Genomic DNA, 53830 nt, shown 5'->3' on the forward strand with positions numbered 1-53830 from the left:
GATTTAACTGCTGCTGGGAACACTTTCCCCGTCGCCTTTAACAATTTCGGTTCAGGTGCTGGCGGTTACAACTTCACCACTCCTGTCTTGTTTACCGGAGATGCGACTGCTAACAGCGTCACTGGTACTGAGTTTGCTGACATCTTCAGCGGCGGTTCTGGTGCCGACATTTTCGACGGCGGTTTGGGTAACGACAGCATTTCCGGCGACGATGGTAATGACAGCCTCTTCGGCGGTGGCGGTAGCGATACTCTCAACGGCGGCATCGGTAATGACACTTTAATCGGTGGTGGGGGAACCAATGTTCTCAACGGCGGTGCTGGTTTGGATGTGTTTGTGTTCAGCGGAACTACTGCTGGCGGCGGAGATGTAATTACCAATTACAGCATTACTGATGATGTAATTAACCTCGACAAAACTGGTTTTGCAGCCTTTACAACCGGATCTGGGCCTTTGGGTTCGAGTTTCTACGCTTACAGCAGCACAGTGTCTGATGTAACTGTGTTTGAAGCAACTTTAACTGGGCCGTCCATCATGGCTATCTACGACGGTTTGTCTGCGTCTACTAAGCTGTATTACGATAGCAACGGTTCTACGGTTGGTGGTAACAGTTTGTTTGCCACTGTCGATGTCAATTTGGGACCGACCGGTAATACTGAATTGTTCTTGTTCTAAACGGCAAGAATCCTAATCGGGATATCGGCGGTACGGTTAGGGACACGGCAAGCCGTGTTCCTACAATAAACAGGTAAGGACACAGCAATGCTGTGTCCTTTTTTGTGTAGCTGTGTCCTTTTTTTGGTAATTGTTAAACAATAAAACACTGATATTCGGGTAGGGTAAGGATAAAGACAGGGCACTGCCGTTTCCCTACAGAAGGATATGCGGGTACAGTTGTAGCGGGCGATCGACTCTTCAACCCGCGCAGGCGGGTTTTGTCTGTATAGAAGCGGTTTTAACCGCCCGGTCTTCTGCCACCATTTGCTTACTTTGCTTCTAGTCGCTGCCGCCATTTGCTGCTAATAACATCAATCACCGTGACTACTACTAACAGCACTAACATCATTGTTGTTGCCTTATTGTATTCAAAAGACCTGATATAATTGACCAATTCAAAGCCAATTCCGCCAGCGCCGACTACTCCCAAAACCGAAGCCGCCCGGATGTTATACTCAAACATCCACAGCGTATAACCCAATCCTAGGGGTAATACTTGCGGAAAAATGCCGTATTGTGCAACTTGCAGCCAAGATGCACCTGCCACTTGCAAGGATTCGATCGATCGCGCTTCTACCGATTCGATCGCCTCCTGATAAAATTTAGCAAGATAGCCGATCGTATAAATTCCCAGGGCCAAAGTACCCGCCGGCGCGCCCAAACCAGTAGCCGCTACAAACAGCAACCCCAGCACAATTGAAGGAACAGAACGCACCGCATTTTGCAATAAATTAGCCAGCCATTGCAGCCACGTTGGTGCTATGTTGTGGGCGCTGCAAATAGCAACTGGCACGGAAATAACTGCCCCAATTGTGGTTCCCCAAAGTGACATTTGAACTGTTTCGATTAAAGCCTTAATTGCTACGTCTATAATTTCGAGGTTCGGCGGCCACAAGCGCGAAATAAAATCAATCATGTAAGGCCAACTGCTGGCTAGGGTTGCTGCATCAATTTCTAGTCCCCGCAGCGCCCAACCGTAAATTACAATTAACCCTGCTGCAATACCAAGGTTCTTGATCCAGCCATAATTTTTTGAGAAATTACTTGATTTTTGTTCGCTCATTTGCGTGTGTTTTGAGATTTATGTACAGCTATTTTTTTGTTTTGTGAAGGGGCTTTTTTTTAATGAACCGCCGAGGGCGCAGAGGGCACAGAGGAAGAGTGGAGAAGAGAGGAGTTCACACTGCTATTTTCGGATGTGTTAATTTGCTAAATTTGTCGGAGAGGTTGTGGCATTTGCCATCATAGACTATCTGACCGGCATCAAGGATGATCGCCCTTTCTGGATAAGTGGTGGCCATTCCCAAGTCGTGCAATACTACAACTATTGTCATTCGTTGTTCTCGGTGCAGTTGAGCGAGGATTTCCATTACTTGTTGGGCTGCAATGACATCTAATCCGCTGGTAGGTTCGTCAGCTAGTAAAATCTGTGGAGATTGAATTAAGGCGCGGGCGATGGCGACTTTTTGCTGCTGTCCGCCGCTGAGTTGTCCGGTTTTTTGATATGCTAGGTCTTTAAGTCCGAAGTTTGCTAGTAAGTCAAAAGCTCGATCGCGCTTTTGCTTCGGAAAACCCCACAGTGTCTCCCAAGTATTTAAACTTCCCAAGCAACCACACAGCACATTGTCGATCGCCGTGGACTGTTTTACCAATCCGCCACCTTGAAAAATCAAGCCGATATCGCGCCGAATTCGCCTCAGCGTGCGCGGATTTATGACTGTATCGTTAATCCGAATTTCTCCGGTTTGGACGGGAACTAACCCGACAAAAGAACGCAACAGCGTGGATTTTCCCGCACCGTTCAAACCTAGCAGCGCCACAAATTCGCCTTGTTTAATTTGGCAATTAATCCCGTTCAATATCGGGCGATTTAGCGATGGTGAATAAGCTGTTTGTAATTGGCTGCATTCAATAGTCATGGCAGATATTTATTAACAAATTTGGTAATTAATTTAATGCACCAACGGTAGGGACACGGCGCCGTGCCCATAGGTGTCAAATTAAGACTAAAACCTTTGATAAATCTCGTTTTTACCGCAGTCTAGATCCCCCTAAATCCCCCTTAAGAAGGGGGACTTTGAGTCAGTTCTTGTCCCCCCCTTCTTAAGGGGGGCTAGGGGGGATCTAGATTTAATAGTCAAACAGCAGTCTCTGACTGGGTTTGATGTTAAGTTGACACCAATGGGCATTGCCGTGTCCCTAGGAATTTTAGGTGCTACTTTTCAGAATTAGTATTAGATTACGGCTCTAATTTGGCGCGCTGCAAAGCTTGACGCAACGTTGCTAAATGGCTGGTATGATCGACTTTTACCAAGCGCTGGGAATTGTACAAACTGCGGAACAATTGATTGTTTGCAGGTTCGTTCATTTTCATGAAGGCATTAATAACCTTTTCTCGCATAGGTGCAGGAATGCGATCGTCAATCACAATTCCGTGGGCGGGAACTCCGGAAACTTGTTGCAGCACTCGCAACTGCTTGCCTTCTGCTGCTGTGATCCAAGGCGGTAGCAAAGCGTATTCCGAGACGGCTGCGACTTCTGCTTGACCTTTTAACACTGCTTGCAAAGCGCTGCTGTAACCGTCGCCGTAGGTGACATTTCCGAAGAAACTTTCCAGTCTATCCGGCCCTGAAACTAATCCTTGGCCTACCAATTCCCCGACTGGGAAAATAAAGCCCGAACCGGAAGTTCGAGAGGTAAAAGCCATTTTTTTGCCTTTCAATTGTTCGAGAGTTTGCTTTGCCGAACCTTTCGGACGCAAAGGACTGTCTTGGCGCACTACAAACACTGAATCATAGGTATTTCCGCCGGAATAATCGCTGCGAACTTCTGCTAAATACATCTGCGCTTTAGCTAATTGTTCTGCTTTTAATGCCGCGCGGCCTGCTACGAATGCCACATCTGCTCTGTCGGCTCTCAAAGCTTCTACAGCGGCGGTTTCGTCGCCGATGACTGCTTCTACGGGCATTCCCATTTCTTTGGAAAGTATTTGCCCTACTTGAGTGGCTTTATTTTGCAAATCTGTAGCATCTCTGCGATTAGCAAAGACGATTCTAATGCGATTTATAGGAGCTTGTGCTCTTAAATCTCGATCGCCCTTTGGTGTTGTTTGGGCGATCGCCCGCTGTCCCAGTCCAACTGCATTCGCCGTCAAACCCCCTAGCAGCAACAATCCTGCGCTAGCACCTGCTAGCACTTTTAACTTTGTATTCATTAATCGCTCTCCTATGGCAGTACAAACGCAACTTTACCTTTTGACAGTAAATTGCAATAATTGTGAGTTTAGTGTAAAGCTTTTTGAACAATTAATCGCAACAGCTAATGATAAAAATTTTTAATAAGTCTATAATCAAAACTTATAATTTCACGGTAGGAGTGAAGCGGGCAATGCCCACCCTACAAATAGAGTCCTCGATCGCCCAAATCTAAAATCTATGAGTGCCCACTTCTGTGCCCAAAATCCCTTGTCAGTCAGTTTTGTCGATGTGGAGGCGGCGGCAAAGCGCTTGCAGGGCAAAGCTTTCAAGACGCCTGTGCTGACTTCGGAAACTTTCAACAAACGCACAAATTCTCAGGTGTTTTTCAAGTGCGAGAACTTTCAGCGCACGGGTTCGTTTAAATTTCGGGGTGCTTGCAATGCTTTAATGCAGCTATCTGAAGCCGAAAAACAGCGGGGAGTGCTGACTTTTTCTTCGGGAAATCACGCGCAGGCGATCGCCCTTGCGGCACGGTTGCTAGAAATTCCTGCTACTGTTGTCATGCCGGCAGATGCGCCAAAAGTCAAGCAAGAGGCGACTCGCGGCTACGGTGCAGAGATTATTTTGTACGATCGCACTCAAGTTTCCCGCGAAGAGTTAGCGGCTAAAATTGCCGCAGAACGGCACTTGACAATTATTCCTCCTTACGATGACGCGTGGGTGATTGCGGGACAAGGTACGGCGGCGATGGAATTAATCGCAGAAGTTGGGGAGTTGGATTTGCTGCTGGTTTGCTGCGGCGGCGGGGGTTTGCTGTCCGGGTGTGCGATCGCAGCAAAAACTTTGTCTCCGCAGTGTAAAGTAATAGGAGTAGAACCCGAGCAAGCAGACGATGCGGCGCGATCGTTCCGCACGAAAACGCTGCAAACTGTTACTAACCCGGATACGATTGCTGATGGTGCGCGCACGCCATCTTTGGGGAAATTAACCTTTCCTTTGGTGCTGCATTATGTGGACGATATGGCAACAGTTTCCGAAGACGCAATTCGCCAGACAATGTTTTTTATGTGGGAACGCCTGAAGATAGTTGTGGAACCGACGGGAGTGTTAGCGGCGGCGGCTTTGTTCGATGGAGTTGTGCAGGCTGAAAATGCGAGGATTGGCGTGATTGTCAGTGGGGGAAATGTGGATTTGAGGGAAGTCAATAGATTTTAGATTTTAGATTTTAGATTGAATAATTTATGTAGCAGATTCTCTGATAAAATGCTTGCAGAGCAAACTTTGATAACACAGCACAATGTCTTCAGAAACAAACTCAGCGGCTCAATCTACAACTGGTGCAGATGCGATCGATGTTGCGATCGCCTCTGGAATCGACTTTGACGGTACTCCGATTCCGCAAGCAAAATTAGACCTCTACAAGCAAGTGATGAGATTAGAAGCCGGCAGACAGCGCAGTGGCGTGTCAAATACAATGCGATCGCGCATTGTCCGAATCGGTGTCAAACATCTGCCTCAAAACGAGCTCGATAAAATGCTAGTTGCTGCTGACTTCGCACCGCTGAAAGATAAAGAAGTTGCGTTTTATTACGGCGGAAAGTAAAAATTATCTACCCTTCTAGACAGATGAACAGTCATCACTGGATCGGTCAAACTTGGAACAAATCCTAGCAGAAGGTCAGTTTATGAACACTAACGGTAGTACAGTCATCAGCAACCTCGAGTACGATTTGTTAACAGTTTTGCAAAACAAGTCCGAAGCTTTGAAAGCCTACGAAACTTACATGAAAGATGCTCAGGAAATGGGTTCTCAGCCTTGTGCTGAACTGTTTCAAAAATTGCAGCAAGCTGACATGGATCACGCGCAGGAAATTCGGCAGCACCTTCAACAGGTAATGCAGCAAGGCAAGATGTAAAGCTGGTGCAACTCGCTCTGCAAGTTATGAGTTATGAGTTAGGAGTTAAGTAGCAGCTATGAGTTAAAGAGTTTTGGATTCATAACTCATCTTCAATTCCTTAAACTCTTTCTCTACCGAGCGCTCAAAACATCAATCTGACCGCTCAACCAATGTCGCTTAGAACTCTTAATTCATAACTAGCAACTCGTGACACCACTTCTTGAAACTTCAGCGACGGCTAGGGACTTAGGCTTTGCTTAAGTCCTTACCTATCTAGTGGTACAGGTTATAAAATCTCCGGTTTCAAAGCTCGTTCCATCAGCGATAAAACAGCTTGTTCAGGAGTAATTTCACTATTTAATAAGCGATAAACTTGACGAGAAACAGGCACTTCAATGCCGCGTTGATTAGCCAAATTAATCAAAACATTAGTAGTATTGACCCCCTCAGCCGTGCTCTGCAATTCCTCCAAAATTTGCTCTAATGATTTGCCTTTAGCTAATCCGAAACCAACCCGATAATTGCGCGATAAAGGGCTGTTGCAAGTAGCAAGCAAATCTCCTAAACCAGACAAACCGTAAAAAGTTTCTGCGCGAGCTCCCAAACGAACTCCCACCCGAATCATTTCCGGCAAAGCGCGAGTTAGTAAAGCAGATTTCGCATTAGTTCCTAATTGTAAACCGTCGCAAACACCAGCGGCGATCGCAAATACATTTTTCAAAGTTCCACCTAACTCAGTCCCCAGCGGGTCTTCATTCACATAAACTCTAAAAATATCGGAACTGTAAATATTTTGCACTTGCTTGGCCGCTGCTAAATCCGAACTCGCCGCTACCGTTGCAGCCGGCAAGCCCTGCTGAACTTCTTCCGAAAGATTAGGGCCCGAAAGTACCACAATTGAATTGTTAGGAAAAGCATTTTGCCAAATTTGAGACGGAGTGCGCGTACTCGCGGGGTCTAAACCTTTGGTGACAGTAACTATAATTGTACTGGGACTTAACTCTAAAGCCAAAAGTCGATCGACTGTTGCGCCCACCCCTTTCATCGACACTGCCGAAACAACAACATCCGCACCTGTTATAACTGATTCTAGATTAAAAGAACTGCTGCGCGACCACAAATTAACTTGAGCGCCTTTTTTGCCTCCCAGATTTGCTAGTGCCGAACCCCAAGCACCTCCGCCTAATATTGTCAAGTTTGGCATAGAATTTAGTTTAGTTTAATGAATTTAACCACAGATGCACGCAAATTAACGCAGATAAATCATAGCAATTAATCTGCGTTAATCCGCGTACATCTGCGGTTAACAAATCCTCACCCTACAAACGCGGACGCAATCCATAATGACGGTAACGCCAATAATCGCGCAAAATGCGATCGTGATCGAAACATAATTGATGGGGAATCTGCCAAGATTCAAAAATCTGTAAATTTTTAGCATCATCGGCGGCTTGAGGTTCGCCGATTGCGGAAGCCAAAAATACAATACTGATCGTGTGTTCGCGGGCGTCGCGATTTGGGTCGGAATAAACGTAAAATTGCTCAATTAATTCTACATTCAAGCTTGTTTCTTCTAAAGCTTCCCGTTTTGCCGCCGTTTCTACCGCTTCCCCGTAATCTACAAAACCGCCGGGAATTGCCCAGCCGTAGGGAATATTGCGGCGTTCGATGAGTATGATCGGCCGATGGGGGCGATCGGCTAATTCGATGATAATATCAACTGTAGGAGCGGGATTTCGATAAGTCATACCATTTTAGATTAAAGAATTGAAGGATTTAGCATCGTTGCAGTTTAACTGTGGAACGGGCCCCGAGCCGGTTGCAGTTTAGCTGCAAAATGTGCGATCGACCTCACCTACAGTTCTACAATATACTTGCATATAATGTACGGATTGCGATCGCAGACCAAAAAAAGAGATTGAAACTATGCCTAAGTGGCTGGGAAAAGTTTTATGTATCGGTGCAGGTACTATCTTCCTACTAGGTGGGACTGGATACTGGTACGTCTTTATTGCCGGAGCACCTCAGTTAGACCCTCCCAAAATCATAGCCGATGCCGATTTAAAATTTGAACTAAAAACATATCAAAGTGCAGCGATGAATTCAGAACGCACCTACGGCTTAATTTTGCCGCCTGGGTACGCAAACAATCCCAAACAGCGCTATCCAGTGATTTTTTTGCTGCACGGCGGGCACGGAGACGCGCGCGCTTATCAAGACAAAGCTGCTGTTACTTCTGTGCTTCACGATTTATATAAAAGCAAAAGATTGCCGCCATCAATTGTAATTACTCCTGACGGGAACGACAAGCGAGGTACGAGTCCTTTGTGGGATCCGCAGTATTTTGACGGGCCGAACGGTAAGGTTGGAAGTGCGATCGGCTCCGAGTTAGTCGCAATCGTAAAATCGCGCTACAGAACGCTGGAGGACCCCAAACTCTGGGCAATGGGAGGACAATCTTCAGGGGGCTGGGGAGCTTTTAATATCGGTTTGCGCTACTTGAATAATTTTAATATTCTGTTCAGCCACAGCGGTTATTTTACAGATCAAAGTGGCAACGCTAACAGTCCTAAATATTTGGTGGAAAAACTTCCTGTTAAAGATAAACAGCAGTTGCGTGCTTATTTGGATGCGGGGGAAGAAGACGAAAAATTTCTGGCTTCAACTCAACAGTTTCACGAGCAATTAAACAGTTTGAGTATTGCTAACGAGTTTAACAAATTTCCGGGAGGACACGGGATTGTCGGCCCCGATGTCGGTTGGAATTATTGGCACAAGCATTTAGCCGATTCTTTGAGTTATGTTGGAAAACAGTTTAAAATATCACTGGCAACACAGAAAAATTAGAAAGGTCAACAGTGTTACCCCAAAAAACTAGGATTGGACTCTGGACTGCATCATTTTTAACCGGATTGGTAGGAGTTATTAACCTGCTGTCTTCTGTAACTCCCAGTTTACCCGATCGCCGAAATTGGTTGGAACCGTTTTTTCCTTTTCCGGTGCGTGCGGGCGGGCATTTTTTTGCAGCAGTTATCGGATTTATGCTGCTAACTCTGGCAACTAATTTGTTGCGGCGCAAGCGGATTGCTTGGTTGGTGACGGTGGGATTGTTAATCGTTTCTATTGTAATTCATTTAGTCAAGGGGTTGGATGTTGAAGAAAGTTTGCTTTCTGCGGTGCTGCTGTTTCACTTGTTGGTGATGCGGAAGACCTTTACTGCTAAATCCGATCGCCCTTCAATTGCTCAAGGAATCCGGGTTTTGCTAGGGGCTTTGCTGTTTACGCTGGCTTACGGGACGGCAGGTTTTTACATTCTGGACGGGCGTTTTGAAGTTAACGAACGAGCGGTTAATTTCGATTGGGATGATGCTATATTCCAGACTTTTGCAATGTTTTTTACGGCGGACAATGCCGGGTTGGTTCCGAAAACTCGGTTTGCGAACTTTTTTGCGGATTCGATTTATGCTGTAGGTACGGTAACGCTTAGTTACGCACTTTTGATGCTGCTGCGGCCGGTGCTGCTGCGAAATTCGGCAAGTATTTCGGAACGGAATAAAGCTCAAGAAGTTGTAGCAAAATACGGGCGGACAACCCTAGGGAGACTGGCGTTGCTTCCGGATAAATCTTATTATTTTAGTCCTTCGGGAAAAAGTACGATCGCCTATGTGCCGAAAGGTAGAGGTGCGATTGCTTTGGGAGACCCCATCGGGCCTGCAGAAGACCGTAAAGAAGCAATTCTAGGGTTTCAGGAATTTTGCGATCGCAATGATTGGTATCCAGCATTTTATCAAACTTTGCCCGACGAGCTAGAAATGTATTCTACTCTCGGTTTTCGAGTGGTGCAAATTGGCGAAGAAGCTATTGTTAATCTCAAAAATTTTACTCTCAAAGGCAAGAGCAATCAAAACTTGAGAACTGCTATCAACAGACTTACAAAAGCAGGTTATCAAATCGAATTTTACGAACCTCCTTTAAGTTCCGAATTGATGCGGCAAATGAAACTCGTGAGCGATGAGTGGCTGCAAATGGTTCAGGGTGCGGAAAAAAAGTTTTCGGTGGGTTGGTTTGACGAGGCATATTTGCGGGAAACTCGCGCCGTAGCGATCCACACTCCAGACGGTAGAATTAGTGCTTTTGCTAATATGATATCGGCGGCCAATCAAGTAGTGGGAGTTGATTTAATGCGACGCCGGACTGAGGTGGAAAATGGCACGATGGAGTGTTTGTTTGCTTCGATGTTGCAGCATTGTCAAGAATTGGGATATGAAGAATTTGATTTGGGTTTGTCGGCATTGGCGGGAGTTGGAGAAGCTGAGAAAGGCGGGCGGTTGGAAAAGGTTTTAATTTATCTTTCGGCTCACTTGAGCAAGTTTTATAATTTTAAGGGACTGCACAGTTTTAAAGATAAGTTTGGGCCGCAGTGGGAACCGCGTTATTTTGTATATCCGAGTTTGGGGAGTTTGCCGGATGTTGTGGTTGCTTTGATTCGGGCCGATTCGGGCGATCGACTTTTGGATTATTTGCGCCCGGGAGGGTAGAAACGTTCGGCCACGAATTCGCTTTCTTCGGATGTAACGGATGGATCAACTTCCCGGCTCTTCCTGGGAACAGATACCCAGAGGGAAGAGCCTCTTTTGGGAATCGGAGGAGGCAGAGCCGGGGAACGACCAACATTCATGCTAAACCGCGAATTAGTACGCGCTGCTTTTGCAAAACCTCTGCATAAAGCTTTTCCAACTCAGTAATATTCTGACTGAGAGTGTATCGCTCCATCGCCCGTTGGCGTGCTTTTTGACCAAGGAGCATTCCCAACTCAGGATGATCGCAAAACAGCGGCAGCAAGGTTTGTAACTGACTCCGTACCCGCTGAGTGTTCAAAACTATCCCCGCGCCTTCCTCCAATGCCTCGCCGTCAGCACCAGCATCGGTTGCTAAACAAGCTAAACCGCAGGCCATCGCTTCTAGCAGCGACAGCGAAAGTCCCTCCACCAAAGAAGGCAAAATAAATACGTCTGCACCCCGCAGAATTTCGATCCGGCGTTCCTCCTCGGCAACAAATCCGAGCCACACAATGCCATCATCTTCGCCGTAAAACAGTTGCAGCGAGGTGGCTAGGGGCCCGTCACCTACGATCGCCAACACGTTGCCTCGGCCAAAATTGCACTGTTTCCATGCCTTGAGCAGGGCCTCGACATTTTTCTCCTGGGCAATGCGGCCTTGGTAAACAAAAATTCGATCTGCCTTTAATTCCGACTTCAACCCCGAAGGCCCTGGAGAATATTTAATAGCATCCACGCCGTTGGGAATCACAGCCACCCGTTCCTGTGGCACTCCCAACTTGACCAATATATCCCGCTGAATCTGAGAAAAAACGATCGTTGAGTCGTAGTTAGCCAAAAACGGAGCGTAAAGTTGATACATCAGGTGTTGGGTTCCCGATGTCAAATTCCGCAATTTGCGATCGAACGGCGGGTGAAAAGTTGCCACCAGAGGCAAATTCAATTCTTGGCAAATTTCCGGTAGCAGAAAGTCTAGAGGCGAAAGCGTCAGGGAAGCGTGAACAACATCGGGTTTGAGCCGCCGCAGAGATTTCATCAGCACTGTGCGGGACTTGAGAGTGGGAATCGTATAAATTTGCGATTTGTAGTGACAGGGTAAAGAGACTTCGTTGCAACTCGCGGGCGAGAGCGAATTGGTATATGAGGTTTGAGCAATTCCCTTTCCCCATAAACCATTTGCCATGCTCCACGCCGTATTGTCCCTGTCCAGTGGGCCAGCTTCTTGGGCAAAGTGCAGGAAACTAACCTGGTATCCCCGGTCTAATAGTGCGTTGGTGACTTCCCTGGAGTAAGTGACGTTACCGCAAAAAGGTGATTTTTTTCCTAGCCAAGCGATGTGCATTCCAGTAAATCAGAGTTTGTTATTTTATGGGAGTCGATCGACTTTGCTATTACTGCTACGGAAAATATACCAGGTTAAGACACCCCCAGCCATCGCTAATCCTGCTAAACCCAAAAATACTGTCGGCAAACCCAGAAATGTTTCCGCTACCCCGGCCAAAGCCAACGGTAAACTCAAAGCGATATTAGTGGCATTGTTTTGCAGCCCGAAGACTTTTCCCCGCATTTCTTCTGGAGTTTCTGCTTGAATTGTAGTCTGCATCGGCACTCCCACCAATGAGGCAAATAAACCCAACAGGGTAATGAACAGCACCGATAGCCACAAATGGTGTGTAAATGCAGAAAGGCCCATCAAAGCAAGTGCCATGCCGATTGATCCGATTAAACTCAGTTGGGAGTGAGAAAATTTATGACCGAGATAACCGACTGTCGCCGCCCCACCAGCCATGCCAACGCCCACCGCCGCCAGCAAAAAGCCAAATTGTGATGCTTTCATACCGGGAAGGATTTCTGCCAGCCGCACCGCTAGAACTGCCAAGGCTGCAAAAATGGAAAAGAGAATAATTAGTTGAATTAAAGCATTGCGGACTTTCGGTTGATCATTGATGTAACGCAGGCCATCTCGCAAATCTGCTAGGGGGTGTGGCGCTTCGTGTTCGGCATCGTTTTTTTCGCCTGTTTTCATCGACAGCAACAGCACTCCGGCAAAGGCGTAACTTCCGCCTACTACTAATTCTTTGCCAATACCGAGTCCGCCACCGAGGTTGGAAAATACGGTGTCCGCTAAAGCTAGTAAGGGTTCTCCGACTGCAAAGCCAATAATCACCGACCCCATCATGGTTGTGGTGTAGAGGGAGTTTGCCGATAGCAGGTGGCGACGTTCCACAATTAGGGGAATCACTGACTGTTCTGCTGGGGCGAAAAATTGAGTTAGGGTCGAGACTAGGAAGGTTACTAGCAGCAGCAAGCAGAATCCGAGCGGCAGTTGACCGAGTTCCCACCCGTCAGAGAGCCACAGCAGTACGGGCAATGTTAAAACAAAGCCTCCCCGCAGGAGGTTTGTGGCTACGAGCACTGCTTTTTTCGACCAGCGATCGACATACACGCCTGCGGCGGCCCCGAACAGCACTGCGGGAATGGTAAAGGCGATCATGATTGCCGATACCCACCTGCTGATGGTTTGATCTGGCGCTTGAAAGCGGCTGGCCACGAGGGCGATCGTCAGTACGAGATAAACTTTATCTGCTAGTTGGGAGAAAACTTGCCCGCTCCACAATGCTAGAAAATTTGGGTTTTTGAGCACTGGCAGAAATCCCGTTTCTTTTTCGGGAATTTCGGCTACTGCTTCGGAGACTTCTGCTGTTGGCACCGGGGGAATTGCTTCGGGTTGTGGGCTTTTGCCGTTGCTTGACTCTGTTTGTGGAGTTGTGGGGTATTTATCCATTTCTGGGTCTGGGACGTTGCTCCATTGTCGATCGGCCAAGGCGGGTTCCGAGCGAAAATCGGGAAAATTTTCTCGTTCTTCCATTTTGTGGTGGGTAACAGCTAAAACAGATATTGTCAAATCAGAATCAGACAGTCGCATCATAGGATTTAGGGTGAATAGCCTGGGATGGTGGAGGTTGGGGGGATGTGAATTTCAAATTGAGGTGTTAACCCCTAAGTTTATTAATAATCTCGTAAATTTATCTCTATCTATTATCTGATGTCGCAACAACCTTGAGAATTTACTTGAAATTGCCGACAGGTTCGGGTATCCCCCCGGCTGGGGGTGCGATGTACGATCGCCCCTTCACCTCTTTAAGTCAACACTCAAAATTTAAAACTCAAAACTCTCTAAGTAGGTATCGATCGAGCTTCCCGATCTAATCGTGCAACCTAAATGATACTGGGCATATTGTCGCAAAATATTTTCTACTGATACCCAAGTTGTTTGATCGGCAATCCCCTCTCCTAATTCTGGACTAGCCAACTGTTGCAGCGCTGCTAATTCCTTAGCATTAATCTCGAAGTTTGTCAAGTGTTTGCTGCTATCCATTTGGCGGGAACGGGAGGCGGATTTGTACAAGCTACCGATTTGTGAAGAGAGTTCTGCCTCTAAGTTAGCTAGTTCGGACAAGCTGAAGGTTCCCCCAGAGGGTATACTAAACCCGGTTTGCCAGTTCGGATCGGTGAAATTAGGGATCAGCGGGTGTCTGGTGGCGCAGCAGACTTGGACTTGGGGCGCGAGGCCGGCTAAGGCTAGCAGGTGAAAAATGCCGTGGCTGAGGTGGGCGACAAGCACGGCGGCGGATTGGATTTCTGTGCGATCGGACAAACGCTCCAAACGGCTCAAATGTTCGCCCAGCAACCAAAAGAGTTCTTCTTGGGGCTCGTCGGAAAGGGCGCTGGCGATCGCCAATTCGGCCAGATATTGCGCGGCGGAGAGTTTCCCGAGGTTGCGGCTCAAACCCGGATGGGATTGTACGGTGTCGGCTTGGGTAATTTTGTCGAGCGATCGGCCTTTGGCAATTAGCAATTCGTTGACAACAAATAATTCGCTTCTACCGCCGATGGTCGATCGTTGTTTCCGAACACCCGGTGCTACGGCTCGAATTAAGCCGAATTCCCGCGTCAAAATTGTCAGGACTCGATCGGATTCGCCGATGGGCGCACTCTTGAGATTGATTCCAGTTGCTTTGTAAGTTCTAATCATTTGTTAGTTGACTGTTGACTGTTGGCTGTTGACTGTTGACTGTTGGCTGTTGGCTGTTAACCTTTAGCTTTTTGTTTTAGTGAGTTAAGATAGGCATTAAGTTTTGGTGAAAGTTCATTCAATAACGTATGCAATCCATCGCTCTGTTCTTGAGTTAAAAGATTGTGAACACAGGCACTTTTTAACCAGTGTATTGTTTAGTTTAATGAACCTCTGGCAAATTTTACGAAACGCTGATTATTTTGATAACTATGGCGTCCATGTCCTTCAAAAATATTAGCACCAACACTATCTATCAGCCAATCTCGCGATTTGTTTATCCCTCGTATCCTTCGTAGACTCGTCCCATTCTTTAACAATAAACCATATTTTGTTTGAAACTTTTTTCGCTAATTTATAAACTTCTAGCCGGTAAAATTTCTCCATATTAACTCCTTTAAACCATTGACTATCAACAATTGATTAATGACCAATGAATATAAGTCAACAGTCAACAGTCAGCAGTCAACCGTCAACAGTCAACAGTCAACAGTTAACGATTGTCTAAATTATCGCGCTGGCGGAGTAATTCCGGGCCGCGAGAAGTCCCCAAACGAGTAGCACCAGCTACTACCAAATCTAGAGCTTGTTCGTGAGTACGAATTCCGCCGGCCGCTTTAATCCCAATCCGTCCCTTCGTAACTTCCTTCAGCAGTCGCACATCGTCAACTTTCGCCGGGCCAAAAAAGCCCGTGTTGGTTTTGATATAAGCCACACCTGCTTCCATACAAATCTCAGCCGCTAATTGTTTTTCGGCATCGGAAAGGAGAGAACTTTCGATAATTGCTTTGATGGTGAGATTGGTTTCTTCGCAAATTTGGGCTAATTCCCGGTGGAATTCGTCGATTCTTCCAGCTTTCAACAATCCTAAGTTAACGGAGACATCTAACTCTACGGCTCCATTATCTGCTGCTTCTAGAGCTTCGTAAACTTTCACCGTTGAAGTCGAAGCACCGGTGGGAAAACCTATAACTGTACAGACTTTGGGACGTTTGCCGTGCAGCAGCTCAACTGCTTGTCTGACGTAGGCGGGATACACGCAAACTGTGACAAAGCCAAATCTCTCTGCTTGTTGGCAACAGTTTTCTACTTGCTCTGGCGTAGCGGTGGGGTCGATCAGGCCGTAGTCGATCAAGGGGGCAATATCGATGTCTGCCTGGTTTGCAGCCATTGCTGTTTTTTCTCCGAAGTAACTACTTCCTTATTATGTAGCGAATTTACCAATCTTCCACCGAAAGCAGCCCGGGTACAACCCCTCTGAATTCATCCGTGAGGTCGCTTTCTCCAATTCTCCAATCGATTGACTTTACTCCGACCCCGACTGAGTACAAATACTCGATGTGCTGGTAAAAACTCTGGTGGGAAGTGGTTAACAAATTAATTTCAAAAAAACAATATTTTGGTATCTGCCTTAAGATACATTTTGGATCTTTCTTTAGGTATACTTTGTTAACAAGAGTTGCGGTAGAGCCTGCGTCAGCTACGCTATGGCAGAGCCTGGTAGCGTCTACTGTTTTTACTCTTAGTAGTGCTTTAAAAACATAAAAGCCAGTGCCAAGCATGAATCATTTAGAACTCGAACAAGAAATTGGGAAAATGGCTATAGCGATGATGAGTCGCAATAGTTTAATTGGTAAAGATTTGATTGCGGATCTCAGAGGGCGGCTGTCTGTTGACAGTTTAGCTGCTTTGATGATTGTCAGTATGGAGCGTTTGATTTGGTCTGACTGCGAGTCCGTGATCTGGAGTTTGAGTTATTTGATTCCTGCTGACGTGATGGAAGAAATTCGCCGGATTACTGCGCTGGTTGTGTGCCAGCGGTTGATAGGCAAGGGTTTTGTGCTGGGGAAAGATTTTAGTATTGATGGAACAGGCCAGTTGATGTTGAGTGAGAATGCTAAAACAGCGGTTGTGGTTGCTTGAACTGGGCAAGCAGAAGTTCGAGCTATTAGCAGTATGAGATTTGCAGTTGGACTTTGGGCGCTCTAGCACTCTTTGTGTAACTGCAAACCTAATTTGGGATGCGGTAATAGTGGCGTCATTCAGGCTGATTTGATATTCGCAGCAGCTTCAATAAGCGATGAGTGCGGTTAGCTAAAAGAGCTTTTTACCAGAGGAAAATAGTTAGTTTCGACGGCAAATTGTTGAGGTTGTTACTGGTCGTATGTACGGGCGATCGCCCTGTATCAAAAGTTTCGGATTTTTAGTGGAATTACAGTTTTACTCCAGGTATGGTTTCATGTAGAATCATCCTTAAGATAGATACGAAATATTATGAACTTAATTCAAAACTTGGAAGCGGCTTGGTACTACCACCTCGGTTCGCGTCACCTCGAAGCTAACGATGATCATGGTGCTCTGGCGAACTTTAACAGAGCTTTGAAGTTGCAATCAGATCATTATAAGGCTTGGTTCGGGCGAGGTATGGCTCTGGGGAAATTAGAACGGCACTTAGAGGCGCTGAAGAGTTTTGATGAGGCCTTGGCGGTGGAGCCGAATGCGAGCTTTGGCTGGCACAACCGGGCTATTGCTTTAGGAAAGTTGGGCCAGTGGTTGGAGGCTCTCAATAGTTTTGACCGGGCTCTGGAGTTCAGTCCGTGCGCGGCGAGTATTTGGCACAACCGGGGACTGACGCTGATCGATATGGGGCTTTACGAGAAGGCGGTTCTGAGTTTTGATCGCTCTTTAAATTTGTACCCGGAGGCTGCTTGGGCGTGGTACAACCGAGGTAATGCTTTGTTGGAACTCAAGCTTTACTATCAGGCGCTCAACAGTTTTGAGCGGGCGATCGAGTTTAACCCTGACGACGCGAAGGCTTGGTACAATCGCGGTATAGCTGCGAACTCTATGGGACTTTACAAACAAGCAGTGGCTAGTTTTAGCCGATCGATGGCTCTGAAACCGGGCAGAGCCGAAGCTGTGGGCGTACGGAGAGTAGCTTTGGAGAAATTAGTAGGTTTAAATCAGAGAAATGGCAAGTTTACTCCCACATCTGAGCTTCCCTTTGAAGATTATTTGATTTGGTACAACCGGGGTGTGGAATTGGCGCGAAAAGGCTGCTACTCTGAGGCGATTGCTTGCTACGAAACAGTTTTAGAAATAAATCCTGATTTTGCTAATGCTTTTTACAATAAAGCTTGCTGTTATGCACTACTGGGGTTTGCTGATTTGGCCCTTGACAATTTGCAGCGGGCTGTTGAGTTTATCCCTAATTTATATCGAGAGCTAGCTTTAGCTGACTCGGATTTAAGCTGCATTTGGAAACAAGAACGTTTTGAAGCGCTGATCCAAGGTTGATGTTACGCAAAAAACAGCTCGCCAATGGGGCGAGCTGTTTTTTTTGGGCGGTGCAAATTCGATCGCCCTCAAGGGTATTTGTGCAATCTTTGCTATTGCACAGAAACTCGGATTGAGGACTTGACCGGCCTCTTGGCAACTACGATTACCCGGTAGATACCGGACTCGGGGAGTTGAGCAAAAGTTTGACCTTCGCCTTGATCCAGGAGTGATCCCGACGGAGATTGGATCGCCAGATCTAGATTTTTTTTGCTAGCTGTCACCCTGATTGTCTGCCCCTGCTTGCCTTGAACCGTGATGGGCTGGATTTGGTAGCCGGACATTTTGAGTTTGACTGTGGCTTGTGTTTCCTTGAATGCTATGGGAATTGCGCGATCGGGCCTATAAGTCCACTTGGCGTTAAAGTCGCGTCCGAGTACGAAGCTGCTGGTTTCACCTTTCGGGGTAACTCGCACACGGTAGATGCCGGACTCTGGCAACTGGCCGATCCACTGATTATCTGTTTTTTCAATAACCCCCATATTTTCACCGTTGGGACTGTACAGTTCGGCTGTCAGTTGTCCCGCCCACAGGGAGAGAGTCAGTTCCCGCCCTTTAACGCCTTCAAAAATATAGGTGGTGGGTTGGTTTATGGTTTCTCGAATTTCGGAACTTGACATTCGCTCAATGGGTTCGAGCTTTGGAACCGATTCAGAGGTAACGGGTTTGTTAAGGGTTTGTGTAATTTCCGAGGCAGCCATCAGCTCGCTCGGTGCAATTTTGGGGGCTACTGGGCTGGCAAATACTGATTTTGCCGTCATCATGAGTAGCATTCCAGTCAGTAAAATTAGTTTTTTCATGTCGCACTTCCGAGGGGGGTAAGGAATTGTATATGGTTACTTGTGTTTGCCTGTTTTCACCGGATTAAATCTGGCGATCGCACAGAGGCTACAGCAGTATAGAGGATACACATAAATATCCCGTAGTTGCACAAAACCTGATGGTAGCAGATTGGCAGTGCGGCCGCTAAGTAGTCGCCTCTGTTTTTCGAGACATTTCAATGATACTACCTACGCATAATATCATCAGAGAATATTAGTCATTGGGTTGAGGAAAATTAAAGCTGTTTCCGAGAATCTTGCTAAAAAAATGTCTACGCCCAAAAAACGCCGTGTCGGGGATTCTGCCTCTGCCTTGCTACTAGAAAACTGCTAGCACCCCCACAGGGTGACAGCCCCTAGTCTTACTTTGTTTTTGACGATCGACTAATTATGTAGAGTTCCATGCAGACCGCACCTTACCATAGTCGTAGCGTGTCAAATCACTTTTTACTTTTTGTGTAACTCTTGATCTTCTAGGGTTTGTAGGGGCGGATTTAGTGAGTATCTCTGATAAAAATCACATCTTGCATTATTTTCCATAAGTCTTAGACGGGTGGACCACAAAATCCCAACCCCTACTCCGCACAAGAAAACTCACTATTTGTGGAACAGGTGGAAAACCCTGGCCTTGATAATGGTGCAAAATATCAGATATAAACCAGTTTACCACTGCCAAACCCGCCCTACCAGACGAGGTTAATTTGTACTACGAACCTGCCAGGATTTTCAGGTAAGCTTCTACTGTATTGGACAAGCCCATTTCTAGGGCTTCAGCAATTAAAGCATGACCGATCGATACTTCTAATATATCAGGAATAGAGCAAAATTTAGCTAAGTTTTGCAAATTTAAATCATGTCCGGCATTCACTCCCAAACCTGCTGATTGAGCGGCTTGAGCTGCTAAGACATATTGTTGAAAAACAAATTCTACTCTACCTTCGCGAAAAGCACTCGCGTAGGGTTCCGTGTACAATTCTACTCGGTCTGCTCCAACTTCTTTTGCGAGCGGCATGAGAGCAGCATCTGCATCCATAAACAAGCTGACTCTGATGCCGTTGTCTTTTAATTTTTCAATAATGGGTAAGAGCCGATCGCGATTTTCGGGAATATCCCAACCGCTATCCGATGTTAGCACGTCGGGAGCGTCCGGGACTAAGGTACACTGAGCCGGTTTTACGTCGCAAACTATATCCATAAATGGCGGCTGAAACGGATTTCCTTCGATGTTGAACTCGACGGTTAGCATTTTGGCTAATTCGTAAACATCGGCAGCTTTGATGTGCCTTTCGTCGGGGCGGGGATGGACTGTAACGCCATGAGCTCCGGCAGCAATTACTGTTTTTGCGGCTTCGGTAACGCTGGGGATGCCGATGTTTCGAGAGTTTCTGAGGAGGGCGATTCTGTTGATGTTGACGCTGAGTTTTGTCACGGGATGTTACTCTTTAAGGTTGATGCTACTATATTAATCTCTTTCGGTACGAAACCTGGAGCCTATTGCGGTAGTGTTGGGGTGTTATCAAAGTAAAAATTAGCTTCTGCAAGGGGCAAGCTTTCTGCAAAAAAAGCCTCCGCTATTTGCTGTTTTGCTGCCAAATCTTCAAGGTTGGCAATGCAGAAAAGCGGTGTGATGCGCTCGACTATTTCCGGCGGAAAGTCTCGGCTGAAATATTTGAGTTCAAAGTCGTATCTGTGGGGACGGTAAATCATTCCCAGCAGTTCGACTAAGGGTAGAAGCGTCCAGTTGTGATAGTTGCCGATCGCATCTACTAAATGTCCGCGATAAATCTCTTTTTTTACTAGAGGTTGCAGCAAATCGAAACGGATTTTAATTTCGTTGAATCTGGCTAGCATTTGGGAAAAATGCTTGTTTGTATCCAAAGGAAGGGGTACAATTAGATTAGCTTTGTCAAAGGCGATCGGCACTTTCCCGTGTCTCTCTATTTCCAGAAAATCGTTGCGGCTGCTGCGCCGGAAAACCGCAAAATCAATTAGCAAAAACGGCGGGGTTTCTTTGAGCCGCCAGAAGCACTGCGATTGACCGTGCCAAGCGGGTTCGGGAACTCGATATTTGAGTTCGATTTCGGCAATTTCGGCGAGGGCTTTTTCAACAATCTCAAATGTTTCTTCCACGCAGTTATCTTCAACCACAACGGCAATATCGAGGTCTGACCACTCGTCGGTGTATCCGTGGGCTGCTGAACCTCCTTGCCACAAAGCGAGAACAAAATCTAAAGGTTGTAAGGTAGAAACAATCTTTTCGAGAATGATTTGTCTCATGGAATCAAGCTATACTGTTTGTTTTCCCTGGCTTGCACAAGTTTAACAAACGATCGCGTGTTGAGATTGCTCCGCGACAGTTCTCCGAGGAGTTGCTAATGCTTCCGGTTGTGCACTGCTGCCACAAATTACACGGGAATCTGCTAGGGAAAGCCAGAATCTTTGGGAAAGTGCGATCGCCCGCGATTGAAAATCAGCCTTATATTGTCAGAATCAGAAACTTGCCCGCTGTCCGGTAACATGAGAAAGGATTAATTTTTAACAGCGCGGCATGGCTACTATTTGGGAACTCGACTTTTACAGCCGTCCAATCCTAGACGAGCGAGAGAAAAAAAAATGGGAAGTGTTGATCTGCGAAAGCCCGCTGAATGTAGGCGACAAAGCCGAATCTCTGTTTCGCTACTCGCAATTCTGCTCCAGTTCTACCGTGAATTCCCTGTGGCTGGCTGGCGCACTTAAAGAGGCGATCGCCGCAGCACCGAAACGACCCGAAAAAATCCGCTTTTTCCGCCGCCAAATGGGGAACATGATTACCAAAGCCTGCGAGGATTTGGACATTCCCGCCGCCTGCAGCCGCCGCACCCTCGCCCTTAGCCTGTGGCTGGAAGAACGGATGCAAGACGTTTATCCCGCCGAACCCGGCTATCAAGCGGTTGTGAACCCGAGCGTTCAATTTGTACCTGAAACGCCAGTTGCGCTGCCGGATGCTTTAATCGGCGAAAAATGGACGTTTGTGAGTTTGCCGATCGCAGCTTTTGACGAAATGTCCGAGTGGGATATCGGATTTGGCGAAGCTTTCGGACTGCCGATGACACGCCTCGCCCCAGAAACGCAAATTCCGGGACTAATTATCTACTCGTCGAGAGCAACAGCTTTGGCAGGTTGGATGTCAGGGTTGGAGTTGGCTTTTCTGAAATTTGAGAGCGGCCCACCCGCTAGGCTGGTATTAGATACCGGAGCTAATGATCGCTGGATTTTAGCTAATCTCAAAGACGCAGCAACTGAGAGAGAAGCGAAAGGATTTGAAGTCGCGAAAAAACAAGCAAAACAAGTACATTTCTTAGCAATTCAGTCGAATGCCGAATCGGAATCTTTTGCAGGGTTCTGGCTGCTGCACGAACTAAATATTTAGTCGCTCGTTGGGCAATAACTGATATCGGGCAGCATTCTCAATCAGATTTAAGCAACCGGGTTTTTTCAGGAAAAATCTCGGCTTTTAGAGCTGGATCGCAGCAAAAAAGTCGGTTTCTGACCCCGCCCAAAAACGGATACCGTGCCACGTAATCTTGTCGTGGAGAGCTCAAAATTTTAGATTATAGTTAAAGCTCCCAGATTCATTTGTGGAGTTAATCTAAAATCTAAAATATAAAATCGACTGACGCCATTGGCAGGATGCAAACAATCACAAATGCGTAGAATCTTATTATCGCCCATTGCACCAGTTTCCCGAAAGAATCTAAATGTAGGCCCGTGAACCCAACCGATATCCCGTAAGTCATTGCCAATTCTTTAATCGAAAATCGAAAATCGAAAATCGAAAATGGTATTACCGATCGCCCATTACCAACCATCGACAACAATGACCAATCACCAATCAGCAGAACAACTGTTAGAACTAGCCACCAAAGCAGGTGCAGAAGCTGCTGAGGTATTGGAATCGCAATCGCTCTCACGGCCGGTCTTTTTTGAAGCAAACCGCCTCAAACAGCTAGAAACCGCCCAAGCAGAAGGCATTGCACTGCGGCTGTGGCGGGATGGGCGACCGGGTTTGGCGGTGGCCTACGGGCCTGTGGAACTGCAAATTTTGGTGGACAGGGCGATCGCACTTTCGCAACTCAACGAACCGGAAACCATCGAACTCGGCACCGGTGAGAAAGTTGTTTATCCCGATCGCGGAGTGTCGGTGCCGGCCGAACAGCTAGTAAACTGGGGAAAAGAGGCGATCGCGATCGTCCGCGAAGCCTATCCCGAAAGCCTCTGCACCGCCGAACTCGACTGCGAAATCGAAAGCACCCGCTTGGTGAACACCAGAGGCTTGGATTCCAGTCACACCGACACCACCCTCAGCGGTTACTTATCAGCAGAATTAGTGCGGGGCGAAGATTTCCTCAACATTTGGGAAGGCGAAACCGAACGTGGCACCCTCGACTTAAACACTAGCGCCAGGCGAGTTTTGCAGCGTTTGGAATGGGCGAAAGACAATGTAGCCCCCGCCACGGGCCGCGTGCCGGTGCTATTTACAGCCAAAGCCGCCGATTTACTGTGGGGGACTGTCTGTGCGGCTTTGAACGGCAAACAGGTACTCGAAGGCGCTTCGCCTTGGAACGATCGTTTAGGATCGCAAGTGACATCGCCGCTTGTCACCCTCTCGCAGCAGCCGGATATCGGGCCCTATAGCTGTCCTTTTGACGACGAAGGCACTCCCACTCGGGCGATCGTCTTTATCAACAGCGGAGTGTTGCAGCTATTTTATACCGATCGCACCACCGGTCGAGCCTTGGGCAGTGGCACCACCGGCAACGGATTTCGCCCGGGTTTGGGCAGCTATCCGACGCCGAGTTTGTTCAATGTTTTGATTAAACCTGGTTCGCTTTCGCTAATCGATTTAATCGCTAAATTAGACGACGGAATTGTAGTCGATCAAATGCTTGGCGGCAGTGCTGGAATTTCCGGCGATTTTTCAATTAACGTCGAGCTCGGCTACCGAGTCAAAAAAGGTCAAATAGTCGGCCGAATCAAAGACACAATGGTAGCTGGCAACGTCTACAACGTCCTCAAACAATTAGTAGAATTGGGAGGAGACTCCGAGTGGAATGGTTCTTGCCACACACCATCTTTAATTGTAGAGGGATTGTCCGTCATCGGCAAGAATTAAAGTCATTTGGCAGTTGTTAGTAGTCCTCCATCATTAGTTAACAGTTAACAGTCAACAGTCAACAGTCAACAGTCAACAATTCCCAATTCCCACACATAATATGCGTATTTGTTTTATCGGCGATTCTTTTGTAAACGGTACTTGCGATCCCAAATGTCTCGGTTGGACAGGACGGATTTGCGCTGCCGCTTGCGGACAAGGACACGATATTACCTACTACAATTTAGGAATAAGGGGAGAAAACAGTGCCGATATAGAAACTCGTTGGTTCAACGAAGTTTCTGGCCGCTTACCTCACTACACCGACGGCAGAATAGTATTTTCCTTTGGTGTCAACGACACTTACCTAGAAAACGAAAAAATTCGCATAGAAGTTGAGAAATCAATTGAAAATGCCCGCTCTATTCTCAGGTCAGCCCAAAATATATTTCCAGTATTAATGGTAGGGCCACCGCCAGTTATCGATACCGATCGCACAAGGCGGATTGCCAACTTATCCGAACAGTTTTCCCAAGTTTGCAACGAGTTAAATGTGCCTTATCTAGATGTTTGCACCCCGTTGCAAAACTCGGAAATTTGGCATAAAGAACTTAGCGAAAATGACCTTGCCCATCCCCGCGCCGCCGGTTACGCTGAATTGGCTAAAATAGTTCACAATTGGGATGGTTGGAAAGCGTGGTTTAAAAATATCAATATATCAGATCAAGAGACAGTCACGCTGTTCCGAGCCGTCGGCAAAAAAGAAATGGAACTGATTAAAGAAAGCGATTTTCTGGCATTTCCGCCACGCTTATCCTTTCAGCCTACTTTTTTCCCCGTAGTTCACAAAGCCTATGCCATACAAATCGCGCGAGATTGGAATACAAGAGATGCAGCATCGGGATATTTCGGGTATGTCACTCGCTTTCGGGTTGCTGCAGAATTCTTAAAAAAATATCCCGTACAAAATGTGGGCAGTTCGATTCACCAAGAATATTGGATTCCCGCAGAAGAATTGGTCGAATTTAATCGCAATATTGTCGGAAAAATTGAAATTTTTGCGGAATATCAACCCTAAACTAGGAGCGAAATATGCTAGAAATTAATCAATTTGAAGTTGTGAGTTTGGACTGCTACGGTACTCTGATAGATTGGGCAAGGGGGATATTGCCCGCCTTGAAAAACTTGCTATCAAATCTGGAAATAGATTTCAGCGATGACGGCTTTTTAGAGCTTTTTGCTGCATGGGAATCCGAACTAGAAAACCAGAATAACCCTTATATAAGATATCGCAATATTTTACAATAAAGAAATAGTGAAAAAGTTCGGTAAGAAATTTACTTTTGCACCGACACAAACAGAAATAAATTGTTTGGTTGATTCTATCAAAAATTGGCAACCATTTCCTGATACAGTTGCAGCTTTAACAGCACTCAAGCAGAAATACAAAGTGGCCGTAATTTCCAATATTGACGATGACTTCTTTGCTGCTACAGCCAAACACTTAAAATTTGAATTCGACTGGTTGATTACGGCGGAAAAAGTACGATCGTACAAACCGTCAACTCGCAACTTTGAAATAGCCCTAGAAACAATGGGAATTTCTACTGACAAACTCCTGCACGTTGCTCAGAGCATCTATCATGACATTGTACCCGCCGCATCCATGGGAATCTCAACGGTTTGGGTAAATCGCAAACACGACAAAGCAGAATTTGGGGCGACACTGCCGGCCAGCGGCCAGCCAGACTTGGAAGTGCCGGATTTAAAAACACTGATCGAGGCTATAAGATAAAAAAATCGCAGATTGATATCCAATCCCGTAGCATCGGAATTACAGCAGATTTCAGGTAAGTATCGAAGGATTTTTTGCTAAAGTGCGATCGAGTAGACAATTCTCAGGCTATCTACGCTATTTATGCCGTATATAACTATCCCTAAACAACTTAGGGAACCTTCCAGGGTCATCACATCTCAACTTTTTTTACGGCCGAAACGCCTCGCTATTTTTGAAGCTTGTCTGATCGGCTTGGTGGCAGGACTGGCAGGTGTTTTGCTCAAATCAGGGGTAGGATGGCTCGGCAGTTGGCGAGTTGCTACCTCGACAGTAATTCCAGCCTGGATATTGCTTCCTGGCGTCGGTTTATTCGGCGGGTTGCTGACAGGTTTCTTGGTAGAGCGTTTTGCTCCCGAAACTGCCGGCAGCGGGATTCCTCACGTCAAAGCTGCTCTCGGCGGCGTCAATCTTGCCTTAGATTTGCGAGTAGCTGTCGCCAAACTACTGACCACTATTTTAGCCGTTGGTTCCGGTTTAACTTTAGGAAGGCAAGGCCCGACTGTGCAAATAGGAGCATCTTTGGCCGGCTGGATCGGTCACTTGATGCCAACTTCCCCAGACTACCGCCGCCAATTGATTGCTTGCGGTGCTGCGGCGGGATTGGCTGCTGGTTTTAATGCTCCCATTGCAGGAGTTTTGTTTGTAGTTGAAGAACTGCTGCACGACGTGTCGGGATTGACTTTAGGGACTGCAATTATCGCTTCATTTATCGGTGCAGTTGTCTCGCAGCTTTTGGGGGGCGATAGTTTAAATTTGAACCTTCGCGAGTACCCAAGCAGTTTTGAAGCTCAGGAAATTCCGTTCTACATACTGTTAGGAGTTTTAGCAGGATTGCTGGGAGCTTTGTTCAGCAAGGGGATTATTGCTACCTTGCAGTTTAACAGGCGATCGCTCAAATTAGCTTTGCCCGCGCGAGTGGCTCTAGCTGGTATCATCTGCGGTTCAGTAATAGCTTTTCTCCCAGAAACTTTCCGCAACAATACAGGTTTGCGAGAGTTTCTTCTGACCGGAGAAGCAAGCGGAATAACGAGTTTAATTGCTTTTATAGCTCACTTTTTTCTGACAATTATTTCCGCTGCTTCTGGAGCTCCGGGAGGATTGTTTTCCCCTTCCCTAGTTATGGGTTCTGCACTCGGTCACATGGTGGGCATTGTCCAGGCAGATATCCTGGGTATCGGTTTGCCGGTAACTTATGCTTTGGCGGGAATGGGAGCGTTTTTTTGCGCGGTTACTAGAGCGCCGATTACTGCGGTAGTAATTGTGTTTGAAATTACGGCGGATTTCAAATTAGTGCTGCCTTTGATGATCTGTTCTGTAGTTGCTTATTTAGTCGCAGAAAAGGTAGACAGTGGCTCACTGTACACTCACCTTTTGGAGTTTAACGGCATTCAACTGACAAAAGCAAAAGCTGCCACCAATACTTTGAGCGACTTGTACGCAGAGGACGTGATGCAGCGCCGAGTTGAAACTCTTTCGAGTTTGCTGACTTTCGATGAAGTGATCCAGGCATTTTCGCGATCGCACCACCGAGGATTTCCAGTAGTTGAAGATGGCAAATTAGTTGGAATTGTCAGTCAAACCGATTTGGCAAATGCCAGCGAGCGCAATTTGTCCGGCAACTCGCTGCTCAAAGAATTTATGACTGTACACCCCATCGCAGTCAAAGCAAAGGATACTTTAAGCGAGGTATTGTACAGGCTCAACAACTACAATATCAGTCGCTTGCCTGTAGTAGAAGGCCGCCGTTTGGTGGGAATTATTACCCGCAGCGACATTATCCGAGTTGAATCCGATCGCCTCAGCGGAGAAACAACCCAGGGCCCGCATCCAGAACCGTCCTATGTTGTCTATCAAACCAGAGCTCCGCAAGTCGGAAACGGCCGCTTATTAGTGCCGCTTTCCAACCCCCAAACAGCACCCGCTTTGCTGCGACTGGCCGCGGCGATTGCGCGCGATCGTAATTACGAATTAGAATGCCTGCAAATCATCTTAGTACCGCGCAACAGTTCCCCCTCAGAAAGCGCAGTGCGAACAACTAAAAGCCGCCGCCTGCTGCAACAAGCCGAGCGAATTGTTCGCAATTGGAACTTGCCTGTACACACCCAAATACGGGTAGCTCATGACGTGCCTCACGCGATTTTAGAGACAATTAAGGAGCGCCATATCGATTTAATTTTGATGGGATGGGAAGGCGAAACATCCACTACTGGACGCATTTTTGGTGATGTTGTCGATACCGTAATTCGGCAAGCCGGCTGCGAGGTAATTTTGGTTAAATGGAGCGAAAAAATATTAGCAACCCGCAATAAAAATGAGTTTTCCGTCGCTCTTAGCGGGCGGAAATATGCGTCTATAGAATGGGACGTAAATCCCGAAGGAGTTGATGGTACAGATAATCCCACATTGGCGAGATCCTCAGATTCTTCAGCGACTCCTGAAACTGAATTTTCCCCGCCGAATTCAGACATTCCAGCGCCAGAATTGGGACTGCACACGCTGATGGGTTTGCAGCGCTGGTTGGTACCTATTCGCGGCAGTTACAAGCAAGCTGCCGCTTTGCGACTGCTACCGGCTTTGGTGGCTGCGAGTGCTGTACCGGAGATTAAATTGTGTCAAGTTCACCAGCCTTCTGGTGCAGAACCCGATCGCGGAGAATTAAAGCAAGCAGCGGAGTTTATCAAGCGCAGGGTTAGCTGTTCGATAATAGCGACTTCGGTTTGCGCTAAATCGGTTTCTGATGCTTTAATTGATTTGGCTCAGAACGATCAGTGCGATGCGATCGTCCTGGGGGCGAGCCGCGAAGGGCTGCTGAAGCAGGTGATTCACGGGAACATCCCGGAAGCTGTGGCGCGCGGGTGCGACTGTACAGTCATTTTAGTGCGATCGGCCAATTAGTCATTAGTCATTAGTTATTAGTTATTAGTTATTAATTATTAGTTATTAATTATTAGTCTTGTTCCCTGGCTGCCTGGGAATACATACCCGGAAGCTCTGCCTCCGATGCCCAATGCCCAATGCCCCATTCCCAATAAATATGGTTCACTTTAACGTTGCCTTTCAACACTTTAACTCCTTCGCCGACATTACCCTATCCCTGGCAAAAACTTTAGACCAAATTGGCATTCCTATTTCTGTCGAACCTTCGACAATAGCGTCTCACCTCACCCGCAATTCCACACCCGAAGAAAACCACCTGCTAGAGAAGTGGATGAACACCGCACCATCAGATTTATTCCACATAAAATGGTCTCATTACTGGAAACCCTATCTTTTAAAAGAACTCAACGGACATCTCAACTTAGAACTTTTTGCTATCAATTACGAATTCGCCCAAAACACAGATGATTATGATTACTGGATTTACGATGCTGTCAATAGCTTATCCCACAAACTAGCCGTCAGCCAATATTCTAAAAACGTCTTAATAAAAGCTGGATGTCCTGCGACCAAGGTATCAGTAATGCCTCTCGGTTTCAATCCTTTAATCTCGCAACTCTCTTTTTCAAGACCGCAAAAAGAAAAAAAAAATGTAAAGTATATTCTGCACATGACCAATTCTTTTGATTTGTATAGGTTTGGCACAGATCTCGCCATTCAAGCTTTTTGGGAAGAGTTTAAAGATGATGCCAACGTACAGTTAATTATCAAAGATGGCGGCAAAAATCCTGATGTCATAGTGGAACATATCGTAAAGCTCGAAAAACAATTTGGCAAGTTAAAGTCAAAAGTTCAGGTCAAGCCTAAATTTTATAATAAAGCAGAACTAGCTGATTTATACTTGTCTGCCGATGCTTTTTTAGCTCCCTTTCGCGGCGAGGGTTTTGCAATTAAAATTTTGGATGCCTTTGCCGCAGGTTTGCCCGTCGCTATGACTATGTACGGCGGCCCGACAGAGTATGCCAATGCTGATAACTGCTATCCCATTGCTTACGATCTAATTCCCGTCGGAAAGTGTTATGATACTCAGTATCTAAAAATCAGAAATGCTCCTCATTGGGCCGAGCCAAATGTTCAGTCTGTTCGCGAACAGTTGCGAAAAATTGTTGAAGATCCGATGCGTTTTCAGGTAGCTCAAAAAGCTAAAGAGACGGCGGATTTATTTAATTGGGAAGCTGCCGCTCAAAAATTGCTAAGATTAATGCGAAAGTTATTTTAGGAGCAGAAATTATGGGACTCGAACGCAAAATGTTTAGGGGAATGTTTTCACCGGGGGAGGTAGTACGATTGAAACAGCCTTGTTTTACTCCTGGGCGATTGTTTGAGCCCGGAAAATATAATGCTGATGAGTTGCCGGATATCGCTTTTGAGATGGGTTTGGTAGACCATTTGCCACCAGCCAAAGGCAACAGTTCAGAAAATCTCAATGCCCAGAAGCCGCCCGCTCAAAGCCTTGAGGACTAAACTCCCATTTGCAGTAAGGACTTCAGTCCTAAAAATTCCCGTTTGTAGTAAGGACTTTAGTGCTGAAAATTAAAATAAATAATCAAAGACTCAAGTCCTGACTGCAAAAAAGATAAAGCCCATTTAACCATTTTGCTCTATCTTGGCAATTAACTCTTTCAAAACTTGACTAGCTTTATCGTTCTCAATCTGACAAGTTCCGGCATTCTGGTGCCCACCGCCGCCATATCTTAACATTAACTCCCCAATATTAGTTTTAGAAGTTTTGTTAAAGATTGACTTGCCCACTGCGAAAACAGTATTTTGTTGTTTCAGTCCCCAAAGTACGTGAATCGATATATTGCACTCAGGGAACAAAGCATAAATTACAAAACGATTCCCCGCATAAATCACCTCTTCGTTACGCAAATCCAAAACAACTAAATTATTATAAACTTGGGCGCATCGCTGTATTTGCTCTTTAAATTTTTCTTCTTGCTCGAAGTAGAGGTCTACTCTTTCTTTCACATCAGGAAGCTGCAAAATTTCCTCAATGGTATGATTTTTGCAGTAATCGATTAACTGCATCATTAACTGATAATTGGAAACTGTAAATTCTTTAAACCTTCCCAACCCGGTTCTGGCGTCCATTATGAAGTTTAACAGCACCCATTCTTGCGGATGCAGCACCTCTTCTTGGGCAAATTGAGCGGAATCTGATTTGTCAACGGCCGCCATCATGGCCTCAGAAATATCAGGAAACTTTGCTTGGCCTCCATAATATTTGTACAGTACCCTAGCTGCAGAAGCTGCATAGGGATCGATGATGTGGTTAATTTTGATTTTCTCGTGTCTAAGAGTTTCGCTGAAATGGTGATCGAAAGCTAGATGAACTCCCTCAACATAGGGTAAATTGGTGCTAATATCGTTATTTGTTATTTCGATTTTCCCATCCTGCATATCTTTAGGATGCACGAATTTAATCTCGTCGATCATATCGAGTTCTTTGAGCAAAACGGCACAGACAAGACCGTCAAAATCGCTGCGGGTGACTAATCTGTATTTTTTAGTGAGTGGCATATGCTTCTGTGATAGGGAGGAACTGATCACCAGCTAATATAACGTATTACCCGATCGCTTTCCAATATGAACGCAGACCCTTACGCTTGGATAGAGAAGGCCCTGGACACAGTTCGCCGTGCCGATTGGTATCGATCGCCACTATCGATCGATAGTTGCCCCGGGCCTGTGGTAAAGTTAGCAGGCCACAGGCTGATTAACTTTGCCAGCAACGATTATCTCGGACTTGCCGGCGATGCCAGGTTAATTCAAGCTGCTATGGCTGCAACTAACGAATTTGGTACGGGTGCGACGGGTTCGAGGTTGGTCAGCGGACACCGCGATTTGCACCGACAGCTAGAACAAGCTATTGCTAATTTAAAACAAACTGAAGATGCTTTAGTATTCAGTTCGGGATATTTGGCGAATCTAGGGGCGATCGCATCCGTTGTCGGCAAGCGCGATTTGATATTATCTGACAAGTACAACCATTCAAGCCTGAAAAACGGAGCCACACTCAGTGGTGCAACAGCCCTAGAGTACAATCACTGCAATCTTGAGGATTTAAAGGCCAAGCTAGAGCAAAATCGCGCAAGATACCGCAAGTGTTTAATTATTACCGATAGCGTCTTTAGCATGGATGGGGACTTGTGTCCGCTACCGCAGTTGTTGGCTGTGGCCGAAACCTTTAACTGCATGGTATTAGTAGATGAAGCTCACGCTACAGGAGTTTTCGGTGCTAGCGGTGCCGGTTGTGCAGAACATTTCGGTTGTACAGAAACACCGCTGATTCAAGTGGGGACACTCAGCAAAGCTTTGGGAAGTTTAGGTGGTTATGTTGCGGGCTCTGCTGCTTTAATTGATTTTCTGCGTAATCGAGCGGCGACTTGGATTTATACTACAGCATTGACGCCTGCTGATGCGGCGGCTGCTTTGGAAGCTGTGAGGATTGTACAGCAAGAACCAGAACGCCGAGTTCGGTTGCGACAAAATATCGAAACTTTCAAATATTGCGCGATTACCAATCACCAATTACCAATTAGCAATTCCCTTTCCCCAATTTTCAGTCTTCCGTTAAAAAATGCAGCAACAGCTTTAACAGTAGGCGGTAAACTCAAGGACATGGGTATTTTTGCTCCGGCGATTCGACCTCCGACTGTAAGCGTGAGTCGAATTCGGATTTCGCTGATGGCAACTCATGAGCTCGCACACCTTCAGCAGTTGGTAGAGGCGCTGGAGGAAGTTTTGAGTTTTGACTAAATGTTGAGTCCGCCATAAGTACCTTAGCCTTTTGGTAAATGTTGGAAGATGGGCAGAATTTCTACTTCTGCCTTTTGCCTTTTGCAGCTCTAGCTTTCGTCCCTAAGCAGCTCTAGCGTTAGGCCTTTTTTTTTGATTGTCAAGATATCGCTATTGACTTATGACCAATCTTATACAGGAGTTTGGTCGATCGGTCAATAACTGTAAATTTTTTGTAAATTTAGATACTTTTTGGAATTTAGCGCTATATTAGAGAAGTAGCAGGTACACCAAATTTAATATAAGGAACGTCCACCATGAACACAAATCGTCAAAACGTAAAAAAAGTAGCAGAAACCCACCGCGCTAACATTCACAAGCAACTGATGCACCGCATAGAAGTAGCGAGATCCAGTGGGAACCAAGATTTGGTTCGGGTGCTTGAAGAGGAAATGAGACAGCTTTAAACAAGCTGCAACTAGAATTTGCCTGTAGTTTGGTTTAGAGGGTTGTGCGAGAAATGCAGAATTCCGGCAACCGCTACCTGTTAAGTTTTGACTTCTCTCTTAGTTGGTAGGAAAAACCCCGGTTTCTTGAAGAAACCGGGGTTTTTTATTGAGAAGGAAGAAGAAAGAAGCAAGAAAGAACACTCCTAAACGCACAAACTCTATTTGTATGGTGCGCCTCGGCGCACAGAGCCTCTACCAATAGCCGATTGAACCATTTTTTGCGTAAGTTCGGAAGTCAGAACGAAGAAGGAAGAGGAAAGAACAAGACTTACGCTGCATTCCTTCTGTTTTTACACTATCTGTAGTAGTAAGTTGCGCCTCGGCGCACCCTACTAATAACTACAGGACTAAAAGCCCCTGACACATGGTGAAGGCGTGTTCACGCCCTCATACCAATTCACTATGAAGGTACACTAAAATATAGGGTAAAAGTAGAGGAAATCCAATATGGCGAACAAACTTCAGGTAGAAATCCAGGAAACGGTTGAGGAACTAGAGCATCGACTCGAACGGAGTGCGACCGCCGTAAATAAAGAAAAATTACTGGTATTATACTGGCTGGCTACCAAAAAAATTCAAAAAAGAGCAGAATTAGCCACGATGTTGAAACGAGACGAATCAACAATATATCGTTGGTTAAGAGCTTACAAACAAGGTGGAATTACTCAATTACTTAGCATAAAAAAAGCTCCTGGGAAGACTCCACATATACCACCCGAAGTTAGAGAAAAATTAATCAAAAAACTGCAAGAACCAGAGGGAGAAACAAGTTATGGCAAATTACAGCTCTGGCTAGAAAAAGAATGCGGGATAAAAGTGAGCTATAAAGTGGTACATGACCTAGTTCATTATAAATTGAAAGCTGACCTGAAAGTCCCAAGACCCCAAAGTAACAAGGCGAACGAAGAGGTGCAGGCAAGCTTCAAAAAAAAACTATGTGAACTCATAAAAGTAATGATTAAATATTTCGGAAAGTCCAAGCCTGTAAGGATATGGTGTCAAGACGAGAGTAGATTTGGATTGATTACTATGCAGGGCAGAATGATTACATTAAAGGGGGTAAAACCCATTGGAAAAAAGCAATGGAAACGAGGAAATTTTTATATTTATGGAGTCGTAGAGCCAGCAACAGGTGAACAATATTATCAAGAATTTGCTCAGCTCAATTACAACTGTTTTCAGGAGTTTTTAAATGGATTTGCTCAAAACTACTCAGAAAGTTTCAATCTAATTATCATGGATAATGGTAGCTTCCATAAAGCTCTATTATTAGACTGGCATGACCATGTAATGCCAATATATTTACCTGCCTATAGTCCTGAATTGAATCCGATTGAAAGATTGTGGGAACATACAAAAAAAGACCTCAAGTGGGAAAATTATTCGAGTTTAGATAAACTCAAAGAACAGGTAAATACAATTATCAAATCTCTCACGAATGAAGAAGTTTTATCTCTCTGTGGTTGGGACTATATCCTTGAAGCTATATTAAGTGCAACTTCATAGTAAATTGGTATCACCTATCACCTTAACCAGTCCGAATCACTGACAAGTTGACAGTCGCGACTAACGACCAAACTCAATAATAAGCGCACGAATAACGTACACTAATGTGTGTGCTATTGGTTGGAAAATTGAGCAATTTGCTAGGGAAATCAAGCAATTAACCGGGAGAGACTCTTGCCACTCCCGTCAAGCTAGAATTCAAACAAATCATATTGCTTGTCATGAACTTGTGTGGCGTAGGCGCTCAAAATTTTAGGTAATAAAAATGGTAAAACAATAGATCAAATTAAACACGGGCTGCTATTAAGTTATTTAATTGAGCAACTAAAACTTCTTGTTCGATGTTTATTGTCTAATTTTTTGGTGCTGGTACACCGAGCTGTGACAGTTGCGTAAGTCCTGGTAATATTGAAGACGCATTGAGAGAGATTTTTATGGTTGACTGTTCAAGGCAGCTTTGCCAAAATTTAAGAATAGTAAAAATAATTAACATAAAAAAGTTGATCTCTATAAAGCCGAACATCGGGTAGCGACTGCAATATCCCAAAAATATATAGGTAAAATTGATGGCGACAGACATCCAACACCAGCAGGAAAACGGCTACCACTCAGAACCAACTCAGCCTTTTCTACGAGAAAATCTCAATGAGCGATCGCCGATGCGCCTGCCGAGAACCCTGAGTCCCCTTGAAACTTGGGGCTTTGGGATGACCGGTCTTATCGCAGGCGTTACCGTTGCACCTGCAATGCACGTGGCCCTCGGGCCAAATGCCATTTTCGTCTGGCTGCCCGCCGTACTGGTGGGGGTGATGCTGAACCTTCAAGTGAAACGCTTAGGGGAACAGTGGCCCGAAATGTCAGGGGGAACGCCCAACTATATCACCAGGCTACTGAGCAACTATCCGCTTCTGGCTCGCTATACAGCGATCGCCTACTTCTTTGGCTGGGCAGTATATCCATCAGTAAACGCGATCGTAATTACGGCGCTAATCGAAGCTAACCTTGAACCCTTGGGCATTGCCTGTCCAGAAACGGTGCTAAGAATTGGATTCACAATAATCGCTTATATAGTGGCGTTTAGCGGCACCCGCGCCTTGGGAATACTGCACTCATTTTTCATTTTCCCGGCAGTGGGATTCTTACTGGTGTTTAGCATTCAAGGCATAGGATGGTTAGCCTTCTCCCCAGATAGCCCCGGATTTTTCCCCAGCAGTTGGCCAACTTTAACCTTTGTTGACTGGGCCAAATGGTCATTCTTAGGAATCTACATTACTTGTGGCTGTGAAACGGCTTCCTCGTTTGTCGCCGACAGCCGCCGTCCAGGGGAAACTTTGCGGGTTCTGAACTTAGCCGCTTGGCTGATTCCACCCGTGTATCTGGGGAGTTCCTGGGTACTGATGCGCTTAGCAACCTCTCCTGGATTGGGCGATGACTCGTTTAATAACCTATTAGCTGCCGCATCACCATTCTGGGGCCCGTCAGCTTCATTGATTGTCACACTGCTGCTGGCCTCAAGCGCTCTTCTCGCTTCCGCCACTGGCGTTTCCAACTCCCCCCGCATTTTGTACCAACTCGCTCTAGACGGACACGTTTCACCCGTCTTCGCTTTCATCTCCCGACGAGGCGTCCTGGAACCGGCCCTGGTATTTTCCCTTTTAATCAGTTTAATCGGTCTGCTTTGGGGAGATGTCACCAGGATCTCGGTGGTCGGTAGTGCTAGTTACCTGATTACCATGATGGCACTGTATCTAGGACTGTGGCTGCGGCGAGGATCGCCAGAAGTGCGATGGCCTTGGTGGGCGGCAGGCTTCTTCTTCTTAGATGCAGTTGTTCTGATGGTCGGAGGCTTAAATTGGAGTTGGCAAGACGTGACGCTTGGCTTTCTGCTTCCTGTGGCTATTTTGGCAGTGGATGCGGCTATCCGTCGCATTTCCTTTGCACCGTTCCATCGGGCCTGGTGGATGCGGCATTACAGGGCCCGGCGCCAGAGCCAGATCGTAGATTTTGTGGCGTTTCAGGTTGTAGTCCTGATTTTGCTAGTCTGTAGCGCCGTCAGTATTGGCTGGGTTTTTAGATCCCAATTAGATGCCAACTCTAGCGTTGGTTCTAATCTTTTGGCAGTGCTGATCTTGACAGTCACTTTTGTCGGGGTGGCTGTTGCCTGCTGGACGAGTTTACCCCAAGTTGTCTCAATGGACGAGGCACGAGAGGCGGCGGAACAACTGTTTGTAATTGCCATAGATGCGATTGTAGTGCTCGATGAAAATGGGATGATTCGTCAGGCTAACCCAGCATCTGAGCATCTATTTGAGTTAAGCAGCGGTCAATTAATCGGGAGTCACTTGAACAAATTACTCCCCGGATTGGCTTTTGGGCCAGAACGGTGGCCTAGCCGCAGCGAACAAACCCTGAACCTGCCCACTGAAGACTCGCGCATCCTGGAAGTTGCCATCTCAAACCGATTCTCTCAAGAGGCTTCGCTTTCCAATCAAGAGCTACAAGAATATGTGGTGATTCTGCGCGACATCAGCGATCGCAAACAAGCCCAAGAAGCCCTACAAAAAGCTAATGAGGAACTAGAAATTAAAGTCAAGGAGCGTACATCTGAACTCAGCCATACTGTAGAGCAATTGCAGAATGAAGTTGAAGAGCGCCAGCGGATAGAAGAAAATCTCAAGGCTATGCAAAATCAGATTGTTGTCCAAGAAAAACTAGCTTCTCTGGGAAGTTTAACAGCAGGGATTGCTCACGAAATCAGAAACCCCTTAAACTTTGTTAACAATTTCTCAGAACTTTCTGCTGAATTAACCGAAGAACTGTTTGAAAAAATTGAAAATCAAGCAGACCGTTTAGATCCCGAAACCAGTGAGGATATTGCCGAGTTGTTAACCGATCTTAAAGCCAACCTTAAAAAGATCAATCAACACGGTCAAAGAGCCGATAAAATCGTTGGCAATATGCTTTTGCATTCTCGCGGACAAAGCGGTCAGTGGGAAGCTACAGATATAAATAGTTTATTGACTGAATATATTAATCTAGCCTATCACGGGATGCGAGCCAAGGAACCTGCTTTTAACATTACCATAGAAACCGACTACGACAATGATATTGGCGAAATAGATGTCGTGCCACAAGACATCGGCAGGGTATTTCTTAACATTATTAGCAATGCTTGTTATGCAGCCTATAAAAAGAAACAAGAAATGGGAGCCGAATTTTCACCGCTGCTTGACGTGAGAACTAGAAATCTTGGTGCCACGATTGAAATCCGCATTCGCGATAATGGCCCAGGTATAAAACCCGAGGTACTCGATAAAATATTCAATCCGTTTTTTACTACAAAGCCACCAGCCGAAGGTACTGGTTTAGGTCTTTCTATCAGTCAGGATGTGATTGTCCAGCAACATCGAGGAGAACTAAAAGTCGAAACAGAAGTAGGAGATTACACAGAGTTTATCATCATATTGCCGCAAAAAAAATAGCCGAAGTTAAGGAGTTAAAAAAAAGGCTCATCGGTACGCAAGTTAGAGCAAAATCCAAAAAATATAATAGGTAAAATTGATGGCGACAGACATCCAACACCAGCCGGAAAACGGCTACCATTCAGAACCAACTCAGCCTTTCCTACGAGAAAATCTCAATGAGCGATCGCTCATGCGCCTGCCGAGAACCCTGAGTCCCCTTGAAACGTGGGGCTTTGGGATGACTGGTCATATCTTGTGGGTTACCATTGCACCTGCAATGCACGCGGCTCTTGGGCCCAATGCCATTTTGGTATGGCTGCCCGCCGTACTGGTGGGGGTAATGCTGAACCTGCAAGTGAAACGCTTAGGGGAACACTGGCCAGAAATGTCCGGCGGAACGCCTAACTATATCACCGGGCTACTGAGCAACTATCCGCTTCTGGGCAGCTATGTAGCGATCGGCTACTTCGCTGGCTGGGCACTATATCCGTCAATAAACGCGATCGTAATTACGGCGCTAATCAAAGCTAACCTAGAACCCTTGGGCATCCCCTGTCCGGAAACGTTGCTAAGAATTGGATTCACACTAATCGCTTACATTTTGGCATTTAGCGGCAGCCGCGCCTTAGCGATCCTGCACTCATTTTTCATTATCCCGGCAGTGGGATTCCTACTGGTGTTTAGCATTCAAGGCATAGGATGGTTAGCTCTCTCCCCAGATAGCCCCGGATTTTTCCCCACCAGTTGGCCAACTTTAACCTTTGTTGACTGGGCCAAGTGGTCATTCTTTGCGGTCTACGGTGCCTGCGCCTGTGAAACGGCTTCCTCGTTTGTCGCCGACAGCCGCCGTCCAACTGAAACTTTGCGGGTTATGAACTTAGCCGCTTGGCTGATTCCACCGGTGTATCTGGGGAGTTCCTGGGTACTGATGCGCTTAGCAACCTCCCCAGGACTGGGCGATGACTCGTTTAATAACCTATTAGCTGCCGCCTCACCATTCTGGGGTCAGTCAGCTTCATTGATCGTCACACTCCTGCTGGCCTCAAGCTGCCTTCTTTGTTCCGCCACTGCGGTTTCCAACTCCCCCCGCATCTTGTACCAACTCGCTCTAGACGGGTACGTTTCACCCGTCTTCGCTTTCATCTCCCGACGGGGCGTTCTCGAACCGGCCCTGGTATTTTCCCTTTTACTCAGTTTGATCGGTCTGCTTTGGGGAGATGTAACCGATATCGTGGTGGTCGGTGGTGCTAGTTACTTGATAATGCTGATGGCATTTTATCTAGGACTGTGGCTGCGGCGAGGCTCGCCACAAGTGCGATGGCCTTGGTGGGCGGCAGGCTTCTTCTTTTTACTTGCAGTTGTTGTGATGGTCGGAGGCTTGAACTGGAGTTGGCAAGACGTAACGATCGGCTTACTGTTGCCTGTGGCTATTTTGGCAGTGGATGCGGCTATTCGTCGCATTTCCTTTGCGCCCTTCCATCGGGCCTGGTGGATGCGGCATTACAGGGCCCGACGCAAGAGCCAGATCGTAGATTTTGTGGCGTTTCAGGTTGTAGTCCTGATTTTGCTAGTCTGTAGCGCCGTCAGTATTGGCTGGGTTTTTAGATCCCAATTAGATGCCAACTCTAGCGTTGGTTCTAATCTTTTGGCAGTGCTGATCTTGACAGTCACTTTTGTCGGGGTGGCTGTTGCCTGCTGGACGAGTTTACCCCAAGTTGTCTCAATGGACGAGGCACGAGAGGCGGCGGAACAACTGTTTGTAATTGCCATAGATGCGATTGTAGTGCTGGATGAAAATGGGATGATTCGTCAGGCTAACCCAGCATCTGAGCATCTATTTGAGTTAAGCAGCGGTCAATTAATCGGGAGTCACTTGAACAAATTACTCCCCGGATTGGCTTTTGGGCCAGAACGGTGGCCTAGCCGCAGCGAACAAACCCTGAACCTGCCCACTGAAGACTCGCGCATCCTGGAAGTTGCCATCTCAAACCGATTCTCCCAAGAGGCTTCGCTTTCCAATCAAGAGCTACAAGAATATGTGGTGATTCTGCGCGACATTAGCGATCGCAAACAAGCCCAAGAATCCCTACAAAAAGCTAATGAGGAACTAGAAATTAAAGTCAAGGAGCGTACATCTGAACTCAGCCATACTGTAGAGCAATTGCAGAATGAAGTTGAAGAGCGCCAGCGGATAGAAGAAAATCTCAAGGCTATGCAAAATCAGATTGTTGTCCAAGAAAAACTAGCTTCTCTGGGAAGTTTAACCGCAGGCATTGCTCACGAAATCAGAAACCCATTAAACTTTGTCAACAATTTCTCAGAACTTTCTGCGGAATTAACCGAAGAATTGTTTGAAGAATTGGGAAATCAAGGAGAACGGTTAACTGCTGAAACAAATGAATATATTGCCGAGCTGTTAACCGATCTCAAAGAAAACCTTAAAAAAATCAATCAACACGGTCAAAGAGCCGATAAAATTGTTGGTAATATGCTGTTGCATTCCCGGGGACAAAGTGGCCAGTGGGAAGCCACAGATATAAATAGTTTATTGGCTGAATATATCAATCTAGCCTATCACGGGATGCGAGCCAAGGAATCTGCTTTTAACATTACCATAGAAACTGACTACGACAATGATATTGGCAAAGTCAACGTGGTGCCACAAGACATCGGCAGGGTTTTTCTTAATATTATTAGCAATGCTTGTTATGCAGCCTATAAAAAGAAACAAGAAATGGGAGCAGAATTTTCACCGGTGCTGGACGTGAGAACTCGAAATCTGGTTGGCGCGATTGAAATCCGCATTCGCGATAATGGCTCAGGTATAAAACCCGAGGTACTAGATAAAATATTCAATCCGTTTTTTACTACAAAGCCACCAGCGGAAGGTACTGGTCTAGGTCTTTCTATCAGTCAGGATGTTATCGTCCAGCAACATCGAGGAGAACTAAAAGTCGAAACCGAAGTAGGAGATTACACAGAGTTTATCATCACTTTGCCCAAAAAAGTAGCCGAAATTAAGGAGTTAAAAAAATGAAAGTAATAGCTGTAGACGACGAGGAAGATATTCAGTCACTGTTCAAGCAGAAATTTAGGAAAGAAATCAAAGCAGGGCAAATTCAATATGGCTAAAAGAAGGCGAAATTAGCTTAAGTCAGAAGTCAAAAATAAAATGTAATTAGGTAAAATTAATGGCGACAGACATCCGACACCAGCCAGCAAATGGCTACCATTCAGAACCAACTCAGCCTTCCCCAACAGAAAATCTTAAGAGGCGATCGCTCATGCGCCTTCAGCCAACCCTAACGACACTGGAAACTTGGGGGTTTGGCCTTACGGGTCATCTGCTATGGATTAGCGCTGCACCGGCCATACACGCCGCTCTTGGGCCTCAAGCTATATTCGTCTGGTTGCCAGCAACAATCGTGGCGATGCTGCTGAACTTTCAGATGCAAAGCTTGGGCAGGAAGTGGCCAGAGATGGCAGGAGGAACGCCCAACTACACAGCGCGGCTGCTGAACAATTATCCCTGGTTAGCTAGGTATGGGGCGATTGGATACTTTTTTAGTTGGTTAGCGGTGACAACGATCAACGCCCTAATCGTCACAGCCCTGATTGAAGCAAACCTGAAACCACTAGGGATTTCATGTCCTGAGTTAGTCCTGAAAATTGGCTTTACTGCGATCGCCTTTATTGTGGCGTTTAGTGGCACCCGCGCCTTAAGTATCCTGCATTTATGTTTCGTTCTACCCGCTGCGGGATTCCTGTTTGTTTTTTGCACTCAAGGCATCGGCTGGTTATTACTATCCCCGGCTAGTCCCGGCTTTTTTCCCGACAGTTGGCCTAGCTTTTCCTTTGTTGAATGGGCAAAATGGTACTTTTTCGCCGTCTACGCTGCTTATGCCTGTGAAAGTGCTGCCTCATTTGTAGCTGATAGCCAACGACCTAGGGAGACGTTGCGGTTTCTGAGCTTTGTGGCTTGGCTGATTCCTATTCCCTATCTGGCTGGTTCCTGGGTACTGATGCGCTTGGCAACAGAATCTGGATTACAAGACGACACCTTCTTAAACCTATTAGCCGCAGCTAAACTCTTTTGGGGGCCGGGGGCCTCATTTATGGTGACGCTTTTGATCGTCGCGGGCTGCCTCCTAAGTTCCGCCACTGCGGTTTCCAACTCTCCCCGTGTTTTGTACCAACTTGCCTTAGACGGACACCTATCGCCAGTATTCGGTGTTGTCTCCCCACGCGGTGTACTCGGCCCAGCCCTGTTGCTGACTTTCTTGCTCAGTCTGATCTGTCTAGCGTGGGGAGATATAGCGCGTTTAGTAATGGTGTCCGCTACTGCCTTCCTGACCGCCTATATCACAGTCCATTTAGGGCTATGGCTGCGTCGGGATAGGCCAGAAGTGCTATGGCCTTGGTGGTCGGGAGTCTTTTTCCTGGTAGAATCAGTTATCCTGATTGTTGGGGGCTTGGCTTGGAACTGGCAAGACCTGCTGATCGGACTGCTTTTGCCGATCGCTATTTTGGTAGGGGATGCTGCGATACGTCGCATTGCATTTCCCCCCTTCCATCCTGGGTGGTGGATTAAGCTTTATCGAGGTCAGTCCTACAGGATAACTAAAGATTTTGTGGCGCTTCAGGTAGGCATCCTGATCTTTCTAATCTGTAGCACTGCCGCGATCGCCTGGGTGATTAGAGCCACGTTAGATGGACTTCCAGGTGATGCTGCCGATAATCTTTTGATTGTTCTGGTAATAACCGTAGGCTTTGTCGGAGTGGCAGTTGCCTGCTGGACGAGCTTACCCCAAGTCGTCTCCATGAACGAAGCACGAGAGGGAGCAGAACAACTCTTTACCATTGCCCTAGATGCGATCGTGGTGCTCGATGAAACCGGAGTGATTCGTCAGACTAATCCCGCTGCTGAAAGCGTTTTCGGAATCGACACCACTGGGATCTTAGGGCATCACCTGAACAAACTACTGCCCGGATTAGCTTTTGAACCCGATCAGTGGCCCAGTCGCAGCGAACAAGCTCTTAACCTACCGAATCGCGACTCGCGTATCCTGGAAGTTGCCATCTCTGACCGATTTTCTCAAAATGCTTCGCTTTCAAATCAAGGTATGCAAGAATATGTGGTGATTCTGCGCGATATCAGCGATCGCAAGCAAGCTCAAGAATCTCTAGAAAAAGCTAATGAGGAACTAGAAATCAAAGTTGAGAATCGTACATCTGAACTCACCCATACTGTGCAGCAATTGCAGCATGAGATTGAAGAGCGCCAAGAGATAGAAGAAAATCTCAGAGCTATGCAAAATCAGATTGTTGTCCAAGAAAAACTAGCTTCTCTAGGAAGTTTAACAGCAGGGATTGCTCACGAAATCAGAAACCCCTTAAACTTTGTCAACAATTTCTCTGAACTTTCTGCTGAATTAACCCAAGAACTGTTTGAAAAAATTAAAAATCAAGCAGAACGTTTAGATCCTGAAACCAGTGAGGATATTGCCGAGTTGTTAACCGATCTTAAAGCCAACCTTAAAAAGATCAATCAACACGGTCAAAGAGCCGATAAAATCGTTGGCAATATGCTTTTGCATTCGAGAGGACAAAGCGGCCAGTGGGAAGCTACAGATATAAATAGTTTATTGGCTGAATATATCAATCTAGCCTATCACGGGATGCGAGCCAAGGAATCGGCTTTTAACATTACCATAGAAACCGATTACGACAATGATATTGGCGAAGTAAACGTCGTGCCACAAGACATCGGCAGGGTGTTTCTTAACATTATTAGCAATGCTTGTTATGCAGCCTATAAAAAGAAACAACAAATGGGATCGGAATTTTCACCGGTGCTTGACGTGAAAACTCGAAATCTTGGGGTCGCGATTGAAATCCGCATTCGCGATAATGGCTCAGGTATAAAACCCGAGGTCCTAGATAAAATTTTCAATCCGTTTTTTACTACAAAGCCACCAGCCGAAGGTACTGGTCTAGGTCTGTCTATCAGTCAGGATGTGATTGTCCAGCAACATCGAGGAGAACTAAAAGTCGAAACCGAAGTAGGAAAATACACAGAGTTTATAATCATATTGCCGAAAAAAAATAGTCTAAGTTAAGGAGTAAAAAAAATGAAAGTAATGGTGGTAGACGACGAGGAAGATATCCAGTCACTGTTCAAGCAGAAATTTAGGAAAGAAATCAAAGCAGGGCAAATTCAATTTCATTTTTGTCTGTCCGCAGAGGCAGCTTTGAACTACTTAGAAAACCAGGATGAAGCGTCTATTGTCTTAATTTTATCGGATATTAATATGCCAGGAATGAATGGACTCGAACTGCTCAGGATTCTCAAAGAAAAGTTTCCCGATTTAAAAGTTTTTATGATTACGGCTTATGGAGATGAGAAAAATTACAAAACCGCAATAGCTTATGGAGCTGATGACTATATTACTAAGCCTGTTAATTTTGATACACTCAAAAATAAAATACTTAACTTGGAGTAAATTCCCAAGTAAACATATTTAGTAATTTGTAAGGGGTAATTGCTAAGTGAAAGCAGTACGTCAGTCGAGTTAAAGTTTCTCGATTGCATTTTCATTCTGTCCTTCTGGAGCGCTAAATTTTTATGAATTTTAATAGTCACTGAACAATTAATATGTCAGCAAAAATACTGTTCGTGGATGATGAACGAGATTTAGAATCTCTAGTTTCTCAGAGATTTAGAAAAAAAATACGCGCGGAAGAATGGCAGCTTTTTTTCGCCCATAATGGCGTACAAGCGCTGGAAAAATTGGAAGAGCACCCGGATCTAGATATGATAGTGACCGACATTAATATGCCTGAAATGGATGGCCTGACTTTACTCTCTAAACTTAATCAGATAGACCTCCCACTCAAAACAGTAGTTGTATCAGCCTATGGCGACATGACAAATATAAGAAAGGCGATGAACTTCGGTGCCTTTGACTTTCTAACCAAGCCGATAGATTTTCAGGATCTAGAAATTACCATCAACAAAACGCTGCGCGAGGTGCAACAGTTAAAAGAAAACCAGCGCTTGCGGCAATCTGAAGCTTGGGCTAAAGAACAAGCTCAGCATTTACAGCACTGTCTGCAAGACCTAAAAAAGACCCAAGCTAAACTGATTCAGACCGCAAAAATGTCTTCTTTGGGTCAAGTGGTTGCGGGGATTGCCCATGAAATCAACAACCCCGTCAACTTTATCTACGGCAATATTAGCCACGTCAGTGATTATATCCAAGACCTACTGAACCTGCTGCATCTCTATCAGCAGCAGTATACTCCTCCCACTTCTGAGATTCAAACTGAAATGGAAGCCATAGATTTGGAATTTCTGATAGCAGATTTACCCAAAATTTTGGTTTCGATGAAAGGGGGTGTTGACCGCATTCAGAAGATTGTTTTGTCTTTGCGTAACTTCTCAAGGCTGGATGAAGCTAATATAAAGTCTGTTGACATTCACGAGGGAATAAAAAGCAGCCTGCTGATTTTGCATAATCGATTTCAAGCAAGGGCAGCGCGTCCAGAGATTCAAGTGATTGAGGAGTACAGCAATCTGCCTTTAGTGGAATGCTATGCTGGAGAACTCAACCAGGTGTTTATCAACATTATTTCTAATTCGATTGATGCTTTAAATGAGTACCACAAACAACGATCGCTAGATGACATCCTCGCTTGCCCGCTCGCAATTACTATTCGCACTTTTCTGCTAGAGGAAAAATCCCGTGTCGTCATTCAAATTCGGGACAATGGGGTGGGAATAACGGCAGAGGTGAAAGACCGTATTTTTGAGCCATTTTTTACGACTAAGCCTGTAGGTGAGGGTACTGGTTTGGGCCTCTATATCAGCTACCAAATTATACAGGACAAGCATGGGGGCGCATTGAACTGTTTTTCAGAGGTGGGGCAGGGAGCAGAGTTCTGGATTGAAATTCCAATCAGACAAACGAGGGCGACACCCCACCTTAGCTAATCAATCGACTTTTACCAAACTCAAAGCCTATTCCAGCCATCCGGTTTGCCCTTGCAGAAATCAGCCTTTTCATTCCTCCTGAAATAATGTATAATTGAATGTAAAAGTATTAAATGTTACTCAGAATAAGTGAATATCAATCAAGGAGGTCAACAAAATGTTGCCTACGATCGAAATAGATCCCAATATGTCCGCAAAAATATTATTTGTGGATGACGAGCCTGATTTAGAATTTTTAATTTGCCAGAAATTTAGACAAAAGATCCGAACAGGAGAATATCAAGTTTTTTTTGCACACAATGGCGTAGAAGCGCTGTCAACGTTGCGAGAGCAGCCGGATATAGATATTATCCTGACAGATATTAATATGCCTGTCATGGATGGCATGGCTTTGCTAGCGAAACTTAACGAGCTAGTTACTATGGTCAAAACAGTAGTTATATCTGCTTATGGCGACTTGGGAAATATCAGAAAGGCGATGAATGGCGGGGCCTTTGACTTTTTGATTAAGCCTATAAATTTTCAGGATTTAGAAATTACTATTAACAAAACTTTATGCCATGTGCAACAGCTCAAGGAAAACGAGCGCTCCCGCCAAGAAAGAGAGGATAAATTGCGGCAATCGGAAGCGCGAGAGCGAGAAAAAGCCATCCAACTAGAACTGGCACTGCAAAATTTACAGCGCACCCAATCTCAGCTTATTCAGACTGAAAAAATGTCGAGCTTAGGAGAGTTAGTTGCTGGTGTTGCCCACGAAATTAATAACCCGGTTAATTTTATCTATGGCAATTTAACTTATGTCAATGAGTATAGTCAGAAGCTATTAGATTTAATCAACCTTTACGAGGAGCACGATGCCCATAATCACCCGGAAATCGAATTTTTAAGTGAGAAAATAGAGCTGGATTTTATCAAAGAGGATCTGCCTAAAATGCTGGATTCGATGAAATTGGGGGCAGAACGTATCCGTCACATTGTGCTGACGTTGCGGAACTTCTCGCGCCTAGAGGAAGCGGAGATGAAACCCGTTAATATTCACGAGGGAATCGATAGCACTCTAGTGATTTTGCAGAGTCAACTCAAGGCTAGGCCGAATTGTCCGTCTATTCAAGTTATTCAAGAATACGGAGATTTGCCACAAATTGAATGTTATGCTGGTCAGTTGAATCAGGTATTTATGAACTTCCTGAGCAATGCCATTTATGCGTTGAATCACTGTGATAAAGAACGCAGCCAGAAGCAAATGAAAAACCAGCCTAGGACGATTACGATTCGTACTTCTATGCTGAATTGCGATTGGGTAAGAATCAGTTTTAAAGATAATGGGCCGGGGATGACGAGTGATGTAATAAATCGGCTGTTTAATCCTTTCTTCACAACTAAGCCTGTGGGTGATGGCACGGGCTTGGGATTATCTATCAGCTATCAGATTGTGGTGGAGAAGCACGGCGGAGATTTGAAGTGTTTGTCGCAGCCCGATCAAGGTGCAGAATTTGTGATTGAGATTCCTGTTAGGCAGAATAATCGGGTAGAGATGAAGGCGAGTTAAGGGGAATTAAACAAAAAATCAGGGGAAAGTCTGCTAAAGTCTATAATCGCGATCGCACTTCCCCAATTTCTCTGTAATTTCTGAAGTCTCCCAAACACCGAACGACCTCGCTGAAGCCCTCAATGGTAGATTTTGAGTGGTTTGTCAACTTGTCAGTGTCCGGGAGGGACTGGCAGATGGTGAGGCGTGAGGGCGCCAGCACGCCTTCACCATCTGCCAGTTGCGTAAGTTTTGAACTAATAATTAATGACTAATGACTAAGGATTATCTTCCTCCGACTACAACATTTTTAATCCGCAAATGGGGGCCGCCGACGCTTACTGGTAAACCGCTCTGCCCGCCTTTACCGCAACCGCCGTAGGCATAAACCGAGTCGTTTCCTATAGACTCAATATCTTTTAACGTCTGAAATACATTGCCGCTTAAAGTGACATCGCTCACCGGTTCAGCCAATTTGCCGTCGCGAATCATGAACCCTTGAGCCGCCGCAAAGGTAAACATTTCGCCGTTGGTTTGTCCTCCCAACATCCGCACTGCATACACTCCTTCGTCAATGTCGGCAACCATTTCGTCAAAAGAATGTTCGCCCGACTCGATCGCAGTATTAGTCATCCGCACCAAAGGCATAAAAGTAGCGCTCAGAGCTCGGGCATTTCCCGTCGGACTTTCGCCCATTTTGCCCGCAGTCTCGCGATTGTGCATCCGAGCCGCTAAAACTCCATTTTTAATTAAATGCTTGCACTGAGCCGGCACGCCTTCGTCGTCATATTTCAAAGTTCCCGGCAATCCCGGCACAGTTGCGTCGTCAATTACATTTAATTGTTCGATTGCCACAGGCTTGCCCAAAGTCAACAATTCCTGCATTTTTGGGTTTTCGTAAATGCCGTCTGCTTCCGACAAATGCCCGAAAGCTTCGTGAATAAAAACCCCCGACAAATAAGGGTCTAAAATCACCGGATACTGACCGCCTTTCACCGATTTTGCCTCTAGTTGGCCTACAGCTCGAACGGCAGCACTCTTAACACTATCTTCAATATTTGTCAAGACATCGTAATCCGATCGCGAGTGAATCGACTCAAACCCTTGGCGGACGACACCACCCTCGCCGCGGGCGATCGCCCCGAAACGCCCGGTCACGTCCAAGCGCTCTTGAGCGATGCAAGTACCTTGAGAATTCACAAAATAAGTAATCCCAAATCTGTCGCTGTAACCGGCCATTGTCGTCTGAATTCGCGGGTCATAATCTAACAGCAACTGATTGTAAGATTCTAGCAATTTCCGCTTTTCGGCTAAAGTAATAGAGCGCGGGTCGCGGCCCAATTCCACCGCTACATAGTCTTGAATGGGGGTGACATCTGCTAGTAGAGTTTTTTCGCTGCCAACCAAACGAGACTGCACTACAGCTTCTTCAATGCGGTCTTTTAACTCATCTAAACCGTTAAAAGTTACAAAACTCCAGCCGCCTTTGTGACAGGCGCGGATGCCGCCGGCGAGACTAAAACTGCGGTTGACAGCATCTAACTGAGGGCCGCGAAAACTAATCGCAGTTGACTCGCTTTGTTCGAGGCGAACTTCTAGATAATCTACGCGATCGCGGTAAGGTGCGATCGCTTCCATCAACTGTTCTTGCATCAAATTGCCCCTATGAATGATTAGCCGTAGCGCTGAAAAAAATTATTGCTAAACCTATTTTAGCTAATAACTCCCGTCTTTCGGGTGCGCGTTTCCCCACCGCTGTGGTGCGGGAGCGTGGCGCGCCCTACCCGAGCAAGAGCGAGTCAAGCAATTTTAGATTTTAGATTTTAGATTTTAGATTGATCCCGTCGTGAGCCTGCGAAGGAATGAGTCCGGGGGCTTTTTAGGAAGGATGCAAAGCTTTTTAAAGTCTCTGTCCTGAGTCTGCGAAGGAATGAATCCGGGGGCTTATGACCACCTTACTTTCGGTCAGTCGATTGTAGATTTAAAACTTTTTCCAGAGAATTGATGATTAGAGGCTTACAGATCGCCGACGTTCGACGGGCCTCCTAGAACACAACAAACTCGCGCCCGCTTGCCAAAAGCCCGGTATCCCCGAAAGCTTGCCTTTGCCGAGAGAAATCAAACTAAACTAAATCTATCTAAAGATGTAAAAAAAATACCTTAACCCCCGGCAGATGGATTACTTTAAGGTTAAAAAATTCCAAATTTCACCGTATTTAGCAGCTATTTCGGCATCAATAGCAATTTTGGTCGGAGTTGGCATTTTAGATCGATCGGAACAGCGGCGGTTTTTTCAATACAACCGTGCTAGCACCCTCGATCGGCTCAGCACAGTCCGTTCTAAGCTAGAAGGCTCTTTAAATTCCCGGCTATTTCTGATGCGGGGTTTGGTGGCTTACCTTTCCAACAACCCAAATATCACCGAAGCCGAGTTTGCAGCGACGGCGAGAATTCTGGTGGCACAGCAACCGGGCATTCGCGCCATAACTTTAGTTAAAGGCACGACGGTCGCTTACATTTATCCGCGGGACGGAAATGAATCGGCGATCGGGGTTGACTTGACGGCGCTACCCGAACACCGGCAAATGGTCAAAGAAGTCATGCACACCAGAAAAACTTTGGTTGCTGGACCCGTGAAATTATTGGAGGGGGACGAGACGTTCATCAGTCGATCGCCGATTTTTCTCACACCCTCCGGCACCGATCCCGAAACAGGAGTTTACTGGGGCTTGACAGGTCTGATCATCGACAAAAATTCCCTGATGGAGGAAGCAGGACTCAAGGACTCCTCAGCGAAGTTGCAATACTCTCTGCGGGGCAAAGACGGGAAGGGAGCATCCGGCGCAGTGTTTTTCGGCGACAAGTCGATTTTTCAGAACAATCCCGTGGTTCTGGAAGTGACTTTGCCTAACGGTTCCTGGCAGTTGGCAGCAATTCCGGCGGGGGGATGGCCTGCGAATTCGCCGTTTCGGGGCTGGCTGCTTTTTGGAGGTGGCTTGCTGGCACTTTTGAGCGGGGTGGCGGTTTTTAGCTGGGTGTACGGGCGTGCGAAACTGCGTTCCAGCGAAGTTAAGTATCGGCAATTAGTTGAGAATGCTAACAGCATGATTGTGCAGTTAGACAGTGAAGGCAAGATTACTTTTTTTAACGAGTGTGCTGAAACTTTTTTCGGGTATTCAGAAGCGGAAATCATTGGCAAAAGTGCGATCGGCACAATTATACCGAAAACAGATTTATCAGAAAGTGACCTGGCGGCAATAATTCGAGACTGTTTGGCACAGCCGGAAAAATACTTGCAAAACGAAAATGAAAACATCCGCAGCAATGGAGAAAGGGTGTGGATAGCGTGGACAAATAAACCTTTACTAGATGCGAAGGGAAATTTGGCAGGAGTGCTTTGTATCGGGACGGATATTAGCGATCGCGTATTAGCAGAAGCCGCGCTGCTTGAGAGCGAATCTCGCTATCGGGCAATTATTGAAGACCAAACCGAACTGATTTGCCGTTTCTTGCCGAGCGGAGTTTTGACTTTTGTCAACGATGCCTACTGCCGCTATTTCAATAAATCGCGATCGGATTTGGAGGGCCATACTTTTATGCCCTTGATGCCGGCCGAAGACGGAGAAATTATCAGCCGCAGTTTCAGTTCTCTAAGCCTAGAAAACCCCGTCGTTACCTGTGAACACCGCGTCGTTCTCGAAACAGGGGAAACTCGCTGGCACCAGTGGACGAATCGGGCGATTTTTGACAGTACGGGCAGCTTGATTGAGTGTCAAGGAGTGGGGCGCGACATTAGCGATCGCAAACAAGCTGAAATCGCCCTCCAAGCTTCTGAATCGGAACTTCGAGCTTTGTTCGCTGCCATGAACGACGTAATTTTGGTGATTGATATTGAGGGACGCTACCTGAAAATTGCCCCGACAAGTCCCGGACTTTTATACAAACCGCCGGCAGAACTTGTCGGCAAAAAAATCAGCGAATTATTCGAGCCAGAAATTGCAGATTGTTGTCAGGAGCAAATTCGCACCGCCCTTGCTACAAATCAAACCTGTACTTGTGAATATAACCTGGAAATTGCCAGCGTACAAACGTGGTTTGCCGCTACCATTTCGCCACTGAAAGAAAACACCGTTCTGTGGGTAGCCCGCAACATTACGGAGCGCAAGCAAGCTGAAAGTTGGTTAACCGGTCAAAAACAAATTTTAGAAATGATTGCTAAGGGCGCTCCTCTGGGCGATACTTTAAATACTTTAGTTCAAATTATCGAGCAGCAATCTAGAGATGTCCTCGGTTCGATATTGCTTCTAGCTCCAGATGGCCAACATTTACTACAGGGAGCCGCGCCCAGTTTGCCCGACAGTTACAATGCTGCTATTCATGGCATAGCCATCGGCCCGGATGTCGGTTCCTGCGGCACTGCTGCCTTTAGTCGCCAACAGGTGATCGTTACAGATATTGCCAGCGATCCTTTGTGGAAAAATTTTCGAGATTTAGCCTTGAGTTCTGGACTGAGAGCTTGCTTGTCTACTCCTATTTTCTCATCTCAGGGTCAAGTTTTGGGAACTTTTGGAATGTATTATTCCCAACCGCGCCACCCCCATTTTTTTGAGCTGCAATTGATAGAGGCGATCATAAACTTAGCAGGAATTGCGATCGAACGCAACCAGGCAGAAGAAAGTCTCAAACAGCTCAATCTCGAACTAGAAAGCAGAGTCAAACAGAGAACTTCTCAATTGATGCAAACTGAAGAACGCTGGCAGTTAGCGCTCAAAGGCAACAACGATGGCATTTGGGATTGGGACTTACAAACAGGGGAACTTTTTGTGTCCGAGCGCTTTAAGGAAATCACTGGTTACGAAGATAGTGACATTAGCGATTACAATAACAAATGGAATACGAGTTTACATCCAGATGATTTGGCTATTAATCAGCAACTCTTTCAAGAACACTTGGAGAGAAAAACGCCGCATTACATCACCGAATACCGCTTGTGGTGCTACAACAGCGCCTACAAATGGATATTGAGTCGGGGACAAGCTTTGTGGGACGCATCTGGAAAAGCCGTCCGCATGGTTGGTTCAATTACTGACATTACGGAGCGCAAACAAGCAGAGGAAGCACTGCGGGAAAGCGAGGCAAAATTCCAAAAGCTGTCGGGTAATGTGCCGGGAGTAATTTATCAATTTGTATTGCGTACAGATAGCTCTTTCAGTTTCCCTTACATTAGTCCGGCTTGCCGAGAAATGTTTGAACGAGAACCCGAAGATGTTCTGCAAAATGCGGCTTTAATAACTGATTTAATTCATTCCGATGACCGCCAAAATCATGACGAATCCGTTGTTATTTCAGCCAAAACTTTGCAACCTTGGCACTGGGAAGGACGGTTCGTGCTACCTTCCGGCAAAATTCGATGGTTTCAGATAATTTCGCGTCCTGAAGCTAAAGAAAACGGCGATATTATTTGGGACGGAATCGCAGTTGATGTTACCGATCGCAAAGAAGCTGAGTTAGCTTTGCAAGAAAGCCAGCAGTTCATTAAAAAAGTAGCCGATGCTACTCCCGGTATTTTGTATCTCTACGACTTGGAAGAACAGCGAAATATCTACACTAATACTTCTATGTTCACGCTTTTGGGCTATACCAGCGACGAAATTACAGCGATGGATTCGTCACTGATGCCTCAGTTAATACACCCGGAAGATTTGCCTAAAATCGTGAAACATCAGGCCAGCTTTGCAGGAATGGAAGATGGCGAAACTAGGGAAATTGAGTACCGGGTGCGAGCAGCAGACGGTCAAATTTTGTGGCTGCAAAGTCGGGATACTATTTTTAGTAGGAATTCGGATGGCCAGGCCAAGGTAATAATTGGAGTTTCCCAGGATATTACGACTAGCAAGCAAGCAGAGGAAGCACTGCGACAAAGCGAGGCGCGAGAAAGAGAAAAAGCTCGAGATTTAGAGTCAGCGCTGCTGGAATTGCGCTCTACTCAAACTCAGCTTATTCAAACTGAAAAAATGTCTTCTTTGGGGCAATTAGTGGCCGGCATCGCTCACGAAATTAATAATCCCGTTAACTTCATTTACGCTAACATTGATTATCTCAACCAGTATACAAAACAGTTGCTCGATCTGGTGACTCTTTATGAACAGGAGTATCCCAATCCTAATTCAAAAATTATCGATCGCATCCAAGAGATTGATTTGGACTTCATGGCAGAGGATTTAAGAAAAGTTGTGGGTTCGATGCAGGTAGGAACCGATCGCATCCGACAAATTGTGTTGTCCCTCAGAAATTTCTCGCGGCTGGACGAATCGGCAATGAAGCCGGTCGATATTCATGCGGGAATTGAAAGCACGTTGTTAATTTTGCAGCACCGCTTGAAGAGTCACGATAGCCGCCCGGAAATTGAAGTAATTAAGGAGTTTGGGAAACTGCCGCTGGTAGAGTGCTATGCGAGCCAACTGAATCAGGTGTTTATGAATATTATTGCTAATGGAATTGATGCTAAGCTGTTGTGCCTTTAAATAGGGTATCATAAAAAATGAGTTTAGTCAATCTCTACAAAAATGCCAGCTAAAAAC

The 53830-nt window shown here is 46.0% G+C and carries 41 protein-coding genes and 1 pseudogene; 27 read left to right on the forward strand and 15 right to left on the reverse strand.

What is annotated here, in order from left to right:
- A partial coding sequence (locus QT996_RS14345; RefSeq protein WP_333047285.1) for a calcium-binding protein occupies nt 1-675 on the forward strand: 675 nt, incomplete at its 5' end.
- 310 nt (nt 676-985) lie between these two features.
- Here QT996_RS14345 and phnE read toward each other — a convergent pair.
- The 3 genes from phnE to QT996_RS14360 all read right to left on the reverse strand — a co-directional run bounded on the left by phnE (nt 986) and on the right by QT996_RS14360 (nt 3931).
- Nucleotides 986-1780 (reverse strand): phosphonate ABC transporter, permease protein PhnE, encoded by a 795-nt coding sequence (phnE, locus tag QT996_RS14350; protein ID WP_333047287.1) that lies wholly within the window; start codon nt 1778-1780, stop codon nt 986-988.
- A gap of 115 nt (nt 1781-1895) precedes the next feature.
- Nucleotides 1896-2636 (reverse strand): phosphonate ABC transporter ATP-binding protein, encoded by a 741-nt coding sequence (locus QT996_RS14355; protein ID WP_333047289.1) that lies wholly within the window; start codon nt 2634-2636, stop codon nt 1896-1898.
- Nucleotides 2637-2956: 320 nt separating this feature from the next.
- Nucleotides 2957-3931, reverse strand: coding sequence for a PhnD/SsuA/transferrin family substrate-binding protein (locus QT996_RS14360; RefSeq protein WP_333047290.1), 975 nt, complete (start codon nt 3929-3931; stop codon nt 2957-2959).
- A 220-nt stretch (nt 3932-4151) separates the two neighbouring features.
- Between QT996_RS14360 and QT996_RS14365 the strand changes: the two genes are divergently transcribed.
- The 3 genes from QT996_RS14365 (at nt 4152) to QT996_RS14375 (ending at nt 5830) form a co-directional block, all read left to right on the forward strand.
- Complete coding sequence (locus QT996_RS14365) at nt 4152-5129, forward strand: threo-3-hydroxy-L-aspartate ammonia-lyase (protein ID WP_333047291.1); 978 nt, start codon at nt 4152-4154, stop codon at nt 5127-5129.
- A gap of 82 nt (nt 5130-5211) precedes the next feature.
- A complete protein-coding gene (locus QT996_RS14370; protein ID WP_333047292.1) occupies nt 5212-5517 on the forward strand; it encodes a small RNA NsiR4-regulated ssr1528 family protein in 306 nt (101 codons plus the stop codon).
- Between the two features lie 82 nt (nt 5518-5599).
- Nucleotides 5600-5830: a hypothetical protein gene (locus QT996_RS14375; protein ID WP_333047293.1), complete on the forward strand. Its 231-nt coding sequence runs from the start codon at nt 5600-5602 to the stop codon at nt 5828-5830.
- Between the two features lie 268 nt (nt 5831-6098).
- On the opposite strand, the gene QT996_RS14380 is transcribed toward QT996_RS14375, so the two are convergent.
- On the reverse strand, nt 6099-7016 hold the full coding sequence (locus tag QT996_RS14380) for an NAD(P)H-dependent glycerol-3-phosphate dehydrogenase (RefSeq protein ID WP_333047294.1): 918 nt from the start codon (nt 7014-7016) through the stop codon (nt 6099-6101).
- 115 nt (nt 7017-7131) lie between these two features.
- On the reverse strand, nt 7132-7560 hold the full coding sequence (locus QT996_RS14385) for an NUDIX hydrolase (RefSeq protein WP_333047295.1): 429 nt from the start codon (nt 7558-7560) through the stop codon (nt 7132-7134).
- Between the two features lie 178 nt (nt 7561-7738).
- Between QT996_RS14385 and QT996_RS14390 the strand changes: the two genes are divergently transcribed.
- Together QT996_RS14390 and QT996_RS14395 are read left to right on the forward strand one after the other, a co-directional pair.
- Complete coding sequence (locus QT996_RS14390) at nt 7739-8659, forward strand: alpha/beta hydrolase-fold protein (RefSeq protein ID WP_333047296.1); 921 nt, start codon at nt 7739-7741, stop codon at nt 8657-8659.
- 11 nt (nt 8660-8670) lie between these two features.
- Nucleotides 8671-10350 carry a phosphatidylglycerol lysyltransferase domain-containing protein gene (locus QT996_RS14395; protein WP_333047297.1) on the forward strand — a complete coding sequence of 560 codons (1680 nt, stop codon included), beginning with the start codon at nt 8671-8673 and terminating at the stop codon, nt 10348-10350.
- Nucleotides 10351-10486: 136 nt separating this feature from the next.
- Here the strand turns inward: QT996_RS14395 and QT996_RS14400 are convergent, their stop codons facing one another.
- The 5 genes from QT996_RS14400 to deoC form a co-directional block, all read right to left on the reverse strand.
- Entirely contained in the window at nt 10487-11713 is a 1227-nt protein-coding gene (locus QT996_RS14400; protein WP_333047298.1) for a glycosyltransferase family 4 protein, read from the reverse strand.
- A gap of 24 nt (nt 11714-11737) precedes the next feature.
- Nucleotides 11738-13300, reverse strand: coding sequence for an MFS transporter (locus QT996_RS14405; RefSeq protein WP_333047299.1), 1563 nt, complete (start codon nt 13298-13300; stop codon nt 11738-11740).
- 231 nt (nt 13301-13531) lie between these two features.
- Nucleotides 13532-14407: a DNA repair protein RecO gene (recO, locus tag QT996_RS14410; RefSeq protein WP_333047300.1), complete on the reverse strand. Its 876-nt coding sequence runs from the start codon at nt 14405-14407 to the stop codon at nt 13532-13534.
- 197 nt (nt 14408-14604) lie between these two features.
- Nucleotides 14605-14766: a four helix bundle protein gene (locus QT996_RS28660; RefSeq protein WP_333172342.1), complete on the reverse strand. Its 162-nt coding sequence runs from the start codon at nt 14764-14766 to the stop codon at nt 14605-14607.
- Nucleotides 14767-14939: 173 nt separating this feature from the next.
- Complete coding sequence (gene deoC / locus QT996_RS14415; protein WP_333047301.1) at nt 14940-15617, reverse strand: deoxyribose-phosphate aldolase; 678 nt, start codon at nt 15615-15617, stop codon at nt 14940-14942.
- A 389-nt stretch (nt 15618-16006) separates the two neighbouring features.
- Here deoC and QT996_RS14420 point away from each other — a divergent pair, with 389 nt between their 5' ends.
- Both QT996_RS14420 and QT996_RS14425 read left to right on the forward strand, forming a co-directional pair.
- A complete protein-coding gene (locus tag QT996_RS14420; RefSeq protein ID WP_333047302.1) occupies nt 16007-16369 on the forward strand; it encodes a hypothetical protein in 363 nt (120 codons plus the stop codon).
- A gap of 351 nt (nt 16370-16720) precedes the next feature.
- Complete coding sequence (locus QT996_RS14425; RefSeq protein ID WP_333047303.1) at nt 16721-17743, forward strand: tetratricopeptide repeat protein; 1023 nt, start codon at nt 16721-16723, stop codon at nt 17741-17743.
- Nucleotides 17744-17835: 92 nt separating this feature from the next.
- On the opposite strand, the gene QT996_RS14430 is transcribed toward QT996_RS14425, so the two are convergent.
- The 3 genes from QT996_RS14430 to QT996_RS14440 form a co-directional block, all read right to left on the reverse strand.
- Nucleotides 17836-18582 (reverse strand): hypothetical protein, encoded by a 747-nt coding sequence (locus QT996_RS14430; protein WP_333047304.1) that lies wholly within the window; start codon nt 18580-18582, stop codon nt 17836-17838.
- Between the two features lie 727 nt (nt 18583-19309).
- Nucleotides 19310-20032 carry a pyridoxine 5'-phosphate synthase gene (locus tag QT996_RS14435; RefSeq protein WP_333047305.1) on the reverse strand — a complete coding sequence of 241 codons (723 nt, stop codon included), beginning with the start codon at nt 20030-20032 and terminating at the stop codon, nt 19310-19312.
- Nucleotides 20033-20094: 62 nt separating this feature from the next.
- Nucleotides 20095-20880 (reverse strand): nucleotidyltransferase domain-containing protein, encoded by a 786-nt coding sequence (locus QT996_RS14440; protein WP_333047306.1) that lies wholly within the window; start codon nt 20878-20880, stop codon nt 20095-20097.
- Nucleotides 20881-21151: 271 nt separating this feature from the next.
- Between QT996_RS14440 and QT996_RS14445 the strand changes: the two genes are divergently transcribed.
- The 8 genes from QT996_RS14445 to QT996_RS14480 all read left to right on the forward strand — a co-directional run bounded on the left by QT996_RS14445 (nt 21152) and on the right by QT996_RS14480 (nt 29972).
- Nucleotides 21152-22012 carry a Tab2/Atab2 family RNA-binding protein gene (locus QT996_RS14445; RefSeq protein ID WP_333047307.1) on the forward strand — a complete coding sequence of 287 codons (861 nt, stop codon included), beginning with the start codon at nt 21152-21154 and terminating at the stop codon, nt 22010-22012.
- A 447-nt stretch (nt 22013-22459) separates the two neighbouring features.
- Nucleotides 22460-23755: a TldD/PmbA family protein gene (locus tag QT996_RS14450; RefSeq protein WP_333047330.1), complete on the forward strand. Its 1296-nt coding sequence runs from the start codon at nt 22460-22462 to the stop codon at nt 23753-23755.
- 100 nt (nt 23756-23855) lie between these two features.
- A complete protein-coding gene (locus QT996_RS14455; RefSeq protein ID WP_333047308.1) occupies nt 23856-24812 on the forward strand; it encodes a GDSL-type esterase/lipase family protein in 957 nt (318 codons plus the stop codon).
- Nucleotides 24813-24826: 14 nt separating this feature from the next.
- Nucleotides 24827-25042, forward strand: a complete 216-nt coding sequence (locus tag QT996_RS14460) for a hypothetical protein (RefSeq protein WP_333047309.1) — start codon at nt 24827-24829, stop codon at nt 25040-25042.
- Between the two features lie 7 nt (nt 25043-25049).
- Nucleotides 25050-25529: an HAD-IA family hydrolase gene (locus QT996_RS14465; protein WP_333047311.1), complete on the forward strand. Its 480-nt coding sequence runs from the start codon at nt 25050-25052 to the stop codon at nt 25527-25529.
- Between the two features lie 123 nt (nt 25530-25652).
- On the forward strand, nt 25653-28466 hold the full coding sequence (locus QT996_RS14470) for a chloride channel protein (protein ID WP_333047313.1): 2814 nt from the start codon (nt 25653-25655) through the stop codon (nt 28464-28466).
- Between the two features lie 139 nt (nt 28467-28605).
- Nucleotides 28606-29727 (forward strand): glycosyltransferase family 4 protein, encoded by a 1122-nt coding sequence (locus QT996_RS14475; protein ID WP_333047314.1) that lies wholly within the window; start codon nt 28606-28608, stop codon nt 29725-29727.
- 11 nt (nt 29728-29738) lie between these two features.
- A complete protein-coding gene (locus tag QT996_RS14480; RefSeq protein WP_333047315.1) occupies nt 29739-29972 on the forward strand; it encodes a hypothetical protein in 234 nt (77 codons plus the stop codon).
- A gap of 123 nt (nt 29973-30095) precedes the next feature.
- Here QT996_RS14480 and QT996_RS14485 read toward each other — a convergent pair whose 3' ends face one another.
- On the reverse strand, nt 30096-31031 hold the full coding sequence (locus QT996_RS14485) for an exopolyphosphatase (protein ID WP_333047317.1): 936 nt from the start codon (nt 31029-31031) through the stop codon (nt 30096-30098).
- A 66-nt stretch (nt 31032-31097) separates the two neighbouring features.
- Here QT996_RS14485 and bioF point away from each other — a divergent pair, with 66 nt between their 5' ends.
- The 10 genes and pseudogenes from bioF to QT996_RS14535 all read left to right on the forward strand — a co-directional run bounded on the left by bioF (nt 31098) and on the right by QT996_RS14535 (nt 47270).
- On the forward strand, nt 31098-32270 hold the full coding sequence (gene bioF / locus QT996_RS14490) for an 8-amino-7-oxononanoate synthase (RefSeq protein WP_333047318.1): 1173 nt from the start codon (nt 31098-31100) through the stop codon (nt 32268-32270).
- A gap of 296 nt (nt 32271-32566) precedes the next feature.
- Nucleotides 32567-32716, forward strand: coding sequence for an arginine synthesis PII-interacting regulator PirA (pirA, locus tag QT996_RS14495; protein ID WP_172185012.1), 150 nt, complete (start codon nt 32567-32569; stop codon nt 32714-32716).
- A gap of 489 nt (nt 32717-33205) precedes the next feature.
- Nucleotides 33206-34264: an IS630 family transposase gene (locus QT996_RS14500; RefSeq protein WP_333047320.1), complete on the forward strand. Its 1059-nt coding sequence runs from the start codon at nt 33206-33208 to the stop codon at nt 34262-34264.
- 109 nt (nt 34265-34373) lie between these two features.
- Nucleotides 34374-34660, forward strand: a pseudogene (locus QT996_RS14505) (hypothetical protein); the annotation flags it as partial.
- 170 nt (nt 34661-34830) lie between these two features.
- Nucleotides 34831-37746: an ATP-binding protein gene (locus QT996_RS14510; protein ID WP_333047321.1), complete on the forward strand. Its 2916-nt coding sequence runs from the start codon at nt 34831-34833 to the stop codon at nt 37744-37746.
- Nucleotides 37747-37825: 79 nt separating this feature from the next.
- The gene (locus QT996_RS14515) at nt 37826-40765 is read left to right on the forward strand and encodes an ATP-binding protein (protein WP_333047323.1); all 2940 of its coding nucleotides are present in this window, start codon (nt 37826-37828) and stop codon (nt 40763-40765) included.
- Between the two features lie 154 nt (nt 40766-40919).
- Complete coding sequence (locus QT996_RS14520) at nt 40920-43847, forward strand: ATP-binding protein (protein ID WP_333047324.1); 2928 nt, start codon at nt 40920-40922, stop codon at nt 43845-43847.
- Between the two features lie 12 nt (nt 43848-43859).
- Complete coding sequence (locus QT996_RS14525; RefSeq protein ID WP_333047325.1) at nt 43860-44231, forward strand: response regulator; 372 nt, start codon at nt 43860-43862, stop codon at nt 44229-44231.
- A 152-nt stretch (nt 44232-44383) separates the two neighbouring features.
- Nucleotides 44384-45721, forward strand: a complete 1338-nt coding sequence (locus QT996_RS14530) for a response regulator (protein ID WP_333047326.1) — start codon at nt 44384-44386, stop codon at nt 45719-45721.
- A gap of 187 nt (nt 45722-45908) precedes the next feature.
- Complete coding sequence (locus QT996_RS14535; RefSeq protein WP_333047332.1) at nt 45909-47270, forward strand: ATP-binding protein; 1362 nt, start codon at nt 45909-45911, stop codon at nt 47268-47270.
- A 264-nt stretch (nt 47271-47534) separates the two neighbouring features.
- Here QT996_RS14535 and QT996_RS14540 read toward each other — a convergent pair whose 3' ends face one another.
- Nucleotides 47535-48902 carry a TldD/PmbA family protein gene (locus tag QT996_RS14540; RefSeq protein ID WP_333047327.1) on the reverse strand — a complete coding sequence of 456 codons (1368 nt, stop codon included), beginning with the start codon at nt 48900-48902 and terminating at the stop codon, nt 47535-47537.
- A gap of 521 nt (nt 48903-49423) precedes the next feature.
- Here QT996_RS14540 and QT996_RS14545 point away from each other — a divergent pair.
- Entirely contained in the window at nt 49424-53773 is a 4350-nt protein-coding gene (locus QT996_RS14545) for a PAS domain S-box protein (RefSeq protein WP_333047328.1), read from the forward strand.
- Nucleotides 53774-53830 lie beyond the last annotated feature (57 nt).

The sequence above is a fragment of the Microcoleus sp. S13C4 genome (assembly GCF_036700865.1).
GTDB lineage: Bacteria > Cyanobacteriota > Cyanobacteriia > Cyanobacteriales > Microcoleaceae > Microcoleus.

Coding starts and splice junctions, on each gene's coding strand:
- phnE (WP_333047287.1), bottom strand. CDS start 1,780: ATGAGCGAACAAAAATCAAGTAATTTCTCAAAAAATTATGGCTGGATC.
- QT996_RS14355 (WP_333047289.1), bottom strand. CDS start 2,636: ATGACTATTGAATGCAGCCAATTACAAACAGCTTATTCACCATCGCTA.
- QT996_RS14360 (WP_333047290.1), bottom strand. CDS start 3,931: ATGAATACAAAGTTAAAAGTGCTAGCAGGTGCTAGCGCAGGATTGTTG.
- QT996_RS14365 (WP_333047291.1), top strand. CDS start 4,152: ATGAGTGCCCACTTCTGTGCCCAAAATCCCTTGTCAGTCAGTTTTGTC.
- QT996_RS14370 (WP_333047292.1), top strand. CDS start 5,212: ATGTCTTCAGAAACAAACTCAGCGGCTCAATCTACAACTGGTGCAGAT.
- QT996_RS14375 (WP_333047293.1), top strand. CDS start 5,600: ATGAACACTAACGGTAGTACAGTCATCAGCAACCTCGAGTACGATTTG.
- QT996_RS14380 (WP_333047294.1), bottom strand. CDS start 7,016: ATGCCAAACTTGACAATATTAGGCGGAGGTGCTTGGGGTTCGGCACTA.
- QT996_RS14385 (WP_333047295.1), bottom strand. CDS start 7,560: ATGACTTATCGAAATCCCGCTCCTACAGTTGATATTATCATCGAATTA.
- QT996_RS14390 (WP_333047296.1), top strand. CDS start 7,739: ATGCCTAAGTGGCTGGGAAAAGTTTTATGTATCGGTGCAGGTACTATC.
- QT996_RS14400 (WP_333047298.1), bottom strand. CDS start 11,713: ATGCACATCGCTTGGCTAGGAAAAAAATCACCTTTTTGCGGTAACGTC.
- QT996_RS14405 (WP_333047299.1), bottom strand. CDS start 13,300: ATGATGCGACTGTCTGATTCTGATTTGACAATATCTGTTTTAGCTGTT.
- recO (WP_333047300.1), bottom strand. CDS start 14,407: ATGATTAGAACTTACAAAGCAACTGGAATCAATCTCAAGAGTGCGCCC.
- deoC (WP_333047301.1), bottom strand. CDS start 15,617: ATGGCTGCAAACCAGGCAGACATCGATATTGCCCCCTTGATCGACTAC.
- QT996_RS14420 (WP_333047302.1), top strand. CDS start 16,007: ATGAATCATTTAGAACTCGAACAAGAAATTGGGAAAATGGCTATAGCG.
- QT996_RS14425 (WP_333047303.1), top strand. CDS start 16,721: ATGAACTTAATTCAAAACTTGGAAGCGGCTTGGTACTACCACCTCGGT.
- QT996_RS14430 (WP_333047304.1), bottom strand. CDS start 18,582: ATGAAAAAACTAATTTTACTGACTGGAATGCTACTCATGATGACGGCA.
- QT996_RS14440 (WP_333047306.1), bottom strand. CDS start 20,880: ATGAGACAAATCATTCTCGAAAAGATTGTTTCTACCTTACAACCTTTA.
- QT996_RS14445 (WP_333047307.1), top strand. CDS start 21,152: ATGGCTACTATTTGGGAACTCGACTTTTACAGCCGTCCAATCCTAGAC.
- QT996_RS14450 (WP_333047330.1), top strand. CDS start 22,460: ATGACCAATCACCAATCAGCAGAACAACTGTTAGAACTAGCCACCAAA.
- QT996_RS14455 (WP_333047308.1), top strand. CDS start 23,856: ATGCGTATTTGTTTTATCGGCGATTCTTTTGTAAACGGTACTTGCGAT.
- QT996_RS14460 (WP_333047309.1), top strand. CDS start 24,827: ATGCTAGAAATTAATCAATTTGAAGTTGTGAGTTTGGACTGCTACGGT.
- QT996_RS14470 (WP_333047313.1), top strand. CDS start 25,653: ATGCCGTATATAACTATCCCTAAACAACTTAGGGAACCTTCCAGGGTC.
- QT996_RS14475 (WP_333047314.1), top strand. CDS start 28,606: ATGGTTCACTTTAACGTTGCCTTTCAACACTTTAACTCCTTCGCCGAC.
- QT996_RS14480 (WP_333047315.1), top strand. CDS start 29,739: ATGGGACTCGAACGCAAAATGTTTAGGGGAATGTTTTCACCGGGGGAG.
- QT996_RS14485 (WP_333047317.1), bottom strand. CDS start 31,031: ATGCCACTCACTAAAAAATACAGATTAGTCACCCGCAGCGATTTTGAC.
- bioF (WP_333047318.1), top strand. CDS start 31,098: ATGAACGCAGACCCTTACGCTTGGATAGAGAAGGCCCTGGACACAGTT.
- pirA (WP_172185012.1), top strand. CDS start 32,567: ATGAACACAAATCGTCAAAACGTAAAAAAAGTAGCAGAAACCCACCGC.
- QT996_RS14500 (WP_333047320.1), top strand. CDS start 33,206: ATGGCGAACAAACTTCAGGTAGAAATCCAGGAAACGGTTGAGGAACTA.
- QT996_RS14510 (WP_333047321.1), top strand. CDS start 34,831: ATGGCGACAGACATCCAACACCAGCAGGAAAACGGCTACCACTCAGAA.
- QT996_RS14515 (WP_333047323.1), top strand. CDS start 37,826: ATGGCGACAGACATCCAACACCAGCCGGAAAACGGCTACCATTCAGAA.
- QT996_RS14520 (WP_333047324.1), top strand. CDS start 40,920: ATGGCGACAGACATCCGACACCAGCCAGCAAATGGCTACCATTCAGAA.
- QT996_RS14525 (WP_333047325.1), top strand. CDS start 43,860: ATGAAAGTAATGGTGGTAGACGACGAGGAAGATATCCAGTCACTGTTC.
- QT996_RS14530 (WP_333047326.1), top strand. CDS start 44,384: ATGTCAGCAAAAATACTGTTCGTGGATGATGAACGAGATTTAGAATCT.
- QT996_RS14535 (WP_333047332.1), top strand. CDS start 45,909: ATGTCCGCAAAAATATTATTTGTGGATGACGAGCCTGATTTAGAATTT.
- QT996_RS14540 (WP_333047327.1), bottom strand. CDS start 48,902: ATGCAAGAACAGTTGATGGAAGCGATCGCACCTTACCGCGATCGCGTA.
- QT996_RS14545 (WP_333047328.1), top strand. CDS start 49,424: ATGGATTACTTTAAGGTTAAAAAATTCCAAATTTCACCGTATTTAGCA.